This window comes from Actinomadura sp. B10D3 (assembly GCF_039871695.1).
In the GTDB taxonomy this organism is placed as follows: domain Bacteria; phylum Actinomycetota; class Actinomycetes; order Streptosporangiales; family Streptosporangiaceae; genus Spirillospora; species Spirillospora madurae.
This window is the reverse complement of record NZ_JBDPLY010000004.1, coordinates 167846-224175: the sequence shown is the minus strand read 5'-3', so window position 1 is coordinate 224175 and position 56330 is coordinate 167846. Positions and strand designations below refer to the sequence as shown.

Genomic DNA, 56330 nt, shown 5'->3' with positions numbered 1-56330 from the left:
GCCCGAGGCGCCGCCGGAACGGCTCGGCGATCTGCCGGCCGACGGCGAAACCGGGGTTCAATGCCGCCATCGGATCCTGGAAGACCATCGCGACGCGGCTGCCGCGCACCTCGCGCCACCGCCGCGCCGAGAACCCGCCGGTGTCCTCGCCGTCCAGGACGACGCTGCCGGACGTGACCTCCGCGCCGGGCGGCAGCAGCCCGATCAGCGCGAGCGAGGTCAGGCTCTTGCCGCTGCCGGACTCGCCGACCAGGGCGAGCACGCGCCCGCGCCGCAGCCGCAGGTCCACGCCCCGCACGACGGGGGTGACCCGGCGGCCCGACCGGAACCCGATGTGGACGCCGCGCAGCTCGGCGGCGGTGTCCCCGGCCGCCGGGTTCTGCGCGGGGTGGACGGCTGGAACGGTCATGTGCGCCTCTCAGGAACGTGCGCCATCAGATCTGGGCCCGCGGATCGGCCAGGTCGCGGAAGGCGTCGCCGACGATGCCGACGCCGGTGACCACGGCCGCCAGCGCGAGCGCCGGCATCGTGGAGATCCACCAGGCGGAGCCGAGGTAGTCGCGGCCCGCCGAGACCGTCGCGCCCCACGACGCCTGGTCCGGCGGGATGCCGAGGCCGAGGAAGCTCAGCGACGCCTCCGCCACCATGACCAGGCCGATCTGGACGGTGGCGGCGACCAGCAGCGGCTGCCAGCAGGACGGCAGCACGTGCCGGAACAGGATCCGCAGGTGCCCGGCGCCGAGCACCCGCGCCGAGTCGACGAACTCCAGGTCCCGGGTGGCGAGCGCGGACGCCCGCACCACCCGGGCGAAGATCACCCAGCGGGTCACGGCGAGGGTGATGACGATGTTGGTGACGCTCGGCCCGAGGACGCCGGCGATCAGGATGGCGAGCAGGATCGACGGGAACGCCAGCTGCATGTCCCCGAAGCGGGACAGCACGGTGTCGGCCCAGCCGCCGAAGTACCCGGACACGAGCCCCACCACCAGGCCGGCGGCCCCGCCGATCAGGACGGTGGCGGTGCCGACCAGCAGCGACACCCGGCTCCCGGCGAGCAGCGTGGTGAGCATGTCCCGGCCGACCTGGTCGGTGCCGAGCCACGCCACCGACCCGTCGCCGAGCCGCGACCCGGGCGGCAGCAGCCGGTGCGGCAGGTCCGTCGCGACCGGGTCGTAGGGCAGCAGCATCGGCCCGAACACGGCCGCCAGGACGAACACGCCGACGATCCCGAGCCCGGCCCACGCCCGCGCGGGCAGCCTCCTTCTCCGCCGCCGGACATCCGGCGCCGCGATCGCGGCAGGAGCAATGGCACTCATACTTCCTCCTTGTGGGGGGCGACCCCCACGCCCCCCCGGTTCGCCTCGCTCATGCGTTCTCCGGAGTGAGACGAGGATCAAGCGCGACACAGAGGACGTCGACGAGCAGGTTCAGCACGATGTAGGAGACCGTGATGGTCACGATCGCCGCCTCCACGACGGCGTAGTCGCGGTTGGTGATCGCGTCGACCATCAGCGAGCCGATGCCCGGCCAGGAGAAGACGACCTCCACGATCACGGCGTTGGCGATGAAGTTGCCCATCAGCAGCCCGAGGACGGTGACGACGGGCAGGGCGATGTTGCGCGCCACGTGCACGTACATCACCGCGCCCTCGCCGGTGCCCTTCGCGCGGGCGGTGCGGACGTAGTCCTTGCCGCTCTCCTCCAGCGCCCCGTTGCGGACGAGCCGCGCGAGCCAGCCGACGAAGGGGAGCGCGAGCGTCACCGACGGCAGGATGACCGCCTCCGGCCCGCCGCCCGCGGTGCTCGGCAGCCAGTTCAGCTGCCGGGCGAACAGCAGGATCAGCACGATCCCGAGCCAGAAGGACGGCACCGCCTGGCCGATCAGCGACCCGGTGGAGACGGTCCAGTCGAGGACGCCGCCGGGCCGCCGCGCGCACAGCATGCCGAGCGGGTAGCCGGCCGCGAGCGTGATGACCAGGGCGAGCGCGGCCAGGGACAGGGTGGCGGGGAACCGGTCGAGGACGGCGCCCATCGCGCCGCCGCCGAGCCGCCACGAGTCGCCGAAGTCGCCCCGCAGCACCTCGCCCATGTGCGCGATGTACTGGCGCCACAGCGGATCGTCGAGACCAAAGTCGGCGCGCACGGAGGCGAGCTGCGCGGGGCTCGCGTCCGGCCCGAGGATCAGCGTCGCGGGGTCGCCGGGGACGACGCGGACGACGACGAAGACGAGGCTGATCGCGCCCCAGGCCACGATGAGCGCCTGGCCGGCGCGCCTGAGCAGGAACCGTCCCATCAGCCGCCTCCAGCCCGGGACGACGCGCGCACGACGAGCTCGGCGGGCAGCAGCGTCTGCCGCGGTGAGCCCGCCGCTGCCTCGCCCGACATCCGCTCGAGGAGCCGGTCCACGGCCGTGGCGCCGACGTCGGCGGCCGGCAGCCGGACGGTGCTGAGCGGCGGCGCGAGGTAGGCGGCGAACGCGTGGTCGCCGTGGCCGGCGACCCGCACGTCCCCCGGGATGCGCAGCCCGTGCTCGGTGAACGCCCGGTACACGCCGAGCGCGAAGTAGTCGTTGCCGGCCAGGACGGCCGCGCCCGGCTCGATGCGCGCGGCGAGCTCCCGCCCGATCTCGTAGGAGTCGACCGGGTCCCACGGCTGCGAGCTGGCCTCGCGGCGCCGCGTCGGGACCTTGACCATGTGGTCGTCGCGGACCGTGACGCCGTGCTCGTCCAGGACCGTCCGGAACCCCCGGACGCGCTCGGCCACCGGGGAGATGTCCAGGTCCTCCTCGACCAGGTACAGGTCGCGGGCGCCGCCGGCCACGAGGTGCTCGGTGGCCTGCCGGGCGCTGTCGTAGTAGTCGACGCCGACGAGGTCGGCGTCCAGGTCCGGCAGGTCGCGGTTGAGCAGGACCACCGGCGTCCCCGACTTGCGGAGCCGCTCCCAGTGGTCGGACCCGTGCTGGACGGGCACGGCGAGCACGCCGTCCACGCCCCAGCGCATCAGCTCGTCCACGACGCGGCGCTCGTTCTCCACGCTGTCCTCGGTGACCATCAGCATCAGCGCGTAGCCGTGCACCCGCCCGCGCTCCTCGATCGCGCTGATCAGCCGGGCGTAGAACGGGTTGGACGGGTTGGTGATCACCAGGCCGATCGTCATCGCGTTGCCCTGCACCAGGGACCGCGCCATCGTGTTCGGCACGTACCCGAGCCGCTCCGCCTCGGCCCGCACCCGCTCGCGGGTCTCGGCGCTCACCGCGTCCTTGCCGGAGAGGGCGCGGGACACGGTGTTGACCGACAGGTCGAGGGCGGCGGCGATGTCGCGCAGGGTGGCCCTACGGCGGGGGGTCATGGGGTCCTCCTGACCGTGGACAGGTCGGGCTGGTTGTTCGCGGCCGGGGTGAAGCCGGTGAGCCCGCTCCGCAGCCCGTAGGCGGTGGTGAGCGTGGCCGGGAAGATCCCGACCGCGTCGTCCCAGATGGTCTTGCACGCCTGGGCGTACAGCTCCTCGCGCCGCTTCGCGTCGGCGGACTGCCCCGCCTCGGCGAGCACCTTGTCCAGCGCCGGGTTCTTGTAGCCCATCCGGTCGGCCTTGGACGTGTAGAGCCGCCCGAGCGTGAACGCGGCGTCGCCGGTCGTCACCGTGTTGGTCTGCAGCTCCATGTCCCAGTCGAGGGAGTTGAGGCGCTGCAGCCACTGGGCCTTCTCGATGCTCTGCGGGGTCACCTTGACGCCGACGGCGTCCCACGCGGAGATCATCGACTGGGCCAGCTCGCGGGCGAGCGGACCGGTCGCGTCGAACCACATCATCGTGGTCTCGAACCCGTCCCCGAGCCCGGCCTCCCGCAGCGCCCTGCGGGCCGCGTCCGGGTCGTGCCCGTACGGCGGCTGCCCGGCGTACCCGAACACGGTCGAGGGGATCGGCGCGCGCATCCGCTCGGCGCCCGCGCCGAACAGCCTCCCGACGATCTCCTCCAGGTCGAGCGCCTGCCACATCGCCCGCCGGACGCGCGGGTCGGTGAAGGGCTTCCGCCCGCAGTTGAACCACGTCAGGTAGTAGGTCCAGCTCGGCACGGTCTCGACCCTGACGCCGCGCTCCCCGCGCACCTCGGCGAGCTGGTCGGACGGGACGGGCCACAGCAGGTCGACGTCCCCGTTCCGCAGCGCCGTGATCGCGCTGGAGGTCTCGGCGATGAACGGCATCGAGATCCCGGGGAGCCCGGCCCGGCCGCCCCAGTACCCGTCGAACCGGGCCAGCTCCACGGCGGTGGACGGGGTGAACCCGGTGACGCGGAACGGTCCCGAGCCCACCGGCCGCCGCTTCTGCGCGGGGTCGGCGACGAGCCGCGCCGGGACGATGAACAGCAGCGTCAGGTTCACCGGCAGCGTGCCCATCGGCCCGTCCGTCACGAACGTGACGCGGTGGTCGCCGTCCGCCCGCGCGGACTTCACCGTCGCCCACAGCGCGGACTGCGCCGACTTCACCGCCTTGGTCCGCTCCAGGCAGGCGACGACGTCCCGCGCGGTGAGCGGGCTCCCGTCATGGAAGCGGACGCCGGGGCGCAGCTCGAACACCCACGTCGTCTCGTCCGCCCGCCGCCAGGACGTGGCGAGGCCCGGGACGAGCCGTCCGGCCTCGTACCGGACGAGCGTGTCGAACACCAGCCGCTTGACGATCAGCGAGGCCTCGTCGACCGCCGTCCCCGCGTTGTAGGGGTCGAGATCGGTGACCGGCTGCCCGAACGCGGCCCGGAGCGATCCGTCCGGCGCGGCCCCGGCGCCGCCGGGCCGGCCGCAGCCGCCCAGCGCCACCGCCGACGCGGCCAGGCCGGCCAGGGCGAGGAACTCGCGCCTGCGCACGTCCATGACGGTCCCCCCTCAGCTCTTCAGCGCGAGGTAGATCATCACCTTGGCCGCCGCCTCGGCGCCGTCCCCGGCCTCGCCCTCGACGGCGCCCTTCAGCCGCAGCCAGCCGCCGAACCCGGACGACTCCCAGGTGGCCAGGTCGCCGGACACCTCCCGCTCGGCGTCGAGGTCGCACCAGTGCAGCCCGTCGGGGGAGACCTGCGTGGTCACCCGCATCCGGGTGCCGGTCCCGGTCCGCTCCAGCGTCCGGATGAACCAGCGCGCCTCGGCGGCCCACGCCACCTCGTAGGGCTCGGTCGCGAACTCGCCCGCCAGGGTGCGGTTGCGCTCCAGGACGGCCGTGAACGACTCGCGCATGCTTCCGGGGCTCCTCACCAGTCCACCGAGATCAGTACCGAGTCCAGGTACAGGAAGTTGCGCACGTCGGTGTGCGTCCTGACCGAGACGTAGAAGTTGAGCAGGTTCTGCAGGGAGCCGTACTCCTCGTCGTACGGCGGGACCGGCACGTCCCGCATGTCGTACACGGTGTCGTTGACCTGCAGCTCGACGTTCGACCTGGTGCTCGTGTCGATCACCCAGCGCACGTAGTGCCAGTTCACCTTGGTCGGGACCTCGTTGTAGCAGAGTTCCTGCGGTCCGCCGAACGGCTTCCAGTCGGCGGGGTCCGGGGCGGTGAAGTCGGCGGTCGGCGGCAGCTTGATCTTGCCCTCGAAGTGCTCGCGCGGCGTCGGCTCCGGCACCGTCGGGTACACCCACTCGCGCCGGAGGTCGTTCTCCACGTCGGTGTTCAGGTACCGGGCGACGCAGTGGTACCGGACGCCGTCGCAGATGTCGGTCGCGATCGTGAACGCGCCGAACTGCTGCTCGGACGGGTGCAGGTTCGCGTCCCACGGCCCGGCCCCGGCCTTGCCCGCGGCCTGGTTCTCCTCCGACGCCGCCTCCGTCTTGAACGTCAGGTAGGCCTCGAACTGGACGCGGCCCCGTCCCGCCATCGTCAGCCGGCGGATCGCGACGCCGGTGTGGCCGGCGAGCGGTCGGGTGGCGACCTTCAGCGCGTACGTCCCGGACATCGCGCCGTGCGTGCCGACGTCGAAGAAGGTGCAGGAGCTGAGCTGCGGCGGCCGGAAGTCGCGCATGTGGTCGTCGACGGTGTCGAGGTTCCCGTGCCCGTCGTAGTTGCCGAGCAGCTCGATCCAGCCGTGCGTCCCGGTGTTGAAGTCGTCGTGGACGAGGATCCTGTCCAGCGGGTCGAAACGGGACAGGGCGGGGTCGGCCCGGCGGAGTTCCGCGGCCAGTGACCGCTCGCTCGCGGGGATCGTCATCGGGTTGGCTCCTGGATCCTGACGGTGGCGTGCATCATGTTGTGGTCGGAGCGCAGCAGGTCGCGCGGCTCCCCGGCCTGGGCGGTGGTCTGCGGGACGAGCGTCCACTGCAGGACGCGGGTGCCGTTCCTGACGAAGATGTGGTCGATCTTGTCCGCCGACCTCGGCAGCGGGATCTTGCCGCCGTTGAAGGAGGCGTACTCCTCGCCCGTCCGGCGGTTCGCCGGCGCGGCCTCGAACGCGTCGGCGTAGCCGACGTCGGCGAACGCGTCGTGGGCGCTGTGCCCTTCCTCCTTGGACGCGGAGTTCATGTCGCCGGCGAACACGATCGGCAGCCGCCGCGTGTACGCATTGTCCCGGGTGAGGTACTCGGCCGTCCGGCGCGCGTCGAGGTAGCGGACCTCGTCCCAGTTCTTCGTCCAGCCGTTCGGGTCGGTCGCGCCGTTCTTGCGGTACTCCAGGTGCATGTCGACGACGACGAACCGCATCCCGGTGCGCAGGTCGCGCAGGGTGTTCCACGTCATGGTCTTGCCGTAGATCTCGGTCGAGTCCGGCAGCCACAGCAGGTCGTGGGGGAGCGCCCTGCCGCGCTCGTCGAGGTGGGAGAAGCGGCGGGCGTCGTAGTAGGTGAACCGCCCGGCGCCCGACTTCAGCGGGTAGCCCTCCTGCGGGTGCCGCGTGCCGGCGTAGTCCGCGGGGGCCTCCGCGTACCCGCGGGCGCGCATCGCCGCGGTGAGCGGCGCGCGGAACGACTCGACGTCCACGCCCGGCTGAGTCGGGGTCGCGTTGTTGCCGATCTCCTGGGTGACGACCACCCCGGCGCGCGCTCGGACGATGTCGTCGGCGACCCGGGCGGCGCGCCCGTCCGCCCAGGGGGCCAGCTTGGTCGCGCAGTCGCGCCCGATCGTGTCGACGCACTCCTGCTCGGTCGGCAGGCAGCCGTGCCCGCAGGTGTTGTAGGTCGCGATCCGCAGGTCGAGCCTGCGGTGCGCGTTCTGCGCGGCCTGCACGCCGCCGGCGGGGACGAGCAGGGCTCCGTGGACGAGCAGGGCGGCGAGGGCGGCGGTGGCGGTCCTGAGCGCGGGGCGGGCGGGGGGACGGGGGGTCCTCATGCGCGGGGGCCTTCCGTTGTCGACTGAGTCACATTAACGTTAACGTGATCGTTCACAAACCATGGATGTTCACCCGTCCGCCTGTCAAGAGCCGAAAAGAAGACGACCCGGCCGTCCGCGTGAGCGGACGACCGGGCCGTCTGCGTGGCCGGCGGGCGCCGGTCAGGTGCTGGCGGACAGCTCCAGGTCCTTGACCTTCGGGTCGCCCTCGTCGGCGAGGTAGTCCGACCCGCGGGTCGCGTCCTCCCCGTCGGCGAGCTTGGCGGCCTTGCAGACCACCGTGCCGACGACCGCGACCGCCGCGTTGACGGCGAGCGCCAGCATTCCGGCGTAGACCGTCATCTTGGTGTCGAGGCCGAGGTCGTTCAGCGGGTAGGCCGAGCCGCCGAAGTGCTCCTTGCCCTTCGCCGGGTTCGGGATCTGGTACAGCATCCACAGGCCCGCGGCCATGCCGCCGGCCCAGCCGGCGATGAGCGCGCCGCGGTGGAACCAGCGCGTGATCAGCCCGAGCGCCACCGACGGCAGGGTCTGGAGGATGATGACGCCGCCGATGAGCTGCAGGTCGATCGAGAACTCCGGATCGAGCGCGAGGATGCACGCCACCGCGCCGGCCTTGACGATCAGCGAGACCAGCTTGCTGACGGTCGCCTCCTCCTTCGCGTCGGCGTCGCGGCGGATGTACTCCTTGTAGATGTTGCGGGTGAACAGGTTGGCCGCCGCGATCGACATGATCGCCGCCGGGACGAGCGCGCCGATGCCGACGGCGGCGAACGCCACGCCGGCGAACCAGTCCGGGAACATGCGGTCGAACAGGACCGGGACCACGGTGTTGGTGTCGGCCTTGCCGTCGGTGGTGACGGGCGTGACGCCCGCGCCGATGGCCATGTAGCCGAGCAGCGCGATCAGGCCGAGCACGAAGCTGTAGGCGGGCAGCGCCGCCATGTTCCGCTTGATCACGTTGCGGTTCTTGCTGGCCAGCACGCCGGTGATGCTGTGCGGGTACAGGAACAGGGCCATCGCCGAGCCGAGCGCCAGCATGGCGTAGTTCAGCTGGCCGCTGCCGGCGATCGTGATGCCGTCGCCGGGCGCGGGCGTCTTGTCGAACTTGTCCTTCGCCGCGTCGAAGATGTCACCCCAGCCGCCGAGCTTGGCCGGGATGTACAGCACCGCGACGATGATGACCAGGTAGATCAGCACGTCCTTGACGAACGCGATGAGCGCGGGCGCCCGCAGGCCGGACTGGTAGGTGTAGGCCGCCAGGATGACGAACGCGATGATGATCGGCCAGTGCCCGTTCACGCCCATCGCCTTCAGCACCGCCTCGATGCCGACGAGCTGCAGCGCGATGTAGGGCATCGTGGCGACGATGCCGGTGATCGCGACGACGAGGGCCAGCGTCGGCGAGCCGAACCTGGCCCGGACGAAGTCGGCGGGCGTGACGAAGCCGTGCACGTGCGACACCGACCAGAGCCGGATCAGCACGAGGAACACCAGCGGGTACACGATGATCGTGTACGGGACGGCGAAGAAGCCCGCCGCGCCCGCGCCGAACACCAGGGCCGGGACGGCCACGAAGGTGTAGGCGGTGTAGAGGTCGCCGCCGATCAGGAACCAGGTGATCCAGCTGCCGAAGCTGCGCCCGCCGAGCCCCCACTCGTCGAGGTTGTGCATGGTGTCGGGCCGCCGCCACCGGGCGGCGACGAAGCCCATCCCGCTGACGAGCAGGAAGAGCACGGCGAATACGGTGATCTCGGTGATGTGGTCGCTCGCCATCGGCTCAGCCCCGCTTCTTCGTCATCTGGTAGACGATGACCGTGCAGGCCACGCCGAGCGGGATGAAGGAGAGCTGGATCCAGTAGAAGGCGGGGAAGCCGGCCAGCCGCGGGCTGTCGCTGTTGTAGAGGAGCGTCAGCAGCGGGACCACGACCGGGACGACCAGCAGCCAGTTCCAGGCGCTCCGGTCGGAGCGCGCGTCCCCGGGAGGGGGCTGGTCCGGGGCCGGTTCTTTGTTTGTGTCGGGAGCCAAGGGGTCCTCCTCGTCTCGCCCGCGCACGGTCCGTCCGGTTCGCGAAACGGGGGCCGTGCCCGGGTATGCGGCCGGGTGAGCCTACACACCCGCGGATCACAGCTCGATCTCGGCCGCGGTACGACTTGGATGGATCGGTCCATTGCGGGAACGTCCAGGTCAAAGCCGGATACGGCCGGTCAGGGGATGGTCAGGGGGCGGTCAGACGGTCCGCTCCGCGGCGGTCTTCGGCTCGTGCCGCACGTCGGTGGGCAGATCCAGCTCGCGCGTCCACGCGGCGAACTCCACCAGGATGCCGTCGGGGTCCTTGAAGTAGATCGAGCGCACGAAGACGCCGTCGTGGTTCTCCGGCGCGACGCCGAACTCGCTGTCGTCGTGGTTCAGCAGGACGCCGACGTCGACCCCCTTGGCGATGAGGCGGTCGCGGTACTCCTCGATGCGCTCGGGCGGGACGTCGAACGCGATGTGGTTCATCGACCCGACGGCCGACACCAGCTCGCCCCGGTCGGGCAGGTCCTTCGGCGCGGACACACCGGGGACCGGCTCCGGGGCGTCGGGGAACCAGAAGAAGGCCAGGGCGTCGCCGCCCCCGCAGTCGAAGAAGAAGTGCTGCCCCCACCCCATCGGCAGCTCGATCGTCTTGATCAGCGGCATGCCGAGCACGCCCTCGTAGAAGTCCACCGTCCGCTTCATGTCGCTGCAGACCAGCGCGAGATGGTTGACCCCGCGCAGCTCGAACTCGGTGTTCTTCCTGGTCATGGGGCGCCGCTCCGTGCCGTAAGTGATCCCTTGCCGCCGGCTCCATGGTAACCTCGGCCGCATGCGAACCGCAGCCTCCCGGTGGTGGTGGCGCCGCTGAGGCGGCGCCGGTTCGTGCGTGTTCCAGACCAGGCGACCGTCCTCACCCGGCGGTCGTTTTCTCGTTTCGCCGTCTGGGTGGGGCCCGACATGAGGGGCCACCACGGTGGAGACCGTCTCACAGCAGCCGCTGACCAGCGATTTCGTCACGGCCGGGGGCGTACGGGTGACCCGTACGGCGATCCCGGTCGACTCCGAGCGCAAGTCCAGCGTGCTGAACGCGCTCGTCGCCGCCGTGGGCGGGCGGCGCGGCGGGGTGCTCAGTTCCGGCATGGAGTATCCGGGCCGCTACAGCCGCTGGCACATGGCCTACGTCGATCCCTGCCTGGAGATCGTCGCCCGCGGCCGGACGGTCGCCGTCCGGCCGCTGAACGGGCGCGGCCGGGTCGTCCTGCCGGCGCTGGCCGAGGCGCTGCGCGGCACCGGTGAGGTGCGGGCGGACGAGCCCGATCTGTTCGAGGTCTTCGTCCCGCCCTCGGAGGAGTTCTTCACCGAGGAGGAGCGCAGCCGCCAGCCGACGGTCTTCACCGCCGTGCGCGCCGTGGTCGACCTGTTCCGCTGCGACGACCCGCACCTCGGCCTGTACGGGGCCTTCGGGTACGACCTGTCGCTGCAGTTCGAGCCGCTGCGAACCCGCCTGGAGCGGCCGGACGACCAGCGCGACCTCGTCCTGCACCTCGCCGACGAGATGGTCGTCGTCGACCGCAAGCGCGAGACCTCGCACCGGATCTCCTACGACTTCGAGGTCGGCGGGGCGAGCACGGAGGGGCTGCCGCGCGACACCGAGGCGACGCCCGTCCGGCCGCGGGCCGAACTGCCGGCCCAGCCCGTCCCCGGCGTCTACGCGCGGATGGTCCGGGAGGCCAAGGAGAAGTTCGTGCGCGGCGACCTGTTCGAGGTCACGCCCGGGCACGCGATGTACGGGCGCTGCGATGCGCCCGCGGCCTTCTTCGAGAGGTTGCGGGAGACCAACCCCGCGCCCTACGAGTTCCTGTTCAACCTGGGCGACGGGGAGTACCTGGTCGGCGCGTCGCCCGAGATGTTCGTGCGGGTCACCGGGGACCGCGTGGAGACCTGCCCGATCGCCGGGACGATCAGGCGCGGTTCCGACGCGCTGGAGGACGCCGAGCAGATCCGCACGATCCTGTCGTCCGCGAAGGACGAGTCCGAGTTGACGATGTGCACCGACGTGGACCGCAACGACAAGTCGCGGATCTGCGTGCCCGGCAGCGTGCGGGTCCTCGGCCGCCGGCAGATCGAGATGTACTCGCGGCTGATCCACACCGTCGACCACATCGAGGGTCGGCTGCGCCCCGGCTTCGACGCGCTGGACGCCTTCCTGACCCACATGTGGGCGGTCACCGTCACCGGCGCGCCGAAGGCGTGGGCGATGCAGTTCATCGAGGACCACGAGGAGTCGCCCCGCCGCTGGTACGGCGGCGCGGTCGGCTTCGTCGGCTTCGACGGCTCGATGAACACCGGCCTCACGCTGCGGACCGCGCAGATCCGCGACGGCGTCGCGACCGTCCGGGCCGGGGCGACGCTGCTGTACGACTCCGACCCCGACGAGGAGGAGCGCGAGACCCACCTGAAGGCCAGCGCGCTGCTGAGCGCGCTCGCGGCCGCGCACCGGCCCGCCGGGGCCGCCGTTGCGGAGGAGGCGCCGCTTCCCGGGCAGCCCGGCGACGGCCTGAAGGTGCTCCTCGTCGACCACGAGGACTCGTTCGTCAACACGCTCGCCGACTACTTCCGCCAGCACGGAGCGTCCGTGGTCACCCTGCGGCACGGCTTCCCGGTGCGGATGCTGGACGAGCACGCTCCCGACCTGGTCGTCCTGTCGCCCGGCCCGGGGCGTCCTGAGGACTTCGGCACCCGCGCGCTCCTCGACGAGCTGGACGCCCGGGGCCTGCCGGTCTTCGGCGTCTGCCTCGGCCTGCAGGCGATGGTGGAGCACGCCGGCGGCGAACTGGCGCTGCTGCCCGAGCCGTCGCACGGCAAGCCCGGCCAGGTGAAGGTCACGGGCGGCGAGCTGTTCGCGGGCCTGCCCGACGACTTCACCGCCGCCCGCTACCACTCGCTGCACGCCACCCCCGACCGGGTGAAGGGCTTCCAGGTGACGGCGGTGACGGGCGACGTCGTGATGGCGATCGAGGACCCGCGGCGGCGGCGCTGGGCCGTCCAGTTCCACCCGGAGTCGATCCTCACCGCGGCGGGCGGGGCGGGCCACCGCGTCGTGGCCAACGTCCTGAGCCTGTGCCGGCCCTGAGGGCGGCCGTCCTCCGAGTGGATCCGGCCCTAGTTCCGAGGCACTAGAGGACGGTGCGCGGAATGGTCCTGAAGGTCCTGTCGCGGCTCAGGGGGCTGGGGAAGACTGGGTTCCGGCCACATCGCGCGGCACCGACCGGCGTGGATGATCGCCGTTATCCGGGCGCGGGAGGGAGGGTCCGCCCTCCCTCCCGCGTCCAAAATGGGCTTTTTGGACATCCCACTCCTAATTGGGTGTTTCTTGGCGTTCTCCGGGGGGACCCCCGGAACCATGATGACAATCCTGTGGCTCATCGCGGTGATCCTGGTGATCGCCGGCATCTACGTGATCCTCGCCCGGCGCGACCTGATCTGGGGCATCGTGCTCATCGTCGTCGGACTCCTCGTGGGGCCCGGCGGGGTGAGCATCTTCACCTGACCGAAAACCGCGCGGTCGGGACGAAACCCTGACGTGACCTGTCAGGGTTCGGTGCCAGCATCGTCCCCATGAGCCGTGCACTGACAGGAAAGACCGCACTGGTCGCCGGGGCGACGCGCGGGGCGGGGCGAGGGATCGCCACCGAGCTCGGCGCCGCCGGCGCGACCGTGTACGTGACGGGACGGTCCACCCGGGAGCACCGGTCGGAGATGGACCGTCCCGAGACGATCGAGGAGACCGCCGAGCTGGTCACGGCGGCGGGCGGCGAGGGCATCGCCGTCCGAGTCGACCACCTCGACCCGGCGCAGGTCGCCGCGCTGGTCGCTCGCATCGACGCCGAGCGGGGCCGGCTGGACGTGCTGGTCAACGACGTGTGGGGTGGCGACCACCTCTTCGAGTTCGACAAGCCTCTGTGGGAGCAGTCCCTCGAGGACGGCCTGCACATGCTCCGCCTGGCCATCGACACCCACGCCATCACCAGCCACCACGCCCTGCCGCTGCTGATCCGCGAGCCCGGCGGCCTCGTCATCGAGGTGACCGACGGGACCGCCGACTACAACGCCAAGTACCGCAAGGACGTCGGGTTCTTCTACGACCTTGCGAAGAGCGCCGTCATCCGGATGGCGCTCGCCCAGTCGGAGGAGATCGCCCCCCACGGGGCGACGGCCCTCTCCCTCACGCCCGGCTGGCTGCGCTCGGAGGCCATGCTCGACCACTTCGGCGTCACCGAGGAGACCTGGCGCGACGCCACCGAGAAGGTCCCGCACTTCGCGATCTCCGAGTCGCCGGTCTACGTCGGGCGCGCCGTCGCCGCCCTCGCCGCCGACCCCGACCGGGCGCGCTGGAACGGGGCCTCCCTGTCCAGCGGCGGGCTCGCCGAGGTGTACGGGTTCACCGACGCCGACGGCAGCCGCCCCGACGCCTGGCGGTACATCGTCGAGGTCGAGGGCCCGGGCCTGCCCGCCGACGTCACCGGCTACCGGTAGGACCCGGGTCCCGCGGGGACGCCGCCCGGTACAGCTCCGCGAGCCGGGCGGCGTTGCCGGCCATGCGCTCCCGCAGCTCCGGCGGAGCGAGCACCTCGACCTCGGGGCCGAGCCGCATGAGCTGGGACTCCGCGACGACCGCCGATTCCACGGGCAGGGCCGTCACCACCCATCCCCGCTCGTCCGGCGGGCCGGCCTCCTCGGCCGCCCGCCGGGCGGCGTACGGCTCGACGGAGTACCGCAGGGCGCGCATCCCGGCCGGGCTCAGCCGCACGGTGACCTCCTCGCGCAGCAGCGAGCGCACGAACACGCCGGCCTGCTCGGCCCAGTGCGCGGCGAGGTCGAAGCCCTCGTCCCGGTCGAAGCGCTCGCCGGTCGGCCGCACGGCGGTGACGCGGTCCACCCGGTAGGTGCGGGTCCTGCCGCCGACCCGCGCGACCAGGTACCAGGTGCCGTTCTTCAGGACGAGCCCGTACGGCTCGGCCGTCCGCGCGACCTCGGAGTCCTTGCGGCGGTAGCGCAGGTCGACGGTCTCGTCCTCCCAGACCGCGCGGGCGAGGTCGCGCAGCAGCGGCGGCGGGCCCGTCTCGCCGAACCAGCCGGGCGCGTCCAGGTGGAACCGCTGGCTGGCACGGGCGGGCGCGTCCCGCATCGAGGCGGGCAGGGCGGCGAGGACCTTCAGCTCGGCGGCGGCCAGCGCCTCCGCGCGGCCCATGTCGCCCGCCGGTCCGGGCAGCCCGGACAGGAACAGCGCCTCGGCCTCCTCGCGGGTCAGCCCGGTGAGCCGCGTCCGGTACCCGCCGACCAGCCGGTACCCGCCGCCGCGCCCCTGGTCGGCGTAGACCGGGACGCCGGCCGCCGACAGCGCCTCCATGTCGCGGTACACCGTGCGCTCGGAGACCTCCAGCTCGCGCGCCAGCTCCGCCGCCGTCATCGTCTCCCGAGACTGGAGGAGGAGCACCGCGGAGATCAGCCGAGCAGCACGCACGGCACCATCCTGCCCCATCGTGGGGCGTTCTTGACAATTTCCTGGGAGATTCGTCGGGTTCGGCTGTCCCGGCAGGTCGGCGGACTGTTAGCTTCGCGGCGTGCCTACCGAGAACACCACCACCGCGGCGTTCATCGACGCCCTCCCGAAGGTCGAGCTCCACGTCCACCTCGTGGGCTCCGCCTCCGTCCCCACCGTCCTCGAACTCGCCCGCCGCCACCCGGACGGGCCGGTCCCCGTGGACGAGCGCGAGCTGCGCGCCTTCTACGAGTTCCGCGACTTCCCGCACTTCGCCGAGGTGTACGAGGCCGTGTCCAGCCTCGTCCGCACCCCCGAGGACGTCGGGACGCTCGTCTTCGGCGTCGCCCGCGACCTCGCCGCGCAGAACGTCCGGTACGTCGAGCTGACCGTCACCCCGTACACCCACCAGCGGGCCGGGATGCCGATGCCCGCGGTCACCGAGGCCCTCGACCACGCCGTGCGCGAGGCCCGCGACCGGCTCGGCATCCGCGTCGCCTACATCTTCGACATCCCCGGCGAGTTCGGTGCCGAGGGCGCCCGCGGCACCCTCGACCACGCGCTGCGGCACCCGCCGGAGGCGCTCGTCGGCTTCGGCATCGGCGGCATCGAGCAGATGCGCCCGCCGCACCGGGACGCGTTCCGCGACGCGTTCGCCGCCGCCCGCGCCGCCGGGCTGCGCAGCCTCCCGCACGCGGGGGAGATGTCCGGCCCGGAGACGATCTGGGAGGCCATCGAGGGGTTGCGCGCCGAGCGCATCGGACACGGCATCAACTGTATGGACGACCCCCGCCTCATCGAGCATCTGCGCGAGACGCAGCTGCCGCTGGAGGTGTGCCCGACGTCCAACGTCTGCACCGGCCAGGTCGCCGACCTCGCCGCGCACCCGATGCCGCGGATGCTGGAGGAGGGCCTGTTCGTCACGCTGAACAGCGACGACCCGCCGATGTTCAACACGACCCTGACCGGCGAGTACCGCGTCGCGGCCGAGGTGTTCGGGCTGGGCCCCGCCGAGCTCGCCGCCCTGGCCCGCAACGCCGTGACCGCCTCGTCCCTGGACGAGGACGGCCGCAAGGCGATCATCGCCGACATCGACGCGCTCGTCTGACGGGCCGGCGGGGCGGTCAGCCCCAGGCCATCCGCCGCCACGGGCTGTCGGGGTCCTCGGCGAGGACGCGGTGGCCGGCGAGCGAGCGCTCGTACCACTCGCCGAACTCGCCCTCGTCGAACCGCAGCATCCGGCCGAGGATGTACCCGGCCGCGAACGACCCCCACGACGGATACACCTGGTGGGCGCGGTGCCCGGCGGTGAGGACGCACTTCTCGGCCTCCTCGGCGTCGCAGTACCCGGCGTTCAGCCCCCAGCGGGCCATGTTCACCGCGCGCCCGAAGTCGTAGCCGTAGACGCTCTCGACCAGGCCGTCCGGCGGGAGCAGGCCGTCCGCCCGGAACCGCGCCTCGTACCGCAGGATCTGGCCGGACAGCTCCACGACCTGCCGGACGGTCTCGTCGGAGATGTCGCGCTCGCGGCACCAGGCGGTGATCGCCTCGCGCCACGCCCGCTCTCCGGTGCCGCGCCCGCGCTGGTCGAGCACCATCTGGATGGCCGGGTCGCTGTTCTGCGCGTCGAGCAGCGCGTCCATCTGCTCGCGCCAGCCCTCGGCGTCGGTGATGCCCCAGTCGCGCTCCAGCAGGACCCGGTCGTCACGTGCGCCGCGGTCGGCGAGGGTGTTCCAGGCGACCCCGTTGCCGACGGCCAGGTGCGCGCCCACGGCCAGGGCCGCGGCGAGACGCCCCCACGCGGCGCTGTCCGGGTCGGTGACGAGGACGTCGTGGTCCCGGTCCGGGCGCCGCTCGGCGTCCGCGAGCAGCCTGGCGACCTGCCGGTGGTCGTCCCCGCCCGGCGGCATCTGCGCCAGCAGCTCGCGCAGCGGCCGCTCCGCCCCGCGCGGCCCGGCGTCCTTCAGGATGAGCCGTGCCGCGTGCACGCCCGCCGCCCCGGCCCGTTTCGGGTCGTGCAGCGCCCCGAACGCCGACATCGCCGACCAGGCGCGCCGCGCGGCCTCGCCGGTCCGCCCGGCCGCCGCGAGCACGTGCGCGGCCTGGGCGTCCAGGCCGGCCCGGACCTCGGCGGGCAGGGACGCGGCGCCGCGGTCGAGCATGTCCAGGAGCCGCTGCGCCTCGCCCGTGCCGCCGGCCGCGGCCAGCGCGCGCGCCTGCCGGGCCCGCACCGCGACCGCGGACATCAGGTCGCCGTGCGCCTCCATCGCCTCGGCGACCTTCGCGAACGCGGCCGCGGCCTCCGCGGACCGGCCCTGCCGCTCGTACCTGCGGGCCCGGTCGAGCAGGGCACCGGTATCGGCCTGAAACGTCATCGAATCCTCCGGACCACACCGTATCGGCCCAGAAGATCATCACGCTTCACGTCGTCAGGGACTTCCATGGCCAGTCGGCGTTCCGGCCCGCCTCCAGGAGCGGGATCATCCGGAACGTCGCGTCGGTCATGCCGCCCAGCTCGTGGCGCGTGCCCGAGCCGGTCGGCATCGCGCCGTGCCGGTACCCGGCCAGGTTGAACCCGTACATCGGGACGTGCTTCGGTGCGGCGCCGGTGACATCGCCCGCCCAGCCGCCGCCGAACGTCTGCATGTCCGACAGGATGACGACCCGGTCGTGGCCCGCATAGGTCGCCCGAACCGAGTCGGCGATGCGGGTGCCGTGCCCGACCTCGCCGATGCGGTCGACGAACCGCTCGACCTCGCGCAGCACCGACGCGCCCCGGCCGACGTCGTGGCGGAACGTGCCGTCGGCGAAGCCGTGCAGGTCGACCGTGTTGCCGCGCGCCGCGAGGGCGACGCCGAACAGGGCGGCCATCTGCGCGTACGTCATCGTCGACCGTCCCGAGACGCCCACACCGGTCATCGACGCCGACGTGTCCACCAGGACGAGGGTGCGGCCCTCGAACTCGGGGACGTTCGCCGTGGCGGCCGTGAGCGCCTTGTCCAGGGCGTGGCCCCAGCGCAGCGAGGGCGCCGCCATGTACGCCGAGAAGAACCGGAAGGGGAACTGCCGGGACCGCGCGACCTGCGCGGGGTCGGCGATCCGCGCCGCGACCTGCTCGGCGACGGCGTCGCTCACCCCGGCCTCGTCGAAGTTGCGCAGGTTGCGCAGCAGCGCCATGTAGCCCATGGACGGGATGATCGCCTCCCAGGCCGCGGCGTCCATCGGACCCTGCAGCCACCCGGCGAGCCGCTCCCAGGTGAAGCCGGCACCCGCCAGGCCGCCCGGCGAGGTCACCAGCTCCGGGTTCAGCACGTGCTCGCGGCGCCGCTCGACGGGCAGGGCCGCGAGCGCCTGCGCGGCCCTGAGGATCTCCAGGCGGTCGGGGATCGGCTCGTCGCGGCCGTGGCGGCGGTCGAGGGCGTGCTCGAACAGGGCGCCCTGCCACGGCTTGTCCGCCGCCGGTGCCGGGTGGACGAGGTCGATGACGTCGCCGAAGCGGAAGCCGCGCGTGCCCGTGTCGTACTTCAGCAGGGACCGCTCGGTGTAGAGCCGCCGGACGGCGTCGGCGACGCCGCGCTTGACCGGCTTGGGGATCGCCCGGCCATAGGTGGAGGTCCAGTACGCCAGGGCCTCGCCCGGCTCGTCGGCGCGCTGCAGGACGCTCGCCACGAGCTGCCGGTTCCCGCCGGCCAGCCCGGCGGCCAGGCGCGCCCGGACGGCCTCCAGGGCGGCGGCGACCGGCGCGGAGCGCATGTTGGCCTCGCCGCGCAGCCACGGCAGGAAGCCGGCCATCCACTCGGCGTCGTCGACCGCGACCTGGTGGACGAGGTCGCGGAAGCGGGCGTCGCGGTCGCCGGCGGACTCGTAGAAGGTCTTATCGCCGACCATGTTGGCGACCGCGAGCAGGAAGAGCTCGCCCTTGGCGTCACGGGCGTAGCCGGGGGCGCCCTCATGGGTGCGGCCGGACGGCGTCGCCTCCGTGCGGATCACGCTGGAGACGGCCGCGCGGACCGCGGTGCGGTTGAACTTCGCCATGAGCAAGGGCTCCCTTCCGTTCAATGGAGGGAGCCCTTGGAAGTTCGCGGAGGTGCCCGAGATCAGGGTCGGCCACGGTCGCTGCCATTGCTCTACCGACTGAGCTACGCCGCACAAGGCGACGGTGGGAGTCGAACCCACGACCCATGGATTGGAAAGGAAGTATCCGTTGCCTGCGCACCGGGCACCCGCGAAAAGTGCTCCCTCCCGAGATCAAAGTCGGCGTACGGGATGCCCGCCGGACGGGCGCAGCCCCATGGGTGGAGCTGCAAGGAGTCGAACCTTGAAGTATCCGTTCGCCTGCGCACCGGGAGGTGCGTTTTCTATTCGGTTATGGCCAGAGGTCGTGCCCGAGATCAGGACGGCGAAGGATACGTAGCGCTCTGCCGATTGAGCTACGCCCGCGCACGGCGCGTGCGGCGGGACTCGAACCCGCAACCTCTCGTTCCTAAAACGAAGTAGCCCTCACCTGCGCACCGGGCACGCTCTGGAGTTGTCGGGCCCTTCCGAGATCAGACATGGCCTCGGGTGTCGTGTTTCCTAAACAGGGAAGGAACCTGTGGCCTTCGCACCGGAAGGGCGATGGCTCTAGGAGATCAGCCGGAGGCAGGCGAATTCAACTGAATATTGGCGATCAATCGTGAATGGGGGTGATCTCCACGCGGGTGTCGTGGAAGACCGGGCCGCCGCCGAGGTCGGTGTCGCGCTCGTCGACGACGGCGTTGGCGTTCGCGCCCCCGGACAGCTTGGCCCAGTGCCCCTTGCCGGTCGCGGCGACGCCCGGCCTGACCTGGTCGGTGACCTTCAGGACCGCCTCGAACGCGCCCCGGTCGTTGCCGACCCGGACCTTCCGGCCGTCGCTCAGCCCGCGCGCCTGCGCGTCGTCCGGGTGCATCTGGACGGAGAGGCCGCCGGAGCGCCGCCTCAGCTCGGGGTTGTTGGCGAACTGGGTGTTGAGGAACTCGTGCGAAGCCGCCGAGACCAGTGCGAGCGGGTACCGCTCGGCCCGCTCGGCGTCCGCCACCTCCGCCGGCGGGACGTACCCGGCGAGCCCGGCGGCGGGGGAGCGGAACTGGAACTTGCCCGTCGGGGTCGGGAAGCCCTCGGCGTAGGGCAGGAACGGGTCGGGGACCGACATGCGGACGTAGCCCTCCTTGCGGAGCCGGTCGAGGGTGATCCCGGCCATCCACGGATGGTCCGAGGCGAGGAGCTGCTCGGCGAGGCTCTCGTCGGAGTCGTACAGGGACGGCTCGTCCAGCCCCATCCGGCGCGCCAGCCGCCGGAACGTCTCCGTCGTCGGCAGGCACTCGCCCGGCGGCGCCACCGCCGGCTCGTTCCACGTCAGGTACAGGTGCCCGTACCCCTCGTGCAGGTCGGCGTGCTCGTGCTGCGCCGTCGCGGGCAGGACGATGTCGGCGTAGTCGGCGGTGTCGGTGGGGAACTGCTCCATCACCACCGTGAACAGGTCGTCGCGGGCCAGGCCCCGGCGCACCTTGGTCTGGTGCGGCGTGCTGCCCACCGGGTTCGCCGCGATGACGAACAGGGCCTTCACCGGCGGGTCCTGGACGTCCAGGAGCCCCTCGCCCAGCCGGCTCATCGACAGCGTCCGCACCGGGCCGGGCCGCAGGTCGTCGCGCCAGAGCGCCGGCTTGTCGAGCTTCACGTGCCCGGACGTGGAGAACGCGACCCCGCCGCCCCGCCTGGCCCAGTCGCCCGTCACGGCCGGGATGCCGGCGATCACCCGCAGCGCCGCGCCGCCGCCCGCGTGCCGCTGCAGGCCCTGCGTGGCGCGGATGCCGGTCGGGCGCGTCCGGGCGATCCGCTCGCCGAGCGCGACGATCCGCTCTGCCGGGACACCGGTGATCTCCGCCGCCCGCTCGGGCGGGAAGCCCGCGATCCGCTCCCGGAACTCCTCCCACCCGAGCGTGTGCCGCGCGAGGAAGTCCTCGTCCTGCGCGCCGAGGCGGACGATGACGTTGAGCAGCCCGAGCGCGAGCGCCGCGTCCGTCCCGGGCAGCGGCGCCAGATGCTCGTCGGCCTGCCGCGCCGTCCGCGTCCGGACCGGATCGATCGCGACCAGGTGCGCGCCGGCCTTCCGCGCGTCCTGCACGAACTTCCACACGTGATGGCCGCTGGTCAGCGGGTTCGTGCCCCACAGCAGGACGAGCCCGGAGTGCGCGAGGTCCTCGGGGTCCATGCCGCCCGGCGACCCGACCGCCTCGGCCATCCCGGCGTTGCCGGCCGCCGAGCAGATGTTCGCGTCGTGCGCCGACGCTCCCAGCACGTTGAAGAACCGGCGGCCCGAACAGCCCTCAAGGCCCTGCAGGTAGCCGAGCGTGCCCGTCCCCCAGTACGGCCAGACCGCCTCGCCGCCGTATTCACCGACGATCCGCTCCAGCCGCCCGGCGATCTCGTCGAGCGCCTCGTCCCATCCGATCCGCTCGAACCGGCCCTCGCCCTTGGCGCCCACGCGCCGCATCGGATACAGGATCCGGTCCGGTTGCGCGGCGCGCTCCAGCCAGCGGTTGACCTTCGCGCACAGCGCCCCGCGCGTGTACGGATGGTCCGGGTTGCCCCGCAGCCCCACCGCCTCTCCGTCCCGGACGGTGACCACCCACGAGCACCCGTCGGGACAGTCGAGCGGGCAGGCCCCCAGCACTTTCAACTCCGACCCCATCCAACCTCCTCGACCAGGACGAACCCCTCCAGTCTGCGCCACACCACCACGAGCGTCATCCAGGGTCGTACGTGACACCCGCATCGGCTCGATGTCGGTCGTCGCCGCTAGGGTTGCGGAGGCGATGGAGTCGACTCGAGGGGGAAGCCGATGACGGACGACGAAGCGATGGGCATCGAGTTCCGCAGCGACGTGGCGGTGGAATTGATCAAATCCGCCGCCTCGGACGCGGACGTGCTGTGGGCGGCACGGGTGTCGACGAAAGGCGAGAACTCCCTGGCGGAGATCGAGGCCGATCCCGAACGCTCCAAGGGCTTGATCAACTACCTCATGCGGGACAGGCACGGCACCCCGTTCGAGCACTCGTCGATGACCTTCTATGTGAAGGCGCCGATCTTCGTGTTCCGGGAGCAGATGCGGCACCGGACCTTCTCCTTCAACGAGGAGAGCGGTCGGTACCGCAAACTGGAACCCGTCTTCTACGTGCCGGGGCCCGACAGGAAGCTGGTCCAGGAGGGCAAGCCGGGCAAGTACGTCTTCGTGGACGGCACCCCGGAGCAGCACAAGATCGTCACGGAGGTGACGAAGGAGAGTTACCGGCAGGCGTACCGCTCCTACACGGAGATGCTGGACGCCGGTATCGCGCGTGAGGTCGCGAGGAGCGTTCTCCCCGTCGGGCTCTATTCCTCGATGTACGTGACCTGCAACGCGCGCGCACTGATGAATTTCCTGTCCCTGCGCGTCAAGCGGGAGGACGCCACCTTCCCCTCGTTCCCGCAGCGCGAGATCGAGATGGTGGCCGAGCTGATGGAGGAGGAGTGGGCGAAGCTGATGCCGCTGACCCACGCCGCCTTCGAGGCCAACGGCCGCGTCTGCCCTTAGGTTCGAGCCCCGAGCGAACGTGACGTCCGCCCGCTCCACATGTTCGCGAACGTGTTCTGTCGGTCCTCGGTGATTCACTGTCACCGTGATGGGACTGAGAGTCGCGGAGGTGGCGGGTGTGGGGGAGCGGCTACGACGACCGGACGGACGTGCTGACAGCAGGCGGGTGGAAACCCTGGCCATTGGTGGACGGATCCGAAAGCTTCGGGACCGTCGATCCGGCCACCGGTGCGTTGGAGTATCAGCGGGCGACCGCTGTGTTCCACCGCGCCTTTCGTGGCCCCATGTACCGTGTCAGATCAGAGCAGATTGATCTGCTGGTCGGTGCCGACCATCCACTTTGGGTCCGTCGGGTCGACACTCGCGCGGCCCGACGGGGAGAGCAGTCATTCGCCGTCGAGACGCCGAACGCGCTTCTGCACAAGCGCATTGGGTACGAGAAGACGGCAGGATGGCACTGCGGATCCGACGTGGATGTAGAGATACCCGCGACTAGCCGGATCTGGACGCGTTCCGACAACGGTGCGCGCTGCCAGCGCGCCTACGCGGGCCTGTCGTTTCCCTCTAGACCTTTTGCTCGGTTTCTTGGCTACTTTCTATCCGAAGGATCCATCAACGGGCACCAGATCGTCCTTGCGCAGAATCGGGGGCCGACGCTCGATGCGATGACGGATGTGGTGCGAGAATTAGGTCTTCCGGCTTACGTCCCGGTTTCCGGCCATGGATGCGTCCGAACCCAGTGCGCCCCCCTGCGCGATTTCTTGGCCCAGCTAGGGCGAGCGGTCGACAAGAAGGTGCCTCAGGTGGCGCACGGCTGGACCCCGGAGGTCCTTCGGATCTTCATCGATGCGATGGTCGAGGGCGACGGAACCACGCATCCTAAGAACGGACACAGGGTGATCTACACCGCGTCCACTGAACTGGCCGGAGGGCTGCAGACACTTGCCATCAAAGCGGGCATCAGCGCCAATGTCCGCGTCGATGACCGCACCGGACTGCCGCGTGTGATGCCCAACGGGCAATCATTCCACAACCTTCGCGCGACGTATGTCGTCTCCTTGGTGGCCAAACGCAACAGGCCATTGATCAACCACGGACGTGGTCAGCCGAGCCGGTATTGGGACGAGGCCGGATATCACGACGGGTTCGAAGAGTATGCGGGCGGAATCCATTCCGTGGCCGTCCCGCACGGGCTTCTTCTCGTACGGCGGGCCGGCAAGGCCGTGGTTTCGGGAGCCGTTCGACTTCAGAGTCGGTGACCGCCTCGCCGTGCTGTGCCCCCGACCGCCGAGTGGAAGGCGACCGCGGCGTCCGGGCTTTCACGGCGGACATAGATGGCAAGGCGGTCGAGGTACACGTTGTCGTCCGCAGGTCGTGTGCCTTGGGCCTGGACGCACGGTGTGTGCGGGGGCGATTATTGGACGCTATGTCTGACATCAGGATTCCCGTGGGGGCGCGTGAGTTGCCGGGGTACCTCGCCGTCCCCGAGGGCGAGGGGCCCTGGCCCGGCGTCGTGATCGTGTTCGAGGCGATGGGGGCGAACGCGGACATGCGCGCCCAGGCCGACCGGTTCGCCGCCAACGGCTACATCGCCGTCCTGCCCGACCTGTACGGCGGCGCGCCGTGGATCCGCTGCGTCACCAAGGCGATGCGGGACATGCGCGCCCGGCGCGGCCCCGCCTACGACCACATCGAGGCCGCCCGCGCCTGGCTCGCCGGCCGGGACGACTGCACCGGCGACGTGGGCGTGTGCGGGTTCTGCATGGGCGGGGGGTTCGCGCTCGTCGCGGCGGCGAAGTACGACTTCACGGCCGCCGCCGCCAACTACGCGATCCTCCCGCGCAGGCCCGAGGAGTCGCTGCGCGGCGCCTGCCCGATCGTCGCCAGCTACGGCGGGGCGGACCCGACCCTGCGCGGCGCCGCGGCCAAGCTGGAGCGGGCCCTCACGGCCGCCGGCGTCACGCACGACGTGAAGGAGTATCCGCGGACGGGGCACGGCTTCCTCACCGACTTCACCCCCGGGGCGCCCCTCGGCCCCGTGGCGAAGATCGCTTTCGGGCTCGGCAAGGGGCGGGAGAACGCCGCCGACGGCTGGGACCGCATCTTCGCCTTCTTCGCCGAGCACGTCGTAAAAAAATCTACAACGTAAAGGTGCGCGGCGTTACGGGCGCAGCACGGCCTGCGTCTGGGTGACCTGGGCGACGCGGCGGCCGGTGGCGTCGAACAGGTCGGTCTGGACGACGATCGACGTGCGGCCGGTGTGCAGCGGGCGCGCGACGCCGCGGACATGCCCGCCCTTCACCCCGCGGAAGAAGTTGGTCTTGGACTCCAGCGTCGTGGTGGAGGTGCCGGGGGGCAGGTTGAGGAACGCGCACGCCGCGCCGAGCGTGTCCGCGAGCGCCATGAGCGCGCCGCCGTGCATCACGCCGCCGGCGGTGCAGCGGTCCGGCGCCCAGTCCAGGTGCCCGGTGACCTCCTCCGGCCCGGCGGTGTCGATCTCCACGCCGAGCGCGCGGGCGAACGGCATGGCGTCGGTCAGCTGGTCGGGGGTGATCTGGACGGTCATTCGGCCTCCTCGGACGGGGTGGACGGGGACACTCTCGCGACCGGCCCCTCCCCTCGTCCATTACCCCGGGCGTAATCGCCGGGGCGACGGGGCGGCCGGTAGCGTCGGGACGTGACCACGATGACGACGGCGTTGAGCGACGTGAGACCGATCGGGGAGCAGCTTCGGGCCTGGCGGCAGCGGCGCAGGCTCAGCCAGCTGGAGCTGGCGTCGGAGGCGGACGTGTCGACCCGGCACCTGAGCTTCGTGGAGACGGGCCGGTCGGCGCCGAGCCGGGAGATGGTGCTGCGGCTCGCCGAGCACCTGGACGTGCCGCTGCGCGACCGCAACCTGCTGCTGGTGGCGGCCGGGTACGCGCCGGTCTTCGACGAGACGCCGATCGAGGAGCCGAAAATGGACACGGTCCGCGCGGCCCTGCGGCAGGTCCTGGAGGGGCACGAGCCCTACCCGGCCGTGGTCGTCGACCGGTTCTGGAACCTGATCGACGCCAACGGCGCGGCGGCGTTCTTCATGGAGGGCGCGCCGCCGGAGCTGCTGGAGCCGCCGCTGAACGTGCTGCGGCTCAGCATGCACCCCGACGGGATGGCCAGGAACATCCTGAACCTGGCCGAGTGGCGGGCGCACATGATCGACCGGGTGCGGCGGCACGTGGCGCTGACGGCGGACGCGGCGCTCGCCCAGCTCTACAAGGAGCTGCGGAGCTTCCCCGGGGACGTGGGGGAGGCGATCGCGCCGCCCGCCGGCCACGAGGTGTTCGTGCCGCTGCGGATGCGGCTGGAGGGCCGCGAGCTGTCGTTCTTCAGCACCATCGCGACCTTCGGGACGCCGGTCGACATCACGGTGGCGGAGCTGGCGATCGAGTCGTTCTACCCGGCGGACCGGGCGACGGCCGACTTCCTGCGCGAGCGCGCCGGCTGGTGACCCCTCGGGCGTCAGCCGCCGGCGGCGAGGAGGTCATGGCGGATGCGGGCCAGCGGTACGCCGAGGCTCTGCAGCGCGGTGACCGTTTCGCGGACCATCGGGACGGGCCCGGCCACGTAGGCCTCGTGCTCGTCGCCGCGGGCGCCGTCCAGGAGGCGGGGCAGGACGTCCGGCACCCGGCCGCTCAGGCCGCTCAGGCCGTCGGCCGCCGCGCCGCGCGACAGGACGGGGACGACCCGCAGCCGGGGGTGGTGGGACTCCAGCAGCCGCAGTTCCGGCAGGTCGTACAGGCCGGTCGCGTGCCGGGCGGCCACGAGGAGGTGGACGTCGCAGTCGCGGCCGGAGGCGATGGCCTGCTCGGCGAGCGCCTTCACCGGGGCGAGGCCGGTGCCGCCGCCGGCCAGCAGCAGCGGCCGGTCCGAGCCGGGGTCGAGCGTCATCCCGCCGTCGGGCGGGCCCAGCAGCAGCGTGTCGCCGGGCCCGGTGTGCCGGACGAGGGCGCCGCTCACCCACCCGGCGGGATGGGCCCGGACGTGCAGGCGGAGCAGCCCGTCCGGGCGGGGCGCGTTCGCGATCGAGTACCGCCGCCAGACCCGGGGCCAGCGGGCCGTCTGGACCGGCACGTGCTGCCCGGCGGCGAACGGCAGCGGCCGCTCGGGGCGCAGCGTCAGCACCGCGAGGTCGGGGGCGCGGCGGTCGTGCTCCACGACTTCGGCGACCCACCAGGGCGGGGCGTCCCGCGCGTCCCGGTCCGCGGCGCGGATCATGGTGTCGGCGGCGGACCGGTAGGCGGTGCGCCAGGCGTCCTCGGCCTCGGCGGTCCAGGCGCCGCCGGCGAAGGCGCGGAGCGTGGCGGTCAGCGCGGCCTCGACGGCCGGGTAGTGCTCGGCCAGCACCCCGTACTTGCGGTGGCCGCGGCCGAGGCGTTCGAGATGGGCGGCGAGCTCCTCCGGGTGGTCCTGGCCGGAGACGAGCCGGGTGAGCGCCTCGAAGAACCGGTCGTGCTGGCGGCCCATCGCGGGCGGGAACAGCGCCCGTAACCGAGGTTCCGCCGTGAACAGGCGCCCGTAGAAGTAGTTCATCGCGCCCGCCGGATCGGCGTCGAGCCGGGCCAGGCACTCCTTGAGGATCCGCTGTTCCGGTGACATGACCGGCACGCTCCCTGGATGTCGAAGGCGGGCACCGGCGATCGCGGCAGGTCGGGTGCCCGGCTTGGTGAGATTCTCGCAGCGGGCTTCACGATTGCTCAAGCACGAGACCCCCGGGGAGCAGGCAGACGTCACGAAGAGTGAGCAATCTCTCCGCACTGGTCACCGGAGAGTGGCGGGGGCGCGTAGGCATACTGATCGGTATTGCCGAATGGTTCGGCGTCCCGGTAGAGATCCGTCTCCCGCTGGTGGACGAATTCGGTCCAGGGTGGAAGATTTGGCGATTCTCCGGTCCGCGTGGCCGGGACCGGCCTCCGCATCGCGCGTCCCAGGGCCTGGTCCCCGCCAGTTCCGACTGCGAAGATCCGGGCCGTGCGGCAAGCTGGCCGGGAGAAGGCCGGGGGCGGGACGGTCCGAGGGGGCGGGTGAGGCACCATGAGGTGCAGCCAAAGGGGGGCGAATCACCCATATCGGAAGGCGTCCCGTGGCCAGTGCTCAGCAGAGGGGGAACACGCATGTCCGAGACCGCCCGCGGGGCCCCGCGCCCCGCACCCGGTGACGGCGCGCCGCCGCTCATCGGCATCACCACCTACCAGGAGCCGGCCCGCTGGGGCGTCTGGGTGCGCGAGGCCGCGCTGCTGCCGGTGCCGTACGCGCGGTCGGTCGAACGGGCCGGCGGCATCCCGGTCCTGCTGCCGCCCGCCTCGACCCTGCGCGGCGTGGAGACCCTGGTGTCGCGTCTGGACGGCGTCGTGCTGGCCGGCGGCGGAGACCTCGACCCCGACCTGTACGGCGCCGCCCGGCATTTCGAGACCGGGCCGCCGCAGCCGCAGCGCGACCGGTTCGAGCTGGCGCTCGCCCGCGCCGTCGTCCAGGCCGACCTGCCGTTCCTGGCGATCTGCCGGGGCATGCAGGTGCTGAACGTGGCGCGCGGCGGCACCCTCATCCAGCACCTCCCGGAGGCGGTGGGGCACAAGGGCCACGCCCCGGAGACCGGGATCGTCGGCTCGCACCCGGTGCAGATCAGCGCGACCAGCCTGGTCGGCAAGATCCTCGGCGACGCCGCCGCGGTCCCCGCCTACCACCACCAGGCCGTCGGCCGGCTCGGCAAGGGCCTGTCCGCCGTCGCGTGGGCCGAGGACCAGGTCGTCGAGGCCGTGGAGTTGCAGGGGCACCGGTTCGGCCTGGCCGTCCAGTGGCACCCCGAGGAGGGCGACGACCGGCGCCTGTTCGAGGCCCTGGTCGCCGAGGCCGCCGGCCGCTGACCCGCGGTTGGCGGCCCGGTTCCGGGGGAAGGCGTTCCGGTAGATTCCGCCGCATACCCGTCCACCGGAGGCCGCCGCATGCCCTTACATCCGCAGACCGCGCGCTTCCTGGAGCTGCTCGCCTCGTGGACGGCCCCGCCCCGGGGCCGGGACGCCGGCGCCGAGCCCACGATCGAGGAGATGCGGGCGCGGATCGGCGCGGCGTTCCCCGCCGTCCGGCGGGAGCTCGCGCAGGTCCGCGACCTCACGGTGCCGGGTCCCGGCGGGCCGGTGCCGGTGCGCCTGTACCGTCCGGCCCCGCCCGAGCGGGGACCGCTGCCGGCGGTCGTCTACCTGCACGGCGGCGGCTGGGTGCTCGGCGGCGTCGACGACGTGGACGCGGCCTGCCGCGACCTCGCCGCGGAAGTGGGGTGCGCCGTGCTGAGCGTCGGCTACCGGCTGGCCCCCGAGCACCCGTTCCCCGCCGCCGTGGACGACGCCTTCGCGGTCGTCGCGTCGGCGGCGCGCGAGCCGGGCGCCTACGGCGTCCTGCCGGGGGCCCTCGCGGTGGCCGGCGACAGCGCCGGCGGGAACCTCGCCGCGGCCGTCGCGCTGATGGCCCGCGACCGGGGCACGCCGCTCGTCCACCAGCTGCTCGTCTACCCGGTGACCGACACCGCGATGGACACCCCGAGCTGGCGGGAGTACGGCGGCGGGTACGGGCTGGACGCCGGAACGCTCGCCCGGTTCATGGACCTCTACCGGGCGGGCGCCGACCCGTCCGATCCCCGGCTCGCCCCGCTGCGCGCCCCCGACCTGTCCGGCGCGGCGCCCGCCACCGTCATCACCGCCGAGTACGACATCCTGCGCGACGAGGGCGAGGCGTACGCGGACCGCCTCGCCGCGGCCGGCGTCCCGGTGGAGGCGCGCCGCTACGACGGCGTCGTGCACTCCTTCTTCCTGCTCGCCGAGATCTTCGATGCCGGTGCCGAGGCGATGGAGTTCGCCGTGCGACGATTGCGCGCGGCCTTCGACGATCACGCGCGGCAGGGGAGTGCGGCATGAGCCGGTATGACGCCTATGAGCGGCTGAGGATCGACTGGGCGGCGGACGGGGTCCTGCGGGTCACCATCAGCACGCCGGGCAAGCTGAACGCGGTCGACACGGTCGGGCACCGCGAGCTCGCCGAGATCTGGCGGGACGCGGACGCCGACGACGGCGTGCGCGCGATCGTCGTGCGGGGGGAGGGGACGGCGTTCTCCGCCGGCGGGGACATCGCCATGATCGAGGAGATGATGACCGGCCATGCCGCCCGCCGCCGGATCATGCGCGAGGCGCGCGACATCGTGATGAACGTGGTGAACTGCTCCAAGCCGGTGGTGAGCGCCGTGCAGGGCCCGGCGGTGGGCGCCGGCCTGGCGGTGGCGCTGCTGGCCGACATCTCCGTCGCCGGCCGCACCGCCAAGATCATCGATGGGCACGTGCGGCTGGGCGTGGCCGCGGGCGACCACGCGGCGATCGTGTGGCCGCTGCTGTGCGGGATGGCCAAGGCCAAGTACTACCTGCTGCTCAACGACGTCCTCACCGGTGAGGAGGCCGAGCGGATCGGCCTGGTCTCCCTCTGCGTGGACGACGACGAGGTGCACGAGCGCGCCCTGGAGATCGCGGGCCGGCTCGCCGCCGGTCCCGCCGAGGCCCTGTCGTTCACCAAGCACGCGCTGAACAACTGGCTGCGGCTGGCCGGGCCGACGTTCGACGCGTCCCTGGCGATGGAGTTCTTCGGGTTCACCGGCCCGGACGTGCGGGAGGGCGTCGCGGCGATCCGCGAGAAGCGCCCGCCCGAGTTCGGCTGAGTCCGGCCGCGCACAGTCCGGGTAAAGCCCTCCGCCTTCCCGGGAGCACTGACGGGTGGGTCACATAGCGTTACCTGTATGCGCCTATCCCGCAGGACGCTGCTCCTGGCCGCCGCCGCGACCACCATGGCGGGCTGCGGGGACATCGCCGGCGACTCCGTGATCACGCTCGCCACGGGGGAGGAGGGCGGCGCCTACTACACGCTCGGGCAGCTCTTCGCGGATCAGCTCGAGCATCGCGGCCTGCACGTCACGGTGCGCAGGACCGACGCCGGCCGGCATAACCTCGACATGCTCGCGGACCCCCGCCCGGAAGCCCGCGCCGATCTGGCCTTCGTGCTCTCCGACTCCGCTCAGGACCAGCTCGACCGGGGCTCCGTGGCCGCCCTCGCTCGCATGTACCTGAACTACGTGCACCTGATCGTGCGCGAGGACTCCGGGATCGAGCGGATGGAGGACCTGGCAGGCCGTACGGTGTCGATCGGTGCCCATGGCTCGGGTACCTCGCTGACCGCCGGGCGCGTGCTGGAAGGCGCCGGCCTCGCCGCCCCTCCTCGCACCCTGGAGATGCGCCTCGTCCCCTCGCTCCACGCCCTCCGTTCGAAGAGGATCGACGCCTGTTTCTGGTCGGGCGACGTGCCGACCCCTGCGGTCGTCCGTTTCGTGAAGAGCGGCACGCCGATCCGGCTGGTCCGGCTGGACGAAGAGGTCCCGGCGCTGACGTCCGGGCACGGTGCCGTCTACGAGGACGCGTCCATCCCGGCCGGCCCGTACGGTCTCAAGGAGGCGGTTCCCACCGTCGGGACGGCCAGCTACCTGCTGTGCCGGGCGGCGCTTTCCGACGATCTGGCGTTCATGGTCACCAGGACCCTCTTCGAAGCCCGGAACGAGCTCGACCCTGCGCGCCTACCGGGCCGGTCGTTGGACGAGCGCTATGCGATCGGCACCGGGCACGTGCCCCTGCACCACGGCGCGATGCAGTACTACCGCTCCGTCTACGACTAGCGGGCGCACGCGCCGACCGGTTCCGCCAGCACCGGCTCCCCCACCGGGCCGCGCGGTCCCGGCCCTAGCGGTCAGTACGACTTGGGGAGGCCCAGCTCGTGCTGGGCGATGTGGGCGAGGACGAGTTCCTCGGCCACCGGGATGTTCTTGGCGATGCGGGCGTCGCGGAACATCCGGGCGACCGGGTACTCCAGCGAGTACGCCATGCCGCCGTGGGTCTGGAACGCGCGGTCGGCGGCCTGCCAGGCGGCGTCCGCGGCGGTGAGCTTGGCGATGTTGGCCTCCGAGCCGCAGGGGCGGCCCCGGTCCCACAGCCAGGCGGCCTTGTAGGTCATCAGCCGGGCCAGCTCCAGCTGCGCCTTGATCCGCGCGAGCGGGAACGCGATGCCCTGGTGGGCGCCGATCGGCGTGCCGAACGGCGCCCGCTCGGCGGCGTACTCGCAGGCGATCTTCAGCACCAGTCCACCGGACCCGACGCCGCCCGCCGCGGCCAGGATCCGCTCGGGGTTGAGGATGTCCCACAACACGGCGAACCCCTGGTCGACTTCGCCGAGGACCCGGTCGGCGGGCACGCGGACACCGTCCAGGAAGACCATGCTGGATGCCACGGTGTTGGTGCCGAGCTTGGGGATCGGGCGGTAGGTCAGCGTGCCGCCGGCGACGGCCTGCTTGATGTCCACCAGCAGGACGGTGAAGCCGGACGTGCGTGGACGCGCCTCGGCCGCGGGGGTCGTCCGGGTGACCAGGACGAGGTGGTCGGCGCGCTCCACCCCGGAGATCCAGATCTTCTGGCCGCTGACGACGAAGGAGTCGCCGTCGCGGCGGGCCTGGGTGGAGATGGCGATGGAGTTGCTGCCGGCGTCGGGCTCGGTGATGGCGAAGCAGGTCTCGATCTCGCCGGAGGCGATCCGCGGCAGGAACTCGCGCTTCTGCTCGGCGGTGCCGTGCCGGGCGATCGTGAGCCCGCCGAACGCCGGCGTCAGCAGGTACATGAAGGACGCGGCGCCGCCCGCGCCGCCCTCGGCCAGGGCCTCCAGGGCGACCGCCAGCTCCAGCAGCCCCTGCCCGCCGCCGCCGTGCTCCTCCGGGACCGCCAGGGCGTGCCAGCCGCCGGCGACCAGCTCGCGCCAGACCTCCTCGGGCCAGCGTTTGTCCGCGTCGCAGCGGCCCCAGTAGTCCTGGTCGTACTTCCCGGCGATCGCCAGCACGCCCTCGCGCACCGCGGCCGCGCTCTCCGGCAGGTCGAAGTCCACCGCGCCTCCCTCGGAACTCTCGCGTGCGCCCCACGGTAGCCGGTCGGAGTAAGTGGTCACTGACGCGGGTGGTCATTGAAGACCCCGCTCGCGGGTAGGCGACACGCGACAGGCGAGTCTGGAGGGAGCGCAATGCGACCGCGCGACAGGTGGACGCTGACCGGCGGCCGGTGGAGCCAGGGCGGCGGGGACGAGGTGTTCACGGTGACCGACCCGGCGACCGGCGAGCCGCTCGGCGTGGTGGCCGCGTCCACCGCGGCCGAGGCGGAGGCCGCCGTGGCGGCGGCGCGCGACGCGGCTCCGGGCTGGGCCGCCGTCCCCGCCGCCGAGCGGGGCGCGGCCCTGCACGCCGCCTCGCGGGCGGTCGAGGAGCGCATGGGCGAGCTGGCCGCGCTGGTCACCGCGGAGATGGGCAAGCCGTCCGGCGACGCGCTCGGCGGAATCGAGGCCGGGATCGGCACGCTGCGCCAGTACGCCGAGCTGGGGCCGCTGCACGGCGGGCGCAGCCTGCAGGGCGGGCGGGACGCCGCCGACTTCATGACCCGCGAGCCGCTCGGCGTCGCGGCCGTCATCACGCCGTGGAACGACCCCGTCGCCATCGCCTGCGGGCTCGTCGGCGCGGCGGTGGTGACGGGCAACACGGTCGTGCACAAGCCGTACGAGCGGACGCCCCACACCGGCGCCCTGCTCGCCGAGCTGCTCGCCGGATGCCTGCCGGACGGCGTCCTGAACCTGGTGACCGGCGGCGCCGCGCTCGGGGAGGCGCTCGCCGGGCACCCGGACGTGGACGTCGTCGCGCACGTCGGCTCCACCCGCGCGGGCCGCCGCGTCGCCGAGCTGGCCGCGCGGACCGGCGCGCGGACCCTGCTGGAGAACGGCGGCGCCGACCCGCTGGTCGTCGACGCCGGCGTCGACCCGTCGTGGGCCGCGGAGCAGGCGGCCCTCGGCTGCTTCGCCAACGCCGGGCAGATCTGCACCTCCGTCGAGCGCGTCTACGTGCACGAGGCCGTCGCGGAGCCCTTCCTGGAGGCGCTCGCCGACCGCGCCAGGAACCTGCGCATGGGACCGGGCGCGGACGTGACCACCGAGCTCGGGCCCCTCGTCGACGAGCGGCACCGCACGAAGGTCCACCAGCAGGTCGAGAAGGCCCTCGCCGACGGCGCGCGCGCCCTCACCGGCGCGCGCATCCCCGCCGGGTCCGGGTCGTTCTACCCCGCCACCGTCCTCGCCGGCTGCACCGACCGCATGGAGGTCATGGCGGAGGAGACCTTCGGCCCCGTCGCGCCCGTCCGCACCGCGGCCTCGTTCGAGCAGGCCCTGGACGCCGCGCGGCGCTCCCGCTACGGCCTCGCGGCGACCGTCCTCACCCGCGACATGGCGCACGCCCAGGCCGCCTGGCGCGCGCTGAACGCCGGCACGGTCAAGATCAACGCGGTGTTCGGCGGCGCGCCCGGCGGAGCCGCCACCCCGCGCCGCGCCAGCGGCCACGGGTTCGGCTTCGGGCCCGAGTTGCTCGACGAGATGACGGCCGTCAAGGTCGTCCACCTCCAGGCGGTCATCCCTTGACGGTGAGCAGCGGGCGCAGCTCGGCGACCGGGGTCGCGACGCCACCGCCCCGCAGGCTCGACACCACCGGGCCGATGTCCTTGTACGCCCACGGCGCCTCCTGCTTGAGGTCGCGCCGCCACGCCGCCATCACGTCGGACCGCCGCGCCACCACCGGGCTGCGGTGGTCGAGCGGCGTCACGACCCGGAACTCGCGCAGGAACGCGTCGAGCTCGGCGTCGCCGCCGCGGGCGGACGCGCCGCGCGGCACCCGGCGGCCCGCGCCGTGGCACGCGCTGGCGAGCGTGCGCGGGTCCCCGTGCCCGCGCAGGACGAAGCTCGACGCCCCCATCGAACCGGGCACGATGACCGGCTCGCCCCACATCGCGTAGGGGCCGCCCGCCATCTCGGCGTACCCGCCCGCCGGGGTCGCGCCCTTGCGGTGTACGACCCGGTCCCCGTCCCGCCAGAACAGGTTGTGGGGCGCGTCGTACAGCAGCCGGGACGCCATGTCGCCGCACTCGGCGGCGAGCCCGGCGCGCATCGTGAGCGCGAGGAAGAACCGGTTGCCGACCGCGAAGTTGGCGGCGTTGCCGAACGCGTCGAGATACGCGCGCCGGAGCGGTTCGGAGCGCTCGTCCAGCAGGAATGGCATGATCCCGTTGCGGGGACGGGGGAGCCCGGCGGGCCAGGCGGCGCGGAGGCGGTCCAGCGCGGTCGCGTTGGCCTGGTGCCCGAGCGACAGTGACCCGCTGTGCACCATCGTCACGATCGTGCCGGGGGCCAGGCCCCACGCGTGCGCCGCGGCGGCGTCGTGCACCTCGGCGACGTACTGCAGTTCGGCGAAGTGGTTCCCGCCGCCGATCCCGCCGATGACGCTGTCGTGGCTGGCGCCGCCCGCGCCGCCGACCCAGTCGGCGAACGCCTCGGCCGTCCCGGCGGGGTAGGCGGAGGCGTGCACGCGGTCCAGGCCGTCCTCGGCGTCCTCGGGGCGCAGACCGGGCCAGCGCGCCTCGCCGGTGAGCAGCAGGCCGGGCAGGCCGTCGCGCAGGAGCCCCTCTCGCTGGGCGGGGGTGAGGGCGATCCGGCGCCCGCCCTCGAAGAACAGGTGGCGCAGCCGCCGCTCCAGCGCGTCCAGCCGCGGCCGGACGCTGCCGGCGCGCAGGGTGGTCACCTCCAGCCGCATGCCGCAGTTGATGTCGTTGCCGACCGCCTGGGGCAGCAGCGCGTGCTCGGTCTCCAGGACCGTGCCGATCGGGATGCCGGCGCCCTTGTGGAGGTCGGGGGTGAGGGCGGCGCGGGTGATGCGCGGCGCGGGGCCGTCGTAGCCGGGGGTCGCCTCGGCGAGGCGTTCCAGGGTGTCGGCGGTCTCCAGGAGCGCCAGCGCCTCGTCCACGGCGGCGGGCTCCAGGGGGACGTCATCGTTCGCGCAGATGTCGACCGGGACGTCGGAGGGGTTGGGGAGGGAGCACCAGTGCTCGCCCGTGCGGACGAGCCGGTGGTCTTGGCGTGCGGGCATTCGCGAGATCCTTCATGGCTGCTGGGGGCGCGCCGATGCGCGCAGGAAGAGCCGTCCGCGCGGAAGGGCGCGACGGCGGGGGAGCGGGCGTTGCGGCCCCGCTCGGTCCTCGGGTTCAGCAGCCGCGAGGCGGTTCAGACGGTAGCGCGGGAGACCGCTTATGGGCCAGGCGTTTTCGCGGGGTCCTCGGAGGCGGCCACGTACCGGGTCGCCATGCGGGCGACGAAGTGGGCGAGGGCCTCCGGCGGGCCGGACGGCAGCATGATGTGGCTCATCGTCAGCCGCACCGCCGCGTCCGCGACCTCGGTGAGCGCCTCGCGGTCCAGGTGCGGCCACTGGCGCAGGGCGTGCTCGGCGATGCGCGCGCTCGCCGTGAACAGCACCGGCTCGGCCTGGGTCGTGAGCAGCGGGAGCATCTCGTCACCGCCCGCGCCGGTCAGCACCGCCTTCGCCAGCTGGTCGTCCGCCGACATCTCCAGCGTGAACGTCACCGCCGCGACCACCGCCGAGTACAGGTCGTCGTGCTCGGACAGCACCGCGTCGATGCCGTCGAGGTAGCGCTCGTTGTCGCGCAGCACGACCGCCTGCGCCAGGCCCCACTTGTCGCCGAACTCGTTGTAGACGGTCTGCCGGCTCACCCCGGCGGCGGACGCGACGTCCTGCATGCGGACGGCCCGGTACCCGCGCTCCACGAGCAGGCGGGCGGCGGCGTCCAGCAGGGACTCGCGCACGGAACGGCCGGCGGTGCCCATGGGCGTCGTTCCTCCAGGGTGTCGGGCTGGGCGCCCATTATCCCCCGCGGGCCCCCGGCCGGGCTATCGCGCCCCCGCCGGGTCGCCGCCGCGGTCGAGCAGGTGGGCGAGCGGGAGGGTGGCCGCGCCGACCGCGACGGCCTCCGGGCCGAGGTGGCACAGCTCGATCGCGGTCTGCGCGAACGGCTGCCGCAGCGCGTACGCGGCGGTGGCCGCCACGACCCGGTCCAGCATCCGGCCGCCGATCAGCAGGCCGGCCCACCCGCCGATGATGATCTTCTCGGGGCTGAACAGGTTGACCAGGTCGGCGATGCCCGCTCCGAGGTGCTCGGCGATCTCGTCGCGCAGGGCCGCCGCCGTGTCCGACGGGTCGGCCAGCAGCCCGGCGAGGGCCGCCTCCTCGTCCGTCCCGGCCGGGCCGCCCGCCGCCCGGTACCGCTCCAGCAGGGCCGTCGCGCCGACGTAGGACTCCAGGCAGCCGCGCGAGCCGCACCGGCACGGCGCGCCGCCCACCCGGGACGTGGTGTGCCCCCACTCGCCCGCACTGCCCGCCGCGCCCCGGTACGGCGAGCCGTCGATCATCACGGCGGCGCCGACGCCGGACCCGATCAGCGCGATGACGGCGTTGCGGTGCCCGCGGCCGGCGCCGAACCACATCTCGGCCTGGCCGAGCGAGGTCGCGCCGTTGTCGACGAACAGCGGCAGATCGGGGCGCCGGCCGCCCATGCCCTCGCGCAGCATCCGCTCCAGCGGCACGCCGTCCCAGCCGATGGTCTGGCAGTGCACGACCGCCTCGGGGCCGTGCTCGATCACGCCGGGGACGCCCACCCCGACGCCGATGATGGACGCGGGGTCGACCGACGCCCCCTCGATCACCGCGGGGAGGCCGTCGAGGATGTGCCGCACGACGGCGCGCTCGTCGTGCCCGCCGTCCCCGAGCGGCAGGTCGGCCTTGGCGAGCTGGGTCAGCTCCAGGTCGAACAGCTCGACCATGACCCGGGTCTCGCCGACGTCCACGCCGACGAGGTGGCCGTATCCGGCCGCGGTCTTCAGCAGCACGCGCGGCCTGCCCCCGTCGGACTCGACGCTGCCCGCCTCCACCACCAGCCCGGCCTCGATCAGCTCGCTCACCACGTTGCTGACGGAGGCGGGGCTGAGCCCGGTCTCGCGCGCCAGGTCCTGGCGGCTGAGCGGCCCATCGAAGTACAGCCGCCGCAGCAGCACCGAGCGGTTGGTGCGGCGCAGGTCGCGCACGGTCCTCCGGCGCCGTTCCGGCATCGGCCCCCCTCTCGCGCGGCCCGGCCGGCCGCGTCCCCCGCAGGTTCTCAGGTCTTGACCCGGCCATTATGTCACTGCTTAGATCACGCCGTGAAATAAGGGGTGATCTAACTCTCCGAGTGATCCCCGTCACTCTGACCGGAAGGCCGAGCCGATGCGTCATCCCACCTCGCGGGCGCACACGCCCGTCCCCGCCGGCGGCCCCGGGCCCGCGTCCTGCGGCCTGCCGCGGTGCTGGCCTCCGCCGTGCTGCTCGCCGCCGCCGCGGCCTGTGGTGGCGGGACGGCCTCCGGCGGCGGCGACGGCGACCCGAAGACGCTGACGTACTGGGCCAGCAACCAGGGCACCGACATCGCCGCCGACCAGAAGGTGCTGAACCCCGAGCTGGCCAAGTTCGAGAAGCGGACCGGCATCGAGGTCAAGCTGGAGGTCGTCCCCTGGACCGACCTGCTCAACCGGATCCTCGCCGCCACCACCTCCGGCCAGGGACCGGACGTCCTCAACATCGGCAACACCTGGTCGGCGTCCCTGCAGGCGACCGGCGGGCTGCTGCCGTTCGACTCCGCGACGATGGCCGAGGTCGGCGGCGCGCAGCGGTTCGTCCCGGCCGCGCTCGCCTCCGCCGGGGCCAAGGGCAAAAACCCGGCCGCCGGCCTCGCCTTCTACGACCGGCTGGTGGACGCGCTGCTGGAGGCCGGGATCGAGCCGCACCCGACCCTCTACCACTGGGACCTGCCGCAGGCGCTCCAGGACCGCGGCGGCTGGCCGTCCCGCGACACCGCCGAGCGGTTCGCCGAGTACGCCTCGGTCGTCGCCGCCGCGCTCGGCGACCGCGTGGCCTCGTGGACGACGCTCAACGAGCCGGTCTGCGCGGCCTGGCTCGGGCACCTGCGGGCGGTGATGGCGCCGGGCGTCGCCGACGTCCGCGCGGCGGTCCCCGCCTCCTACCACCTGCTGCTCGCGCACGGCCTCGGCGCGCAGGCCGTCCGCGCCGCCGCCCCGGGCGCCCGCGTCGGCATCGTCAACCTGCTCACCGACTGCGAGCCGGGCAGCGACCGGGACGAGGACGTGGCGGCGGCGCGGCGCGAGGACGGCCACCACAACCGCTGGTGGCTCGACCCGCTCCACGGCCGCGGGCTGCCCGCCGACATGATCGGGGAGTACGGGGTCGAGCCGCCGGTGCGCCCCGGCGACCTGGAGGCGATCGCCGCGCCGCTGGACTGGCTCGGCGTCAACTACTACCGCCGGTCGGTGAACGTCGCCGACCCCGCCGGCCCGCCGCCGCGGGCCCGGCAGATCACCCCGGCGGGGACGCCGCGCACCGGCATGGACTGGGAGATCCACCCGGACCGGCTGGAGCGGATCCTGCTGCGCGTCACCGCCGAGTACGCGCCGCGCAGCATCATGGTCACCGAGAACGGGTCGGCCTACCGCGACACCGTGACGCCCGGCGGGGCCGTCCACGACGCCGAGCGGACCGCCTACCTGGAGGCGCACCTGTCGGCGTGCGCGGCGGCGATCCGCGGGGGCGTCCCGCTGGACGGCTACTTCGCGTGGTCGCTGCTGGACAACTTCGAATGGGCGTACGGGTACGCCCAGCGGTTCGGGCTCGTCCACGTCGACTTCGCCACGCAGAAACGCGTGATCAAGGACAGCGGGCACCGCTACGCCGAGATCATTCGCGCCCACCGGGACCTCGTCGCCGGCGCGGTCGCTCCCTAGAGTGAGGGCTCGGCGGCTGAGGCGAGGTGGGGAGGCCGGGTGGGCGGGATCCTTGTGGCGAACCGGGGAGAGATCGCGCTGCGGATCGTGCGGGCGGCGGCGGAGCTGGGCCTGCGGACGGTCGCCGTGCACACCCGCGACGACACCGGCTCCCTGCACGCCCGCCGCGCCGACGAGGTCCGGATCCTGCCGGGCGAGGGCGTCGCCGGCTACCTGGACGCCGACGCGCTCATCGCCGCCGCGAAGGAGACCGGCGCCACGGCCGTCCACCCCGGATACGGGTTCCTGAGCGAGAACGCGGAGTTCGCGGCGCGCTGCGCCTCCGCCGGGCTGACGTTCACCGGACCCCGCCCGGAGCTGCTGGAGCTGTTCGGCGACAAGGCACGGTCCCGGGAGCCGGCGCGCGCGGCGGGCGTGCCCGTGCTGCCCGGCACGGGCGGCGCGGTGAGCGTGGCGGACGCCGAGGCGTTCGCCCGCGAGCACGGTCCCGTCATGCTCAAGGCCCTCGCGGGCGGCGGCGGGCGCGGCATGCGCGCCGTCGCCGATCCCGCCGGCGTGGCCGCGGCCTACGAGCGGTGCCGGTCGGAGGCGCTCGCCTCGTCCGGCACCGGCGACCTGTTCGCCGAGAAGTACGTGCCGCACGCCCGCCACGTCGAGGTCCAGATCGCCGGAGACGGCACCGGCGCGGTCACCCACCTGTGGGAGCGCGACTGCAGCGTCCAGCGGCGCCACCAGAAGCTGATCGAGGTCGCGCCCGCGCCCGCGCTGCCCGCCGGCCTCCGGGACGCGCTGCTGGACGCGGTGCTGCGGATGGCCGGGCAGGTCCGCTACGACGGCCTCGGCACCTTCGAGTTCCTCGTCGACGGCGCGGAGTTCTGGTTCCTGGAGGCCAACCCGCGGCTCCAGGTCGAGCACACCGTCACCGAGGAGATCACGGGCGTCGACCTGGTGAAGACGCAGATCAGGCTCGCGCTGGGGGAGGACCTCGCGGGCGTCGGCCTGGCCGGCCCGCCGCCGGCGTCGGGCTGCGCCGTCCAGGTGCGGGTCAACGCCGAGACGATCGGTGCGGACGGCGCGCCGCGGCCCCGGGCGGGGACGCTGACCGCGTTCGCGCCCCCGTCGGGGCCCGGTGTCCGCGTCGACACCTGCGGCTACGCGGGCTACCGCACGAGCCTGCGCTACGACCCGCTGCTGGCCAAGGTCGTCGCCCGGGCGGAGGACCTCCCGTCCGCGGCCGTCCGCGCGCACGGCGCGCTCGGCGAGTTCGAGATCGCGGGCGTGGAGACCAGCATCCCGCTCCTGCAGGGCGTCCTGCGCCACCCCGGCTTCACGGCCGGCGGCGCCGACACGTCCTTCATCGCCGATCACCTGCCCGAGCTTCTGAAGAGCGAGCACCGCCGCTACTACGTCGAGACGGCCCCGGACGCGGCCGAGCCGGAGGCCGCGACCGCCCCGGACGCCCCTCCCGGCACGGTCGCCGTCGCCGCCCCGACGCAGGGGACGGTCGTGAGCGTCGAGGTGGCGGAGGGCGACCTCGTCCGGTCCGGGACGCCCGTGCTGATCCTCGAGGCCATGAAGATGGAGCACGTCGTGCGCGCCGAAGAGCCCGGCATCGTGCGGGCCCTCGCCGCCGCGCCCGGCGACACCGTCGCCGAGGGCGCGCCGCTGCTGTTCGCCGAGCCCGCCGAGGCGGACGGGGACCACGCCGCCGAGGACGCCCGGGCCGACCTCGACCTGATCCGCGCCGACCTCGCCGAGACGCTGCGCCGGCACGAGGCCGGCCTCGACGCCGCCCGGCCCGAGGCGGTCGCGAAGCGGCACGCGCGAGGCCACCGCACCGCGCGGGAGAACATCGGCGACCTGTGCGACGCGGGCACGTTCACCGAGTACGGCGCCCTCGCCATCGCCGCGCAGCGGCGGCGCCGGTCCCTGGACGACCTGATCGAGCGCACCCCCGCCGACGGCATGGTCTGCGGCATCGGGGAGATCGACGGCGCGCAGGCGGTCGTCATGTCCTACGACTACACGGTCCTGGCCGGGACGCAGGGCCACCAGAACCACCGCAAGACCGACCGGATGCTCGACATCGCGCACCGCCGCCGCCTGCCGCTGGTGCTGTTCGCCGAGGGCGGCGGGGGCCGTCCCGGTGATACCGACACCTCCGCCATCTCCGGCCTGGACGTCACGACGTTCCACGCCATGGGGCGCCTCAGCGGCGTCGTCCCGTCCGTCGGCATCGCGAACGGGCGCTGCTTCGCCGGCAACGCGGCCCTCCTCGGCTGCTGCGACGTCATCATCGCGACCCGGGACGCCAACATCGGCATGGGCGGCCCCGCCATGATCGAGGGCGGCGGCCTCGGCGTGTTCGCCCCCGAGGAGATCGGCCCGATCGGCGACCAGGAGCCCAACGGCGTCGTCGACATCGTCGTGGAGGACGAGGCGGAGGCCGTCGCCGCCGCCCGCCGCCACCTCTCCTACTTCCGCGGGCCGGCGGACGGCTGGGAGTGCGACGACCAGCGGATCCTGCGGCACGTCGTCCCGGAGAACCGGCTGCGCGCCTACGACGTCCGGCGCGCGGTCGCCCACCTCGCCGACCGCGGCTCGGTACTGGAACTGCGCCGCGCCTTCGGCGTCGGGATCATCACCGCGCTGGTCCGGGTCGAGGGCCGCCCGATGGGCCTGATCGCCAGCAACCCGGCGCACCTAGGCGGCGCGATCGACCGCGACGCCGCCGACAAGGCCGCCCGGTTCCTCCAGCTGTGCGACGCGCACGGCCTCCCGGTCGTGTCGCTGTGCGACACCCCCGGCTTCATGGTCGGCCCCGACGCGGAGAAGACCGCCACCGTGCGGCACTTCGGCCGGCTGTTCGTGACCGGCGCGAACCTCAGCGTACCGATCATCACGATCGTCCTCCGCAAGGGCTACGGGCTCGGCGCGCAGGCCATGGCGGGCGGCGGGTTCAAGGCGCCGCTCGCGACCCTCGCGTGGCCCACCGGCGAGATCGGCGGCATGGGGCTGGAGGGCGCCGTCCGGCTCGGGTACCGCAAGGAGCTGGAGGCCGCCGACGATCCGCGGGCCCTCTTCGAGGAGATGGTCGCCGCCGCCTACGAGTACGGCGAGGCGCTGCACGCCGCCACGGTCTTCGAGCTGGACGACGTGATCGATCCCGCCGACACCCGCCGCTGGATCACCGCCGTGCTGGCCGAGGCCCCGCCGCCTCCGGACCGTCCCCGCCGGTGGATCGACACCTGGTGACGGGCGTCCCCTCCCGGTAGGCGTCCCTCACCCGGGGGTCGGCGCGGACCTCCGCGGGCGCGCCCGCCGCGATCACCCTGCCGCCGTCCAGGACGTGGAGGGCGTCGCAGACGCCGAGCACCGGCTCCAGTTCGTGCCCGGCGAGCAGGATCGTGAGGCCCTCGGCCGCCAGGTCGCGCAGCAGCACCTCCAGGGCGCGGGCGTTCCGCTCGGGCAGGCCCTCCCACGGCTCGTCCAGCAGCAGGACGGCCGGCTCGGTGGCGAGGGCCCGCGCCAGGTCCGCGAGCCGCGCCACGCCGGGCGGCACCGAGCGCGCGCTCTCCCCGGCGTACTCCTCGATGCCGACCCGGGCGAGGAGCGCGTCGGCGCGCCCGGCCGCGTCCCGGCGGGCGTCCCACCGGAAGCGCCACCGGTCGCGCGCGGTCCGTCCCGGATACCCGCGGGTCATCGCGTGTTTCGCCGCGGCGGCGCGCACGGTCTCCCGGACGGTCGAGGTCCCGGTCCGCCGGGGCCGCTGGAACGTGCGGGCGATGCCGCGCCGGGCCCGCTCGCGCGCCGCGCTGCCGGTGAGGTCGGCGCCGCCCAGGTGGACGGTGCCCGCCACCGGCCGCCGCAGGCCCGTGATGACGTCGCAGAGCGTCGTCTTGCCGGCGCCGTTCGGGCCGATCAGGCCGGTCACCGTGCCGGGCGGCGCGGTGAGCCCGGCGCCGTCGACGGCCGTCAGCCGACCGTACCGGACCGTCACGTCACGGACCAGCAGGCCCTCTGCAGCGGCCATCGCACCTCGCGGCTCGTGTGATGTGGGTCACCAGGGGTTCCACACCCTACTGACGGGCGAGGGCGGCGGCAACGGGGCGCCGAGGCGGGCGGCAGGGTCAGGGCGCCGGGGGCTCCAGCCGCTCGCGGGTCCACTCCTTGACCCCCGCGACGAACGCGTCGACGTCGGCGGCCTTGCCCGACGCCATCTCGGCGAACCAGTCCGGCACGTACCGCTCGAACCGCCCGCTCTCCAGGACGCCGAGGACGGCGTCGGCCACCTCCCGCGGCGGCAGGGCGTCCGAGACGTCGCTCAGCGGCTCCTCGTTGCCCGGCAGGGTGAACAGCTCCGTGCCGGCGATCAGCGCGGGCTGGATCACGTGGGCCTGCACGCCCGTCCCGTCCAGGTCGACCGCCATGCTCTCCCAGAACGCCGTGAGGGCCGCCTTGGCCGCGCCGTAGGCGGCCTCGTGCGGCGGCCCGAGCCGCGCCGCGACCGAGCCCATCGCCACCAGGTGGCCGCGGCCGCGCGCGACCATGCCGGGCAGCAGGGCGAGCGTCAGCCGCACCGGGGACAGGTAGTCGAGCCGCATCACGTCCTCGACCTCGGCGGAGGTGAGGTCCTGGACGCGGCGACGCTTCGGCATCGCCGCGTTGTTCACCAGCACGTCGACGCCGCCGAACGCGCGCTCGACGTCCGCGGCGAGGTCGGGGATCGCGTCCAGGTCGGAGAGGTCGGCCGTCCACATGGCCGAGTCGGGGGAGCGCCCGCGGCAGCGCGCGAGGACCTGCTCCAGCCTGTCCTTGCGCCGCGCGACCAGCCCGACCCGCGCCCCGGCGGCGGCGAGCGCCTCGGCGACGACGGCCCCGATGCCGGACGAGGCTCCCGTGACCAACGCCGACCGCCCGGTGAGTGTCACCATGCCGCTCAAGGTCACACAGCCCGGCCCCGGACGGCAAGGCGCAGCGCCGTCCGCCCCGCGCGTCGTCCACTCCGCCGCGGCTTGCGAGCCGTCCCGAGGGTGGGTCCGGTAAGGTCGTGGGTTCGCCCTCTTCCACCTCGCCGCCGGAGGTCTGCCCGCATGCCCGCCGAGCCCGCCGAACCCAGCGAGTCCGCCGTCCTCGCCGCGGAGCGCGCTCACCTCGTCGAGTCGCGCGCGGCGCTGCGCCGGATGCGCGAGCACGCGCAGAGCCTCACCGCCGACGTCGCCGCCGACTGGGTGTCCCGGCAGTTCCTGGAGTCGCTGCTCGACCAGCGGGTCGCCGCCCTCGCCGACCACCCGGACGCCCCGCTGTTCTTCGGCCGGATGGACCTCGACGGCGACGGCGGCCCCGACCTGCCGGCCGTCATGTACGTGGGGCGGCGGCACGTCCACGACGGCGCCGACGGCAGCCCGCTCGTCCTGGACTGGCGCGCCCCCGTGTCGCGGGCGTTCTACCAGGCCGGGCCGGCCGACCCGATGGGCTGGCGGCTGCGGCGCCGCTTCGGGTTCCAGGCCGGCGAGCTGACCGCGTTCGAGGACGAGCCCCTGGACGGCGGCGACCTCGGCCCGTCCCGGATCCTCACCGAGGAGATCGAGCGGCCCCGCACCGGGCCGATGCGCGACATCGTCGCCACCATCCAGCCGGAGCAGGACGTGATCGTCCGCGCCGACCTGCCTGCGACCGTGTGCGTGCAGGGCGCCCCCGGCACCGGCAAGACGGCCGTCGGCCTGCACCGCGCCGCCTACCTGCTCTTCACGCACCGGGAGCGGCTGTCGCGGTCGGGCGTCCTCATCGTCGGGCCGAACCGGGCGTTCCTCGCCTACATCTCGGCGGTGCTGCCCGCGCTCGGCGAGGTCAAGGTCGAGCAGGCCACGATCGACGACCTGCTCGGCGAGCCGCTGGGCGAGGAGCCCCCGGCCGTCGCCGCCGCCAAGGGCGACGCGCGGATGGCCGGCGTGCTCAGCAGGGCGCTGTGGCTGAACGTCCGCAAGCCCGAGGAGGGCCTCGTCGTCACCCGGGGCGCCGCCCGTTACCGGCTCGCCGACCACGAGGTCCGCGAGATCGCCGCCGGCCTGCGCGGCACGACCCGGTACGGCTCCGGGCGCGCGGTCTTCGCGCAGCGGCTCGCCCACCAGATCCTCGTCCGGATGGAACGGCGCGGCGAGGCGCCCGACGACCGCGTCCAGGACCAGGTCGCGCGCACCGGGCCCGTCAAGCAGGTGCTCGACGCGGTGTGGCCGAAGGTGACCGCCGAGCAGGTGCTGCACCGGCTGCTGTCGGACGCGGAGTTCTTGGCCAGGGCCGCGAAGGGCGTCCTGGACGCGGACGAGCAGGCCGCGATCCTGTGGGAGAGACCCGCCCGCTCGCACCGGTCGGCCAGGTGGACCGCCGCCGACCGGGCCCTGCTGGACGAGCTGAACGACCTCATCGAGCGCACCGCCTCGCTCGGCCACCTGGTCGTCGACGAGGCGCAGGACCTCTCCGCGATGCAGCTGCGGGCCCTGGGACGCCGCTGCGCGACGGGCTCGGCGACCGTCCTCGGCGACCTCGCACAGGGCACCACCCCGTGGTCGGCGCGGTCGTGGAAGGAGGTCCTCGCCCACCTCGGGCAGGACGGGGAGGTCACCGAGCTGGCCCTCGGCTTCCGCGTCCCGGGGACCGTCCTCGACTTCGCCGCCCGGCTGCTCCCGCACATCGCGCCCGGCCTGGAGCGGCCGCGCTCGCTGCGCCCCGGCGCCGGCGCGCTGAACGTGCGCCGCGTCCCCGACCTCGCCGCGGCCGCCGCCGAGGCCTCCCGCGAGGCCCTCGCCCGCGCCGGCTCGGTCGGGCTGATCGTCCCGGACGCGCGGGCCGCGGCGCTCGCGGCGGCGCTGGAGGCGGCCGGGCTGGAGCACGAGGTCCTCGGCGCCGCCTCCGACGGCACCGGACGGCTGCTCGTCGTCCCGGCGACGCTCGCCAAGGGCCTGGAGTACGACCACGTCATCGTCGCGGAGCCCGCCGCCATCGCCGCCGCGGAGGAGCGCGGCCTGGCCCGCCTCTACGTCGTGCTCACCCGCGCCGTCACATCCCTCACCGTCCTGCACCGGGAGTCGCTCCCGGCGGAACTGGCGTCATGACGCGGGGGCGGGAGGCGCGGAGGCCCGGCCGTTGTGCGGCCGCAGGCCGTCGAAGGCGATCCGCAGCAGGTCGTCGCGGGCGCCGGCGCGGCCGGCCGCGTAGGACATCCCGGCCAGCAGCGCCATGACCTCGCCGGGACCGACGTCCGCGCGGACGGCGCCGGCCTTCTGCGCGCGTTCGAGCAGGACGCCGAGGGCCGCCTTCAGCCCGGGCCCCGCCCGGCCGGTGGCCGCGCGGGCGTCGACGCCCGCCTCCGCCAGCGCCTCGGTGACGGCCTGCTTGGCCGCCGCCTGCGCGACGACCCGTGAGAAGAAGCCGAAGAACGCGGCGCCGGGGTCGCCGGCGGCGCGCAGGTCCTCCGCCTCGGCCGCGAGCCGCTCCAGCAGCGCGACGAGGACCGCCTCCAGCAGCGACTCCTTGGTCGGGAAGTGCCGGAACACCGTCCCGATCCCGACCCCGGCCTTCCGGGCGACCTCCTCGGTGGAGGCCGAGGTCCCCTGGACGGCGAAGACCTCCTCGGCCGCGGCCAGGACCTTCGCGCGGTTGCGTTGAGCGTCCGCGCGCAGGGGCCTGCCGGACGGCGGTGATGTCATCGCGGCCTTCCGTTGACAAGTGGAGTTGTCGCTCCGTATTTTCTCATGCGGAGCACGAACTCCGATTGTAGGGGAGAGTCATGTCCGAGTTCGCCAGCCCCCGGGCCGTCTTCCAGCGGCTGATCGACGGGATCACCGCCCGGCGGCACGAGGCGCTGCCGCAGCTGTACGCGCGGGACGCCGTGGTCGTGCACCCGTTCGCCCATCCCGCCTCGCGCCTGGAGGGCCGCGAGGCGCTGCGCGAGCACTTCGCCCGGCTGACGACGTGGCCGATGGAGCTGGAGGCGCGCAACGTCGTCGTCCACCAGACCGCCGACCCAGAGGTGATCATCGCGGAGTTCGAGTACCTGGGCCGCAACACCGAGACGGGGCGCGAGTTCGTCGTCCCCAACATCTTCGTGCTGCGGGTGCGCGACGGGCACATCGTGGAGTCCCGCGACTACGCCCACCACCGGGCGTTCGACGAGGCGATGGCATGACGCGGCCCGGGGGCATGGCGCGGCCCGGGCTCGCGTCGCCCCGCGAGGTGTTCGCGCGGCTCAGCGCGGGCATCTCGGCCGGCCGCTGGGACGAGCTGGCCGCCCTGTACGCCGAGGACGCCGTCGTCGAGCAGCCGTTCGCCCTCCCGCCCGCGCCGCCGCGCCTGGAGGGGCGCGCGACGATCGACCGGCACTTCCGCGCGGCCGGCGCCGGGCCGCTGGAACTGCGCGCCCGCGACGTGGTGGTGCACGACACCGCCGACCCGGAGGTGATCGTCGCGGAGTACGGCTACGAGGGCCGCGCCGCCACCACCGGCCGGACGTTCTCGGTCGCCAACATCCAGGTGCTGCGCGTCCGGGACGGGCTCGTCGTGGAGTCCCGCGACTACCACGACCATGCGGGGCTGGCGCGGGCAATGGCGCCCGGCTGATCCGGCCGCGCGGGCGGTTGACTCGCCGTCCCGGCGGTTCCTAGGCTGGACGGGTCATACCGACCGGTTGGTATGTTCGTTGCGGGTGGCCCGGCCGCCACCCTCGCCCGCGCGGAGGTTCGCCCTGTGAGCACAGCACCGCCCGACGCCGACGAGCTGAGCAGGCGGGTCGGCGAGTTCCTCGCCGCACACGCCCCCTCGGCCATGGAGCCGCTGGAGTTCCTGCGCGCCCGGTTCGACGCCGGGCTCGCCTGGGTCCACTACCCCGAAGGGCTCGGCGGGCTCGGCGCCGCGCGGCACCTGCAGCCCGCCGTCGACCGCCGGTTCGCCGCGGCGGGAGCGCCGTCCAACCACCCGGAGCGCAACGGCATCGGGCTCGGCATGGCGGCCCCGACGATCCTGGCGTTCGGCACCGAGGAGCAGAAGCGCCGCTTCCTGCGCCCGCTGTGGACCGGCGAGGAGCTGTGGTGCCAGCTGTTCAGCGAGCCCGGCGCCGGCTCCGACCTCGCCGCGCTCGCCACCCGCGCCGTCCGCGACGGCGACGCCTGGACGGTCGACGGGCAGAAGGTCTGGACGTCCATGGCCCACGAGGCCCGCTGGGCGATCCTCGTCACCCGCACCGACCCCGACGTCCCCAAGCACCGCGGCATGACCTACTTCGTCTGCGACATGACCGCGCCCGGCGTCGAGGTCAGGCCGCTGCGGCAGATCACCGGCGAGGCCGAGTTCAACGAGGTGTTCCTCACCGGCGTGCGGATCCCCGACGAGCACCGGCTCGGCGAGGTCGGGGAGGGCTGGCGGGTCGCGACGACGACCCTGATGAACGAGCGGGTCGCGATCGGCGGGGGCGCCGCGCCACGCGAGGGCGGCATGATCGGGGTGGTCGCCGGGCTCTGGCGGGAGCGTCCCGAGCTGCGGACCCCGGCCCTGCACGATGCCCTGCTGCGGGCGTGGGTGGAGACCGAGGCGGCCCGGCTCACCGGGGAGCGGCTGCGCCAGCAGCTCACCGCCGGGCAGCCCGGCCCCGAGGGGTCGGGCGCCAAGCTGGCCTTCGCCAAGCTCAACCAGGAGGTGTCCGGCCTGGAGCTGGAGCTGCTCGGCGAGGACGGCCTGCGCTACGACGACTGGACGATGCGCCGTCCCACCGAGGTGGACTTCACCCGCCGCTCGCCCGGCTACCGCTACCTGCGCGCCAAGGGCAACTCCATCGAGGGCGGCACCTCGGAGATCCTGCGCAACATCATCGCCGAGCGCGTCCTCGGCCTGCCCGGCGAGATCCGCGTCGACAAGGACGTGGCGTGGAAGGACCTGCCCAAATGAGCGACCTGCTGTACGGCGAGATCGAGAACGATCTGCGCGCGAGCGTCCGCGACGTGCTCGGCGACAAGGCCCCCTGGACCGCCGTCCTCGCCGCCACCGAGAAGGACGAGCCCTACGACGCGGATCTGTGGCGGGCCGTCGCCGGACAGCTCGGCTGCGCCGGGCTGCCCGTCCCCGAGGACCTCGGCGGCGCCGGGGCCACCTGGCGCGAGACGGCCGTGGTCATGGAGGAGCTGGGCCGCTCCGCCGCGCCCGTCCCGTTCCTGACCAGCTCCGTGGTCGCCACCGCCGCCCTGCTGGCCGCCGGGGAGCGGGACCTGCTCGCGCGGCTCGCGGCGGGGGAGCGGATCGCGGTCCCGGCCGTCCCGTTCAGCACCGGACCCGGCGACGCCACCGAGACCGTCCGGGTGGAGGACGGGACTCTGACCGGCGAGGTCACCAGCGTCGCCGACGGCCTGGCCGCCGACGTCCTGCTCGTCCCGGCGGGCGGCGCGCTCTGGGCGGTGGACGCAGCCGACGCCGGCCGCACCGCGGTGACCTCGCTCGACATGACCCGGCGGCTCGCCGACATCACCCTGTCCGGTGCGCCCGCCCGCCGCGTCGCCGAGGGGGAGACCGCCGTGCGCACGGCCCTGCTCACCGGCGCAGCGATGCTGGCGTCCGAGCAGCTCGGCCTCGCCGAGCGTTGCCTGGACGACACGGTCGCCTACGTGAAGACGCGATACCAGTTCGGCCGCCCGGTGGGGTCCTACCAGGGCCTCAAGCACCGGCTCGCCGACCTGTGGACGTCCGTCACGCAGGCGCGCGCGGTCGCCCGCCACGCCGCGTCCTGCGTCGCCGCCGGCGACGAGGACACGCCGGTCGCGGTCGCGGTCGCCCAGGCCCACTGCTCGGCGGTCGCGGTCAAGGCGGCCGAGGAGTGCGTGCAGATGCACGGCGGCACCGGCTTCACCTGGGAGCACCCCGCGCACCTCTACCTCAAGCGCGCCAAGGCCGACTCCATCGCCCTCGGCACTCCCGACCGGCACCGCGCCGCCCTGGCCGCGCTGGTCGACCTACCCCCGGCCTGACGGTCAGCCGGACGGTCCCGCGCCGCCGGAGGGGCCGTCCGGGCGGCCGGTGAGGACGGCGAGGATCCGCGCCCCCTCGGGAAAGGCGCCCCGGCCGGCCAGCGCGAACAGGCCGGCCATCATCTTCGCCGTGTAGATCCGGTCGAGGACGATCCCGTGCCGCTCGGCGAAGTCGCCGATGAACGCGTCCAGCTCCGGGGTCCTCCTGGCGTAGCCGCCGAAGTGGAAGCCGTCCTCGACGTGCCAGGTCCCGCGCCGCCCGCCGAAGGCCTCGTGCTGGAGGCGCTCGACCTCGCCCTCCATGAACCCGCCCCTGAGGACGGAGAACCCGACGGCGCGCTGGCCCGGGGCCAGGCCGGCGGCGAGGCCGGCGAGGGTCCCGCCCGTGCCGCACGGGCAGCACACGACGTCGAAGCCCGGGACCTCCGCCCCGAGTTCCGCGCAGCCCCGGACGGCGAGCGCGTTGCTGCCCCCTTCCGGCAGAAGGTAGAAGCCGCCCCATTCCCGCCGGAGCGCGGCGATGACGTCCGGTTCGTGTTTGCGCCGGTACGTGCCGCGGTCCATGTAGGTGAGGCGCATGCCCATCCCGGCGGCGTAGGCCAGCGAATCGTTCAGCGGCAGGTGCTCCTCGCCGCGGACCACCCCGATCGTCGCGAACCCGTAGATCCTTCCGGCCGCCGCTGCGGCCCGGAGGTGGTTGGAGTAGGCGCCGCCGAACGTCAGGAGCGTCCCGTGCACGCGCGCGGGGCCGATGTTGTGCTTGAGCTTGCGCCACTTGTTGCCCGGCAGCTCCGGGTGGACCAGGTCGTCCCGCTTCAGGAAGAGCCGCAGGCCGCGCCGTGCCGCGCGGTCGTCGTCCAGCTCCAGGACCGGCGAGGTCATCGCGGCATCGGCAGGCCGAGCCTCTCCCGGATCTCGCGCTGCACCTCGTCGATGCCCGGCCGTGCGTCCACCGTGACCACGTACTCCTTGCGGCCGAACAGCTCCAGGATCGGGTCGGTCCGCGCGCGGTAGTCGCGCATCCGCTCGGCGAGCGCCTCCTCGGTGTCGTCCTCGCGGGGCACCAGGGCGCCCCCGCACACGTCGCAGCGCCCCTCGACCGTCGGGCGGTCGGCGATCAGGTTGTAGTCCATCCCGCACCGGGAGCAGAGCCGGCGCGCCAGGGCGCGGCGGCGGACCTCCGCGTCCGGCAGGTCGAGGTGGATCACGCCGTCGATGTCGTAGCTCTCCAGGAAGAACTCCGTCTGCCGGCGGCTGCGCGGGAACCCGTCGATGACGAACCCGTAGTTCCAGTCGTGCTGGTCGAGCCGCTCCCGGACGACGCTCTCGGCCAGGTCGTCTCCCACCAGCTCCCCGGCCGCCATGATGCGCCGTACCTGCGCGCCCAGCTTGGTGTGGTTCTTCACGTGCCAGCGGAAGACGTCACCCACGCTGATGTGCACGATCTCCAGGTCCCGGGCGAGCAGCTCCGACTGCGTCCCCTTGCCGCTGCCGACCGGGCCGACGATGACGTACTTGCGCATGCGCAGAGCCTATGCGCCCGACCCCCGTCAGAGCGGGAGACGCAGACGGCGGCCGAGCCGGCGGAACCGCGAGTCCTGGGCGTGGCCGGGCGCCTCGTCCGTCGCGGTCAGGCTCTCCAGCAGCGTGTCGAACGCGGGCGGGCGGACGCACACCAGCGTCGCGCGGGCCCTCCGGGCGCAGTGCAGCCGCACGGACGGCCGCAGCAGCCGCGAGAACGGCCCCCGCGTCCCGTGCCCGACGACCAGCAGGTCGTCCTCGCCCGCCAGCCGGACCAGGGTGGCCCCCGGCTCCCCGACGAGCGCCAGCGCGGTCATCTCCACGCCGTCGGGCGGTCCGTCGCACACCTCCGTCAGCAACCGGGCGATCAGCTCCGCCCCGGACGCGCGCAGCGCCTCGGTGATGCCGCAGCCGAGCTGCCCCGCCGCCGACACGTGCGGGGGCAGCGGCGCGGCGTGGGCGACCAGCAGCGGCAGCCCGCGCAGCCGCGCCTCGCCGATCGCCCAGGACAGCGCGCAGCGCGCACCCGCGGAGTCGTCCACCCCCACCACGACGCGGGGGCCGCCCTCCGGTCTCGCGATCACGGTCCCTCCTGTGGCCGCCGGGTGACAGCAGTCTAGACAGAAGGCATACCCGTTCCAGCGCCGAAGTTCTACGTTCTGGAAACACCTGTTCGCGATAAGGCGCGGCCCCTGGACCGGCCGCCGCCGTGCGGGGCAGACTTTCCGACATGGCCACACCGCACGAAGCCGACCCTTCCTGCGCCGTCGCGCACGGCGACGTCCCGCCGCCCTCGGAGGAGCGGACGCTGGTCGCGGTGTTCGCCGGCCCGGTCGCCGACCACCTCCTGCGCTACGGCGCCGACCTCGGCTACCGCACGTTCCTCGTCGACCCCGACAAGTCGCGCGAGGGGGCGACCGACCTCCCGCCGCTGGACGCCACGGCCGACGTCGTGGTGACCGACCACCACCGGCCCGAGCTCGGCCCCGTCCTGCGCGACGTGCTGACCCAGCCCGTCCGGTGGGTCGGCGTCATGGGCAACCCCCGGCACCCGGCCCCGCACATCCCGGCCCTCACCGAGCTCGGCGTCCCCGCCGCCGACATCGCCCGCGTGCACCGCCCGATCGGCCTGAACATCGGCTCCCGGACCCCGGCGGAGATCGCCGTCGCCACCCTCGCCGGCCTCATCGCCGACCGCAACGGCCGCCCCGGCGGCTTCGAGTTCTAGCAGTGCCGATCTTCTAGCAGGGCCGATCTTCTAGCAGGGCGGGTCGTAGGGCTTGGACGGCAGGTGGCGACGCCACTCCGCCTCGGTGATGGGCGTGCCCGCGACGGCGCAGATCTGCGCCGCGACCCGTTCCGGGTCCATGTCCCACAGCCTGACCTCCCGGCCCACCCCGGTCGTCACCAGCGTGGGCCGGCGGGAGTCGGCCACGTCGAAGTACAGCCCCTCGGCCGAGCCGGTGAGCGTCGCCAGCGCCGACGGCCGGGACGGCTCCGAGGCGTCCCACAGCCAGACGGTCCCGTCCCCGGCCGCCGCGGCGAGCACGCCGTCCGGGCCGTAGGCCAGCGAGTAGACGTAGTTCGTCGGGCCGCGCAGCCGCCGCGGCAGCGGGCGCGGGCGGGAGCGGTCGGCGAGGTCCCACAGGATCACGGTGTTGTCGGCGCCCGCGGTGGCCAGCGTGCGGCCGTCCAGGCTGAACACCACGGTGAACACGTAGTTCTCGTGCTCGGTCAGGGGCCCTCCGAGCCGCGCCGGGTGCCGCGGGTCGGACACGTCCCACAACAGGACCTGGTTGTCGGCCGTGCCGTAGGCCAGGGTGCGGCCGTCCGGGCTGAACGCGGCCTGGTACGCGTAGTTGGTCGCGCCGGCCAGCACGGCGAGGCGCACCGGCCTGCGCGGGTCGCGGACGTCCCACAGCCGCACCTTCGTGTCGTTGCTCGCGACGGCGAGGAGGCGGCCGTCCGGGCTGAAGGTGAGCCCCTGGACGAGGCCGGCGGGGCCGGTGAGCCGCGCCGGGATCGGGGCGGGGCGGCCGGGAGAGCGCACGTCCCACAGCTGCGTCGGGCCGCCGGTGCCGCCGATGGCGAGGGTCCCGGCGTCGGGGCTCAGCGTCGCCGCCCCCGAGGCGCCGCCCTCCCCGGCCGCGTCCCGGATCACCGGGCCCAGCGGCGCGGGCCGGCGCGGGTCGGCGACCGACCAGAGCCGCGCGGTCCCGTCCTGGCTCGCGAGCGCGAGGACGCGGCCGTCGCGGCTGAGCCCCGCGGCGAAGATCCCGGCGCCGGGCCCCTGGACGACCGGGCCGGGCAGGTCCCAGATCCTGGCGGTGCCGTCGGCCGCGGCGGTGGCGAGCGCGCCGGACGGCAGGAACGCCACCGCCGTCACCGGGCCCGGGTGCGGCAGCGAGGTGCGCGGGCCCCGCCCGGCGAGGTCCCAGACCCAGGCCCGGCCGTCCGAGCTCGCGGCGGCCAGCGACCGGCCGTCCGGCGCGAACGCGACGCCGTTGACCCATCCCTTCGGGCCGGTCAGCGGTTCGCCGGACGGGACGGCCCGCGCACCGGACACCCGCCACAGCCGGACGCTCCCGTCGGCGTTGCCGGTCGCGAGCGTTTTCCCGTCAGGGCCGAACGCCACGGCGAACACGGTCTTGGCGCCCGCCTTCAGGGGCTCCCCGGCGGGCCCGCGGCGGACCATGTCCACCAGCCGGACCGTTCCGTCCTCGAACCCGGCGGCGAGCATCGTCCCGTCGGGGCTGAACGCCACGGGGTGGGCGGGGGCGCCGCCTTCCAGGAGGATCCGGCCTCCGGCCTCCGGACGGGCCGGGTCCCAGGACCGGACCGTCCCGTCGGCGCTCGCGGCGGCGAGCGTCCTCCCGTCGGGGCTGAACGCCACCGCGTACACGGTGGAGCGCGGTCCGGTGAGCGCCCGGGAGGCCCCGCCGATCCGCCGCAGCATGACCGTCCCCCCGCCGCCGCCGTCCGCGACGGTCCGGCCGTCGGGGCTGATCGCGACGCCGTACACGGTGTCGCGGTGCCCGCCCAGCGGCTCGCCGACCGGCACGGGACGTCCGCGCTCGGCGATGTTCCACAGCCGCACGGCGCGGTCCGCGCCGCCGGTCGCGAGCGTGCGGCCGTCCGCGCTGACGGCCACCGACTGCAGGACGCCGCGCGGCCCGGCGATCCGGGTCACCGCCGGGCCCGCGTAGGACTCCAGCAGGGCGGAGCGGGCCTCCGGGGTGGGCGAGACCCGGTACGCGGCCAGGGCGGTCTGGGCCGCGAGCGCGACGTCCTTGCCGCGCAGCTTGCCGGACTCGACCGCCACCTGCCGCGACACCGCCTCGTCGCGCTGCTCGTCGGCGGCGCGCCGCTGGATCACCGTGACCGCCGCCAGCCCGAGCGCCAGCAGCGACACCGCCGACAGGACGGCGATCAGCCGCCGCCCGCGCCGCACCAGCCGGCGCAGCGCCCTCGCCTCCGCCTCCCGCCGGTGCACCGACTCCCGCAGGAACCGGATCTCCAGCTCGTTCAGGCCGGCCCCGCGCCGCGGGTCGGCGGCCAGCTCCTCGCTCTCGGCGAGCCACACCCCGCGCAGCAGCGTGCCCGGGTCGCGGCCGGACTCCTCCCACGCCTCGGCCGCCGCGGTGAGCCGGCGGTGCGCGCGCAGCCCGGCCCGGTCGGTCTCGACCCACGCGCGCAGCCGCGGCCAGGCGGCCAGCAGCGCCTCGTGGGCGATCTCGACTCCGTCGGCGCGCGCGGTGACGAGCCGCTGGTCGACGAAGCGGGCGAGGACGGCGCGCGTCCCCTCCCCGAACTCCCGCTCCGCCACCCGCCGCCGCGTCACCCCGGTGTCGCCGGTGAGGTGCACCAGCCGCAGGAACAGCCGCCTGGCGACCTGCCGCTCGTCCTCGCCGAGGCTCCGGTAGGCCTCCTCCGCGGTGGCGGCGACGGCCCCGTGGATCCCGCCGCTGTCCCGGTAGTCGGCGATCGTGAGCATCCCGTGCCGCCGCCGCTCCCACGTCGACAGCAGGGCGTGCGACAGCAGCGGCAGCGTCCCCGCGTCGTGCGCGGCGCCAGGTGCGGCTCCCGGCGCCGGGCTCACCTCGCGCAGCAGCAGGTCGACCAGGCCCGGCTCCAGCTCCAGCCCGGCCCGCTGCGCCGGCATGACGATCGCCCGGCGCAGCTCGTCCTCGTTCATGGGGGTCACGAGCACCTGGCCGGTCTGGAGCACCTCGGCAAGCCCCGGATGGCGCAGCGCCCGCCCGTAGAAGTCGGCCCGGAGCGCGAGGACGACCGCGGCGGGGAGCCCCAGCAGCCCGGTGATCAGGTCCTCCTCGCCGGCGGGGGCGCGATCGGCGAGGATCTCCTCGAACTGGTCGACGGCCAGCACCGCGGAGGGCCGTGCGCGCAGCGCCGCCAGCGCCGCGGCGTCGATCTCGCCCGCGGTGCGCAGGACGGCGTCGGCCTCGTCCCGCAGAGCCGGGATCAACCCCGCCCTGATGAGGGACGACTTCCCGGCGCCGGACGGCCCGACGACCACGAGGGCGCCCTT

49 protein-coding genes and 2 tRNA genes (2 of these 51 running past the window's edge) are annotated in these 56330 nt (G+C 73.8%); 21 read left to right on the top strand and 30 right to left on the bottom strand.

Annotated elements, in window-relative coordinates; translation table 11 throughout:
- The 11 genes from ABGB11_RS09510 to ABGB11_RS09460 form a co-directional block, all read right to left on the bottom strand.
- A protein-coding gene (locus tag ABGB11_RS09510; RefSeq protein WP_347630961.1) for an ABC transporter ATP-binding protein crosses the window boundary here: on the bottom strand, window positions 1-409 show its 5' portion. It extends 626 nt beyond the left edge of the window; 409 of the gene's 1035 nt are visible here — the first part of the coding sequence; the start codon lies at window positions 407-409; its stop codon lies beyond the left edge, outside the window.
- A gap of 25 nt (window positions 410-434) precedes the next feature.
- Complete coding sequence (locus tag ABGB11_RS09505) at window positions 435-1316, bottom strand: ABC transporter permease (RefSeq protein ID WP_347630959.1); 882 nt, start codon at window positions 1314-1316, stop codon at window positions 435-437.
- A gap of 49 nt (window positions 1317-1365) precedes the next feature.
- Window positions 1366-2292 (bottom strand): ABC transporter permease, encoded by a 927-nt coding sequence (locus tag ABGB11_RS09500; protein WP_347630957.1) that lies wholly within the window; start codon window positions 2290-2292, stop codon window positions 1366-1368.
- The gene (locus ABGB11_RS09495) at window positions 2292-3347 is read right to left on the bottom strand and encodes a LacI family DNA-binding transcriptional regulator (RefSeq protein ID WP_347630955.1); all 1056 of its coding nucleotides are present in this window, start codon (window positions 3345-3347) and stop codon (window positions 2292-2294) included. The genes ABGB11_RS09500 and ABGB11_RS09495 overlap by 1 nt, the downstream gene beginning before the upstream one ends.
- Window positions 3344-4861, bottom strand: a complete 1518-nt coding sequence (locus ABGB11_RS09490; RefSeq protein ID WP_347630953.1) for an ABC transporter substrate-binding protein — start codon at window positions 4859-4861, stop codon at window positions 3344-3346. The genes ABGB11_RS09495 and ABGB11_RS09490 overlap by 4 nt, the downstream gene beginning before the upstream one ends.
- Window positions 4862-4873: 12 nt before the next feature.
- Complete coding sequence (locus ABGB11_RS09485) at window positions 4874-5218, bottom strand: hypothetical protein (RefSeq protein WP_347630951.1); 345 nt, start codon at window positions 5216-5218, stop codon at window positions 4874-4876.
- Window positions 5219-5232: 14 nt separating this feature from the next.
- Entirely contained in the window at window positions 5233-6183 is a 951-nt protein-coding gene (locus ABGB11_RS09480) for a DUF6772 family protein (protein ID WP_347630949.1), read from the bottom strand.
- A complete protein-coding gene (locus ABGB11_RS09475) occupies window positions 6180-7295 on the bottom strand; it encodes a hypothetical protein (RefSeq protein WP_347630947.1) in 1116 nt (371 codons plus the stop codon). Before ABGB11_RS09475 ends, ABGB11_RS09480 begins: the two co-directional genes overlap by 4 nt.
- 162 nt (window positions 7296-7457) lie before the next feature.
- Window positions 7458-9068, bottom strand: coding sequence for a sodium:solute symporter (locus ABGB11_RS09470; RefSeq protein ID WP_347630945.1), 1611 nt, complete (start codon window positions 9066-9068; stop codon window positions 7458-7460).
- A gap of 4 nt (window positions 9069-9072) precedes the next feature.
- Window positions 9073-9321, bottom strand: a complete 249-nt coding sequence (locus ABGB11_RS09465; protein ID WP_347630943.1) for a DUF3311 domain-containing protein — start codon at window positions 9319-9321, stop codon at window positions 9073-9075.
- Window positions 9322-9522: 201 nt separating this feature from the next.
- On the bottom strand, window positions 9523-10080 hold the full coding sequence (locus ABGB11_RS09460) for a VOC family protein (RefSeq protein WP_347630941.1): 558 nt from the start codon (window positions 10078-10080) through the stop codon (window positions 9523-9525).
- A gap of 205 nt (window positions 10081-10285) precedes the next feature.
- Between ABGB11_RS09460 and ABGB11_RS09455 the strand changes: the two genes are divergently transcribed.
- The 3 genes from ABGB11_RS09455 (at window position 10286) to ABGB11_RS09445 (ending at window position 13848) form a co-directional block, all read left to right on the top strand.
- The gene (locus ABGB11_RS09455; RefSeq protein WP_347630939.1) at window positions 10286-12445 is read left to right on the top strand and encodes an anthranilate synthase component I; all 2160 of its coding nucleotides are present in this window, start codon (window positions 10286-10288) and stop codon (window positions 12443-12445) included.
- 270 nt (window positions 12446-12715) lie between these two features.
- A complete protein-coding gene (locus ABGB11_RS09450; RefSeq protein WP_165978571.1) occupies window positions 12716-12862 on the top strand; it encodes a GPGG-motif small membrane protein in 147 nt (48 codons plus the stop codon).
- 68 nt (window positions 12863-12930) lie between these two features.
- Window positions 12931-13848: an SDR family oxidoreductase gene (locus tag ABGB11_RS09445; protein WP_347630936.1), complete on the top strand. Its 918-nt coding sequence runs from the start codon at window positions 12931-12933 to the stop codon at window positions 13846-13848.
- Here ABGB11_RS09445 and ABGB11_RS09440 read toward each other — a convergent pair.
- Window positions 13832-14836, bottom strand: coding sequence for a YafY family protein (locus ABGB11_RS09440; protein WP_347630934.1), 1005 nt, complete (start codon window positions 14834-14836; stop codon window positions 13832-13834). The genes ABGB11_RS09445 and ABGB11_RS09440 overlap by 17 nt on opposite strands.
- A gap of 100 nt (window positions 14837-14936) precedes the next feature.
- On the opposite strand from ABGB11_RS09440, the gene add reads away from it, so the two are divergent.
- Complete coding sequence (gene add / locus ABGB11_RS09435; RefSeq protein ID WP_347630932.1) at window positions 14937-15962, top strand: adenosine deaminase; 1026 nt, start codon at window positions 14937-14939, stop codon at window positions 15960-15962.
- A 16-nt stretch (window positions 15963-15978) separates the two neighbouring features.
- On the opposite strand, the gene ABGB11_RS09430 is transcribed toward add, so the two are convergent.
- The 5 genes from ABGB11_RS09430 to ABGB11_RS09410 all read right to left on the bottom strand — a co-directional run bounded on the left by ABGB11_RS09430 (window position 15979) and on the right by ABGB11_RS09410 (window position 21566).
- Window positions 15979-17229: a DUF1266 domain-containing protein gene (locus ABGB11_RS09430; RefSeq protein ID WP_347630930.1), complete on the bottom strand. Its 1251-nt coding sequence runs from the start codon at window positions 17227-17229 to the stop codon at window positions 15979-15981.
- A 46-nt stretch (window positions 17230-17275) separates the two neighbouring features.
- Complete coding sequence (locus ABGB11_RS09425; protein WP_347630928.1) at window positions 17276-18889, bottom strand: TROVE domain-containing protein; 1614 nt, start codon at window positions 18887-18889, stop codon at window positions 17276-17278.
- 261 nt (window positions 18890-19150) lie between these two features.
- Window positions 19151-19288, bottom strand: a tRNA-OTHER gene (locus ABGB11_RS09420).
- A gap of 12 nt (window positions 19289-19300) precedes the next feature.
- Window positions 19301-19375, bottom strand: a tRNA-OTHER gene (locus tag ABGB11_RS09415).
- A 148-nt stretch (window positions 19376-19523) separates the two neighbouring features.
- Complete coding sequence (locus ABGB11_RS09410) at window positions 19524-21566, bottom strand: molybdopterin oxidoreductase family protein (RefSeq protein ID WP_347630927.1); 2043 nt, start codon at window positions 21564-21566, stop codon at window positions 19524-19526.
- 150 nt (window positions 21567-21716) lie between these two features.
- Between ABGB11_RS09410 and thyX the strand changes: the two genes are divergently transcribed.
- The 3 genes from thyX to ABGB11_RS09395 all read left to right on the top strand — a co-directional run bounded on the left by thyX (window position 21717) and on the right by ABGB11_RS09395 (window position 24597).
- Window positions 21717-22448 carry an FAD-dependent thymidylate synthase gene (thyX, locus tag ABGB11_RS09405; RefSeq protein ID WP_347630926.1) on the top strand — a complete coding sequence of 244 codons (732 nt, stop codon included), beginning with the start codon at window positions 21717-21719 and terminating at the stop codon, window positions 22446-22448.
- A 185-nt stretch (window positions 22449-22633) separates the two neighbouring features.
- A complete protein-coding gene (locus ABGB11_RS09400; RefSeq protein WP_347630924.1) occupies window positions 22634-23707 on the top strand; it encodes an LAGLIDADG family homing endonuclease in 1074 nt (357 codons plus the stop codon).
- Between the two features lie 167 nt (window positions 23708-23874).
- Window positions 23875-24597, top strand: a complete 723-nt coding sequence (locus ABGB11_RS09395; protein ID WP_347630922.1) for a dienelactone hydrolase family protein — start codon at window positions 23875-23877, stop codon at window positions 24595-24597.
- Window positions 24598-24609: 12 nt separating this feature from the next.
- Here ABGB11_RS09395 and ABGB11_RS09390 read toward each other — a convergent pair whose 3' ends face one another.
- Window positions 24610-25014, bottom strand: coding sequence for a PaaI family thioesterase (locus ABGB11_RS09390; protein WP_347630920.1), 405 nt, complete (start codon window positions 25012-25014; stop codon window positions 24610-24612).
- A gap of 120 nt (window positions 25015-25134) precedes the next feature.
- Between ABGB11_RS09390 and ABGB11_RS09385 the strand changes: the two genes are divergently transcribed.
- On the top strand, window positions 25135-25935 hold the full coding sequence (locus ABGB11_RS09385) for a helix-turn-helix transcriptional regulator (RefSeq protein WP_347631318.1): 801 nt from the start codon (window positions 25135-25137) through the stop codon (window positions 25933-25935).
- Window positions 25936-25946: 11 nt separating this feature from the next.
- Here ABGB11_RS09385 and ABGB11_RS09380 read toward each other — a convergent pair whose 3' ends face one another.
- Window positions 25947-27083 (bottom strand): globin domain-containing protein, encoded by a 1137-nt coding sequence (locus tag ABGB11_RS09380; protein ID WP_347630918.1) that lies wholly within the window; start codon window positions 27081-27083, stop codon window positions 25947-25949.
- Window positions 27084-27598: 515 nt separating this feature from the next.
- Here ABGB11_RS09380 and ABGB11_RS09375 point away from each other — a divergent pair.
- The 4 genes from ABGB11_RS09375 (at window position 27599) to ABGB11_RS09360 (ending at window position 31185) form a co-directional block, all read left to right on the top strand.
- On the top strand, window positions 27599-28348 hold the full coding sequence (locus tag ABGB11_RS09375) for a gamma-glutamyl-gamma-aminobutyrate hydrolase family protein (RefSeq protein ID WP_347630916.1): 750 nt from the start codon (window positions 27599-27601) through the stop codon (window positions 28346-28348).
- A 78-nt stretch (window positions 28349-28426) separates the two neighbouring features.
- A complete protein-coding gene (locus ABGB11_RS09370; RefSeq protein ID WP_347630914.1) occupies window positions 28427-29392 on the top strand; it encodes an alpha/beta hydrolase in 966 nt (321 codons plus the stop codon).
- Window positions 29389-30180 (top strand): enoyl-CoA hydratase/isomerase family protein, encoded by a 792-nt coding sequence (locus ABGB11_RS09365; protein ID WP_347630912.1) that lies wholly within the window; start codon window positions 29389-29391, stop codon window positions 30178-30180. Before ABGB11_RS09370 ends, ABGB11_RS09365 begins: the two co-directional genes overlap by 4 nt.
- Before the next feature lie 78 nt (window positions 30181-30258).
- Window positions 30259-31185 (top strand): TAXI family TRAP transporter solute-binding subunit, encoded by a 927-nt coding sequence (locus tag ABGB11_RS09360; protein ID WP_347630910.1) that lies wholly within the window; start codon window positions 30259-30261, stop codon window positions 31183-31185.
- A gap of 71 nt (window positions 31186-31256) precedes the next feature.
- On the opposite strand, the gene ABGB11_RS09355 is transcribed toward ABGB11_RS09360, so the two are convergent.
- On the bottom strand, window positions 31257-32438 hold the full coding sequence (locus ABGB11_RS09355; RefSeq protein WP_347630908.1) for an acyl-CoA dehydrogenase family protein: 1182 nt from the start codon (window positions 32436-32438) through the stop codon (window positions 31257-31259).
- Between the two features lie 132 nt (window positions 32439-32570).
- Between ABGB11_RS09355 and ABGB11_RS09350 the strand changes: the two genes are divergently transcribed.
- Entirely contained in the window at window positions 32571-34004 is a 1434-nt protein-coding gene (locus ABGB11_RS09350; RefSeq protein ID WP_347630906.1) for an aldehyde dehydrogenase family protein, read from the top strand.
- Here ABGB11_RS09350 and ABGB11_RS09345 read toward each other — a convergent pair.
- The 3 genes from ABGB11_RS09345 to ABGB11_RS09335 all read right to left on the bottom strand — a co-directional run bounded on the left by ABGB11_RS09345 (window position 33994) and on the right by ABGB11_RS09335 (window position 37532).
- Window positions 33994-35502, bottom strand: a complete 1509-nt coding sequence (locus ABGB11_RS09345; protein WP_347630904.1) for an RtcB family protein — start codon at window positions 35500-35502, stop codon at window positions 33994-33996. The two genes, ABGB11_RS09350 and ABGB11_RS09345, sit on opposite strands and share 11 nt — an antisense overlap.
- A gap of 158 nt (window positions 35503-35660) precedes the next feature.
- Window positions 35661-36254: a TetR family transcriptional regulator gene (locus tag ABGB11_RS09340; protein WP_347630902.1), complete on the bottom strand. Its 594-nt coding sequence runs from the start codon at window positions 36252-36254 to the stop codon at window positions 35661-35663.
- Between the two features lie 63 nt (window positions 36255-36317).
- Entirely contained in the window at window positions 36318-37532 is a 1215-nt protein-coding gene (locus ABGB11_RS09335; protein ID WP_347630900.1) for an ROK family transcriptional regulator, read from the bottom strand.
- Between the two features lie 231 nt (window positions 37533-37763).
- Between ABGB11_RS09335 and ABGB11_RS09330 the strand changes: the two genes are divergently transcribed.
- A complete protein-coding gene (locus tag ABGB11_RS09330) occupies window positions 37764-39254 on the top strand; it encodes a family 1 glycosylhydrolase (protein ID WP_347630898.1) in 1491 nt (496 codons plus the stop codon).
- Between the two features lie 39 nt (window positions 39255-39293).
- A complete protein-coding gene (locus tag ABGB11_RS09325) occupies window positions 39294-42509 on the top strand; it encodes a carboxyl transferase domain-containing protein (protein WP_347630896.1) in 3216 nt (1071 codons plus the stop codon).
- Here ABGB11_RS09325 and ABGB11_RS09320 read toward each other — a convergent pair.
- On the bottom strand, window positions 42442-43287 hold the full coding sequence (locus ABGB11_RS09320; RefSeq protein WP_347630894.1) for an ATP-binding cassette domain-containing protein: 846 nt from the start codon (window positions 43285-43287) through the stop codon (window positions 42442-42444). The two genes, ABGB11_RS09325 and ABGB11_RS09320, sit on opposite strands and share 68 nt — an antisense overlap.
- A 97-nt stretch (window positions 43288-43384) precedes the next feature.
- On the bottom strand, window positions 43385-44188 hold the full coding sequence (locus ABGB11_RS09315) for an SDR family NAD(P)-dependent oxidoreductase (protein ID WP_347630892.1): 804 nt from the start codon (window positions 44186-44188) through the stop codon (window positions 43385-43387).
- A 159-nt stretch (window positions 44189-44347) separates the two neighbouring features.
- Between ABGB11_RS09315 and ABGB11_RS09310 the strand changes: the two genes are divergently transcribed.
- Window positions 44348-46366 carry an AAA family ATPase gene (locus ABGB11_RS09310; protein ID WP_347630890.1) on the top strand — a complete coding sequence of 673 codons (2019 nt, stop codon included), beginning with the start codon at window positions 44348-44350 and terminating at the stop codon, window positions 46364-46366.
- Here the strand turns inward: ABGB11_RS09310 and ABGB11_RS09305 are convergent.
- Window positions 46361-46960: a helix-turn-helix domain-containing protein gene (locus ABGB11_RS09305; protein WP_347630888.1), complete on the bottom strand. Its 600-nt coding sequence runs from the start codon at window positions 46958-46960 to the stop codon at window positions 46361-46363. The genes ABGB11_RS09310 and ABGB11_RS09305 overlap by 6 nt on opposite strands.
- Before the next feature lie 80 nt (window positions 46961-47040).
- On the opposite strand from ABGB11_RS09305, the gene ABGB11_RS09300 reads away from it, so the two are divergent.
- The 4 genes from ABGB11_RS09300 to ABGB11_RS09285 all read left to right on the top strand — a co-directional run bounded on the left by ABGB11_RS09300 (window position 47041) and on the right by ABGB11_RS09285 (window position 50260).
- Entirely contained in the window at window positions 47041-47439 is a 399-nt protein-coding gene (locus ABGB11_RS09300) for a nuclear transport factor 2 family protein (RefSeq protein WP_347630886.1), read from the top strand.
- Window positions 47436-47870, top strand: coding sequence for a nuclear transport factor 2 family protein (locus ABGB11_RS09295; protein WP_347630884.1), 435 nt, complete (start codon window positions 47436-47438; stop codon window positions 47868-47870). The genes ABGB11_RS09300 and ABGB11_RS09295 overlap by 4 nt, the downstream gene beginning before the upstream one ends.
- A 126-nt stretch (window positions 47871-47996) precedes the next feature.
- Window positions 47997-49190: an acyl-CoA dehydrogenase family protein gene (locus tag ABGB11_RS09290; protein WP_347630882.1), complete on the top strand. Its 1194-nt coding sequence runs from the start codon at window positions 47997-47999 to the stop codon at window positions 49188-49190.
- Window positions 49187-50260: an acyl-CoA dehydrogenase family protein gene (locus ABGB11_RS09285; protein ID WP_347630880.1), complete on the top strand. Its 1074-nt coding sequence runs from the start codon at window positions 49187-49189 to the stop codon at window positions 50258-50260. Before ABGB11_RS09290 ends, ABGB11_RS09285 begins: the two co-directional genes overlap by 4 nt.
- Window positions 50261-50263: 3 nt before the next feature.
- Here ABGB11_RS09285 and ABGB11_RS09280 read toward each other — a convergent pair whose 3' ends face one another.
- The 3 genes from ABGB11_RS09280 to ABGB11_RS09270 are packed head-to-tail and all read right to left on the bottom strand — an operon-like array spanning window position 50264 to window position 52365.
- Window positions 50264-51142 (bottom strand): pyridoxal-phosphate dependent enzyme, encoded by an 879-nt coding sequence (locus ABGB11_RS09280; RefSeq protein ID WP_347630878.1) that lies wholly within the window; start codon window positions 51140-51142, stop codon window positions 50264-50266.
- Window positions 51139-51783 (bottom strand): nucleoside monophosphate kinase, encoded by a 645-nt coding sequence (locus ABGB11_RS09275; RefSeq protein WP_347630876.1) that lies wholly within the window; start codon window positions 51781-51783, stop codon window positions 51139-51141. Before ABGB11_RS09275 ends, ABGB11_RS09280 begins: the two co-directional genes overlap by 4 nt.
- A 27-nt stretch (window positions 51784-51810) precedes the next feature.
- Window positions 51811-52365: a universal stress protein gene (locus ABGB11_RS09270; protein ID WP_347630874.1), complete on the bottom strand. Its 555-nt coding sequence runs from the start codon at window positions 52363-52365 to the stop codon at window positions 51811-51813.
- Between the two features lie 146 nt (window positions 52366-52511).
- Between ABGB11_RS09270 and ABGB11_RS09265 the strand changes: the two genes are divergently transcribed.
- A complete protein-coding gene (locus ABGB11_RS09265) occupies window positions 52512-53009 on the top strand; it encodes an XdhC family protein (RefSeq protein ID WP_347630872.1) in 498 nt (165 codons plus the stop codon).
- Window positions 53010-53039: 30 nt separating this feature from the next.
- On the opposite strand, the gene ABGB11_RS09260 is transcribed toward ABGB11_RS09265, so the two are convergent.
- On the bottom strand, window positions 53040-56330 hold the 3' portion of the coding sequence (locus ABGB11_RS09260; protein WP_347630870.1) for a helix-turn-helix domain-containing protein. The gene runs 423 nt beyond the window's last position; only the last 3291 of its 3714 coding nucleotides appear in the window; its start codon lies off the right edge, out of view — the gene reads right to left on this strand; the stop codon is at window positions 53040-53042.

Bases quoted from the DNA above. Each gene is read 5' to 3' on its own strand.
- ABGB11_RS09505 (WP_347630959.1), bottom strand. From the start codon at position 1,316: ATGAGTGCCATTGCTCCTGCCGCGATCGCGGCGCCGGATGTCCGGCGG.
- ABGB11_RS09500 (WP_347630957.1), bottom strand. From the start codon at position 2,292: ATGGGACGGTTCCTGCTCAGGCGCGCCGGCCAGGCGCTCATCGTGGCC.
- ABGB11_RS09495 (WP_347630955.1), bottom strand. From the start codon at position 3,347: ATGACCCCCCGCCGTAGGGCCACCCTGCGCGACATCGCCGCCGCCCTC.
- ABGB11_RS09490 (WP_347630953.1), bottom strand. From the start codon at position 4,861: ATGGACGTGCGCAGGCGCGAGTTCCTCGCCCTGGCCGGCCTGGCCGCG.
- ABGB11_RS09485 (WP_347630951.1), bottom strand. From the start codon at position 5,218: ATGCGCGAGTCGTTCACGGCCGTCCTGGAGCGCAACCGCACCCTGGCG.
- ABGB11_RS09480 (WP_347630949.1), bottom strand. From the start codon at position 6,183: ATGACGATCCCCGCGAGCGAGCGGTCACTGGCCGCGGAACTCCGCCGG.
- ABGB11_RS09475 (WP_347630947.1), bottom strand. From the start codon at position 7,295: ATGAGGACCCCCCGTCCCCCCGCCCGCCCCGCGCTCAGGACCGCCACC.
- ABGB11_RS09470 (WP_347630945.1), bottom strand. From the start codon at position 9,068: ATGGCGAGCGACCACATCACCGAGATCACCGTATTCGCCGTGCTCTTC.
- ABGB11_RS09460 (WP_347630941.1), bottom strand. From the start codon at position 10,080: ATGACCAGGAAGAACACCGAGTTCGAGCTGCGCGGGGTCAACCATCTC.
- ABGB11_RS09450 (WP_165978571.1), top strand. From the start codon at position 12,716: ATGATGACAATCCTGTGGCTCATCGCGGTGATCCTGGTGATCGCCGGC.
- ABGB11_RS09445 (WP_347630936.1), top strand. From the start codon at position 12,931: ATGAGCCGTGCACTGACAGGAAAGACCGCACTGGTCGCCGGGGCGACG.
- ABGB11_RS09430 (WP_347630930.1), bottom strand. From the start codon at position 17,229: ATGACGTTTCAGGCCGATACCGGTGCCCTGCTCGACCGGGCCCGCAGG.
- ABGB11_RS09425 (WP_347630928.1), bottom strand. From the start codon at position 18,889: ATGGCGAAGTTCAACCGCACCGCGGTCCGCGCGGCCGTCTCCAGCGTG.
- ABGB11_RS09410 (WP_347630927.1), bottom strand. From the start codon at position 21,566: ATGGGGTCGGAGTTGAAAGTGCTGGGGGCCTGCCCGCTCGACTGTCCC.
- thyX (WP_347630926.1), top strand. From the start codon at position 21,717: ATGACGGACGACGAAGCGATGGGCATCGAGTTCCGCAGCGACGTGGCG.
- ABGB11_RS09395 (WP_347630922.1), top strand. From the start codon at position 23,875: ATGTCTGACATCAGGATTCCCGTGGGGGCGCGTGAGTTGCCGGGGTAC.
- ABGB11_RS09390 (WP_347630920.1), bottom strand. From the start codon at position 25,014: ATGACCGTCCAGATCACCCCCGACCAGCTGACCGACGCCATGCCGTTC.
- ABGB11_RS09385 (WP_347631318.1), top strand. From the start codon at position 25,135: ATGACGACGGCGTTGAGCGACGTGAGACCGATCGGGGAGCAGCTTCGG.
- ABGB11_RS09380 (WP_347630918.1), bottom strand. From the start codon at position 27,083: ATGTCACCGGAACAGCGGATCCTCAAGGAGTGCCTGGCCCGGCTCGAC.
- ABGB11_RS09375 (WP_347630916.1), top strand. From the start codon at position 27,599: ATGTCCGAGACCGCCCGCGGGGCCCCGCGCCCCGCACCCGGTGACGGC.
- ABGB11_RS09370 (WP_347630914.1), top strand. From the start codon at position 28,427: ATGCCCTTACATCCGCAGACCGCGCGCTTCCTGGAGCTGCTCGCCTCG.
- ABGB11_RS09365 (WP_347630912.1), top strand. From the start codon at position 29,389: ATGAGCCGGTATGACGCCTATGAGCGGCTGAGGATCGACTGGGCGGCG.
- ABGB11_RS09360 (WP_347630910.1), top strand. From the start codon at position 30,259: ATGCGCCTATCCCGCAGGACGCTGCTCCTGGCCGCCGCCGCGACCACC.
- ABGB11_RS09350 (WP_347630906.1), top strand. From the start codon at position 32,571: ATGCGACCGCGCGACAGGTGGACGCTGACCGGCGGCCGGTGGAGCCAG.
- ABGB11_RS09345 (WP_347630904.1), bottom strand. From the start codon at position 35,502: ATGCCCGCACGCCAAGACCACCGGCTCGTCCGCACGGGCGAGCACTGG.
- ABGB11_RS09340 (WP_347630902.1), bottom strand. From the start codon at position 36,254: ATGGGCACCGCCGGCCGTTCCGTGCGCGAGTCCCTGCTGGACGCCGCC.
- ABGB11_RS09335 (WP_347630900.1), bottom strand. From the start codon at position 37,532: ATGCCGGAACGGCGCCGGAGGACCGTGCGCGACCTGCGCCGCACCAAC.
- ABGB11_RS09320 (WP_347630894.1), bottom strand. From the start codon at position 43,287: ATGGCCGCTGCAGAGGGCCTGCTGGTCCGTGACGTGACGGTCCGGTAC.
- ABGB11_RS09315 (WP_347630892.1), bottom strand. From the start codon at position 44,188: ATGGTGACACTCACCGGGCGGTCGGCGTTGGTCACGGGAGCCTCGTCC.
- ABGB11_RS09310 (WP_347630890.1), top strand. From the start codon at position 44,348: ATGCCCGCCGAGCCCGCCGAACCCAGCGAGTCCGCCGTCCTCGCCGCG.
- ABGB11_RS09305 (WP_347630888.1), bottom strand. From the start codon at position 46,960: ATGACATCACCGCCGTCCGGCAGGCCCCTGCGCGCGGACGCTCAACGC.
- ABGB11_RS09300 (WP_347630886.1), top strand. From the start codon at position 47,041: ATGTCCGAGTTCGCCAGCCCCCGGGCCGTCTTCCAGCGGCTGATCGAC.
- ABGB11_RS09295 (WP_347630884.1), top strand. From the start codon at position 47,436: ATGACGCGGCCCGGGGGCATGGCGCGGCCCGGGCTCGCGTCGCCCCGC.
- ABGB11_RS09285 (WP_347630880.1), top strand. From the start codon at position 49,187: ATGAGCGACCTGCTGTACGGCGAGATCGAGAACGATCTGCGCGCGAGC.
- ABGB11_RS09280 (WP_347630878.1), bottom strand. From the start codon at position 51,142: ATGACCTCGCCGGTCCTGGAGCTGGACGACGACCGCGCGGCACGGCGC.
- ABGB11_RS09275 (WP_347630876.1), bottom strand. From the start codon at position 51,783: ATGCGCAAGTACGTCATCGTCGGCCCGGTCGGCAGCGGCAAGGGGACG.
- ABGB11_RS09265 (WP_347630872.1), top strand. From the start codon at position 52,512: ATGGCCACACCGCACGAAGCCGACCCTTCCTGCGCCGTCGCGCACGGC.